Origin of the sequence: Acinetobacter haemolyticus, from assembly GCF_900406815.1 — a bacterium.
GTDB classification, from domain to species: Bacteria; Pseudomonadota; Gammaproteobacteria; order Pseudomonadales; family Moraxellaceae; genus Acinetobacter; species Acinetobacter haemolyticus_A.
In genome coordinates this window covers 1-44,181 of record NZ_OVCN01000024.1, presented here as the reverse complement: position 1 = coordinate 44,181, position 44,181 = coordinate 1, and the positions used below count along the sequence as shown (strand labels likewise).

General features: G+C 40.2%; 43 protein-coding genes. 27 read left to right on the top strand and 16 right to left on the bottom strand.

The window, feature by feature from the left end; all coding sequences use genetic code 11:
• Positions 1–57: 57 nt before the first annotated feature.
• The 6 genes from DK207_RS14600 to wecB form a co-directional block, all read right to left on the bottom strand.
• A complete protein-coding gene (locus DK207_RS14600) occupies positions 58–1,401 on the bottom strand; it encodes a lipopolysaccharide biosynthesis protein (protein ID WP_109441817.1) in 1,344 nt (447 codons plus the stop codon).
• A gap of 3 nt (positions 1,402–1,404) precedes the next feature.
• Positions 1,405–2,490, bottom strand: a complete 1,086-nt coding sequence (locus DK207_RS14595; RefSeq protein WP_109441816.1) for a DegT/DnrJ/EryC1/StrS family aminotransferase — start codon at positions 2,488–2,490, stop codon at positions 1,405–1,407.
• 2 nt (positions 2,491–2,492) lie between these two features.
• Entirely contained in the window at positions 2,493–3,074 is a 582-nt protein-coding gene (wbpD, locus tag DK207_RS14590; protein WP_109441815.1) for a UDP-2-acetamido-3-amino-2,3-dideoxy-D-glucuronate N-acetyltransferase, read from the bottom strand.
• A complete protein-coding gene (locus tag DK207_RS14585) occupies positions 3,071–4,021 on the bottom strand; it encodes a Gfo/Idh/MocA family protein (RefSeq protein ID WP_109441814.1) in 951 nt (316 codons plus the stop codon). The genes wbpD and DK207_RS14585 overlap by 4 nt, the downstream gene beginning before the upstream one ends.
• A 26-nt stretch (positions 4,022–4,047) precedes the next feature.
• Complete coding sequence (tviB, locus tag DK207_RS14580; RefSeq protein WP_109441813.1) at positions 4,048–5,346, bottom strand: Vi polysaccharide biosynthesis UDP-N-acetylglucosamine C-6 dehydrogenase TviB; 1,299 nt, start codon at positions 5,344–5,346, stop codon at positions 4,048–4,050.
• A 218-nt stretch (positions 5,347–5,564) separates the two neighbouring features.
• Positions 5,565–6,698 (bottom strand): non-hydrolyzing UDP-N-acetylglucosamine 2-epimerase, encoded by a 1,134-nt coding sequence (gene wecB / locus DK207_RS14575; RefSeq protein WP_109441812.1) that lies wholly within the window; start codon positions 6,696–6,698, stop codon positions 5,565–5,567.
• Between the two features lie 309 nt (positions 6,699–7,007).
• Between wecB and DK207_RS14570 the strand changes: the two genes are divergently transcribed.
• The 5 genes from DK207_RS14570 (at position 7,008) to DK207_RS14550 (ending at position 12,388) form a co-directional block, all read left to right on the top strand.
• On the top strand, positions 7,008–8,108 hold the full coding sequence (locus DK207_RS14570; RefSeq protein WP_109441811.1) for a polysaccharide biosynthesis/export family protein: 1,101 nt from the start codon (positions 7,008–7,010) through the stop codon (positions 8,106–8,108).
• Positions 8,108–8,536 carry a low molecular weight protein-tyrosine-phosphatase gene (locus tag DK207_RS14565; RefSeq protein WP_109441810.1) on the top strand — a complete coding sequence of 143 codons (429 nt, stop codon included), beginning with the start codon at positions 8,108–8,110 and terminating at the stop codon, positions 8,534–8,536. Before DK207_RS14570 ends, DK207_RS14565 begins: the two co-directional genes overlap by 1 nt.
• A gap of 17 nt (positions 8,537–8,553) precedes the next feature.
• Complete coding sequence (locus DK207_RS14560; protein WP_109441809.1) at positions 8,554–10,740, top strand: polysaccharide biosynthesis tyrosine autokinase; 2,187 nt, start codon at positions 8,554–8,556, stop codon at positions 10,738–10,740.
• A 197-nt stretch (positions 10,741–10,937) separates the two neighbouring features.
• The gene (locus tag DK207_RS14555) at positions 10,938–11,645 is read left to right on the top strand and encodes an FKBP-type peptidyl-prolyl cis-trans isomerase (protein WP_109441808.1); all 708 of its coding nucleotides are present in this window, start codon (positions 10,938–10,940) and stop codon (positions 11,643–11,645) included.
• 59 nt (positions 11,646–11,704) lie between these two features.
• Positions 11,705–12,388 carry an FKBP-type peptidyl-prolyl cis-trans isomerase gene (locus DK207_RS14550; RefSeq protein WP_109441807.1) on the top strand — a complete coding sequence of 228 codons (684 nt, stop codon included), beginning with the start codon at positions 11,705–11,707 and terminating at the stop codon, positions 12,386–12,388.
• A 52-nt stretch (positions 12,389–12,440) separates the two neighbouring features.
• On the opposite strand, the gene murJ is transcribed toward DK207_RS14550, so the two are convergent.
• A complete protein-coding gene (gene murJ / locus DK207_RS14545; protein ID WP_171293699.1) occupies positions 12,441–13,991 on the bottom strand; it encodes a murein biosynthesis integral membrane protein MurJ in 1,551 nt (516 codons plus the stop codon).
• 88 nt (positions 13,992–14,079) lie between these two features.
• Positions 14,080–14,646: a 1,6-anhydro-N-acetylmuramyl-L-alanine amidase AmpD gene (gene ampD, locus DK207_RS14540; RefSeq protein WP_109441805.1), complete on the bottom strand. Its 567-nt coding sequence runs from the start codon at positions 14,644–14,646 to the stop codon at positions 14,080–14,082.
• 143 nt (positions 14,647–14,789) lie between these two features.
• Between ampD and nadC the strand changes: the two genes are divergently transcribed.
• Positions 14,790–15,635, top strand: coding sequence for a carboxylating nicotinate-nucleotide diphosphorylase (gene nadC / locus DK207_RS14535; RefSeq protein ID WP_109441804.1), 846 nt, complete (start codon positions 14,790–14,792; stop codon positions 15,633–15,635).
• Here the strand turns inward: nadC and DK207_RS14530 are convergent.
• The 5 genes from DK207_RS14530 to DK207_RS14505 form a co-directional block, all read right to left on the bottom strand.
• Positions 15,632–15,823 (bottom strand): hypothetical protein, encoded by a 192-nt coding sequence (locus DK207_RS14530; protein WP_109441803.1) that lies wholly within the window; start codon positions 15,821–15,823, stop codon positions 15,632–15,634. The genes nadC and DK207_RS14530 overlap by 4 nt on opposite strands.
• 524 nt (positions 15,824–16,347) lie before the next feature.
• On the bottom strand, positions 16,348–18,528 hold the full coding sequence (locus DK207_RS14520; protein WP_109441801.1) for a phosphocholine-specific phospholipase C: 2,181 nt from the start codon (positions 18,526–18,528) through the stop codon (positions 16,348–16,350).
• A 317-nt stretch (positions 18,529–18,845) separates the two neighbouring features.
• Entirely contained in the window at positions 18,846–19,562 is a 717-nt protein-coding gene (rph, locus tag DK207_RS14515) for a ribonuclease PH (protein WP_004637386.1), read from the bottom strand.
• 97 nt (positions 19,563–19,659) lie between these two features.
• Positions 19,660–20,802, bottom strand: a complete 1,143-nt coding sequence (locus DK207_RS14510) for a fatty acid desaturase family protein (RefSeq protein WP_171293700.1) — start codon at positions 20,800–20,802, stop codon at positions 19,660–19,662.
• A gap of 38 nt (positions 20,803–20,840) precedes the next feature.
• Positions 20,841–21,866 carry a ferredoxin reductase gene (locus DK207_RS14505; RefSeq protein WP_109441799.1) on the bottom strand — a complete coding sequence of 342 codons (1,026 nt, stop codon included), beginning with the start codon at positions 21,864–21,866 and terminating at the stop codon, positions 20,841–20,843.
• Between the two features lie 314 nt (positions 21,867–22,180).
• On the opposite strand from DK207_RS14505, the gene DK207_RS14500 reads away from it, so the two are divergent.
• Positions 22,181–22,831, top strand: coding sequence for a TetR family transcriptional regulator (locus DK207_RS14500; protein WP_109441798.1), 651 nt, complete (start codon positions 22,181–22,183; stop codon positions 22,829–22,831).
• A gap of 106 nt (positions 22,832–22,937) precedes the next feature.
• Positions 22,938–23,567 (top strand): TetR/AcrR family transcriptional regulator, encoded by a 630-nt coding sequence (locus tag DK207_RS14495; protein ID WP_109441797.1) that lies wholly within the window; start codon positions 22,938–22,940, stop codon positions 23,565–23,567.
• A gap of 65 nt (positions 23,568–23,632) precedes the next feature.
• Here DK207_RS14495 and DK207_RS14490 read toward each other — a convergent pair whose 3' ends face one another.
• Entirely contained in the window at positions 23,633–24,253 is a 621-nt protein-coding gene (locus DK207_RS14490; RefSeq protein ID WP_109441796.1) for a thiol:disulfide interchange protein DsbA/DsbL, read from the bottom strand.
• A 178-nt stretch (positions 24,254–24,431) separates the two neighbouring features.
• Between DK207_RS14490 and ubiG the strand changes: the two genes are divergently transcribed.
• The 13 genes from ubiG (at position 24,432) to DK207_RS14425 (ending at position 35,388) form a co-directional block, all read left to right on the top strand.
• A complete protein-coding gene (gene ubiG / locus DK207_RS14485; RefSeq protein ID WP_109441795.1) occupies positions 24,432–25,148 on the top strand; it encodes a bifunctional 2-polyprenyl-6-hydroxyphenol methylase/3-demethylubiquinol 3-O-methyltransferase UbiG in 717 nt (238 codons plus the stop codon).
• Positions 25,145–25,843, top strand: a complete 699-nt coding sequence (locus DK207_RS14480; protein ID WP_109441794.1) for an HAD family hydrolase — start codon at positions 25,145–25,147, stop codon at positions 25,841–25,843. The genes ubiG and DK207_RS14480 overlap by 4 nt, the downstream gene beginning before the upstream one ends.
• Before the next feature lie 35 nt (positions 25,844–25,878).
• A complete protein-coding gene (locus DK207_RS14475; protein ID WP_109441793.1) occupies positions 25,879–26,625 on the top strand; it encodes a YciK family oxidoreductase in 747 nt (248 codons plus the stop codon).
• Between the two features lie 180 nt (positions 26,626–26,805).
• Complete coding sequence (locus DK207_RS14470) at positions 26,806–27,183, top strand: RcnB family protein (protein WP_109441792.1); 378 nt, start codon at positions 26,806–26,808, stop codon at positions 27,181–27,183.
• Positions 27,184–27,325: 142 nt separating this feature from the next.
• Positions 27,326–28,681: an amino-acid N-acetyltransferase gene (argA, locus tag DK207_RS14465; protein ID WP_109441791.1), complete on the top strand. Its 1,356-nt coding sequence runs from the start codon at positions 27,326–27,328 to the stop codon at positions 28,679–28,681.
• Between the two features lie 309 nt (positions 28,682–28,990).
• Positions 28,991–29,980, top strand: coding sequence for a sulfonate ABC transporter substrate-binding protein (locus tag DK207_RS14460; RefSeq protein ID WP_109441790.1), 990 nt, complete (start codon positions 28,991–28,993; stop codon positions 29,978–29,980).
• A 111-nt stretch (positions 29,981–30,091) separates the two neighbouring features.
• A complete protein-coding gene (gene ssuD, locus DK207_RS14455; RefSeq protein WP_109441789.1) occupies positions 30,092–31,267 on the top strand; it encodes an FMNH2-dependent alkanesulfonate monooxygenase in 1,176 nt (391 codons plus the stop codon).
• Positions 31,264–32,067 (top strand): aliphatic sulfonate ABC transporter permease SsuC, encoded by an 804-nt coding sequence (gene ssuC, locus DK207_RS14450; protein ID WP_004637372.1) that lies wholly within the window; start codon positions 31,264–31,266, stop codon positions 32,065–32,067. The genes ssuD and ssuC overlap by 4 nt, the downstream gene beginning before the upstream one ends.
• 15 nt (positions 32,068–32,082) lie before the next feature.
• Positions 32,083–32,883, top strand: coding sequence for an ABC transporter ATP-binding protein (locus DK207_RS14445; protein WP_109441788.1), 801 nt, complete (start codon positions 32,083–32,085; stop codon positions 32,881–32,883).
• A 241-nt stretch (positions 32,884–33,124) separates the two neighbouring features.
• Positions 33,125–33,736, top strand: a complete 612-nt coding sequence (locus tag DK207_RS14440; protein ID WP_005085882.1) for a TetR/AcrR family transcriptional regulator — start codon at positions 33,125–33,127, stop codon at positions 33,734–33,736.
• A gap of 480 nt (positions 33,737–34,216) precedes the next feature.
• Positions 34,217–34,453 carry a hypothetical protein gene (locus tag DK207_RS14435; protein ID WP_109441787.1) on the top strand — a complete coding sequence of 79 codons (237 nt, stop codon included), beginning with the start codon at positions 34,217–34,219 and terminating at the stop codon, positions 34,451–34,453.
• 293 nt (positions 34,454–34,746) lie between these two features.
• Complete coding sequence (locus DK207_RS14430) at positions 34,747–35,028, top strand: hypothetical protein (protein WP_162540244.1); 282 nt, start codon at positions 34,747–34,749, stop codon at positions 35,026–35,028.
• Positions 35,029–35,073: 45 nt separating this feature from the next.
• Positions 35,074–35,388, top strand: coding sequence for a helix-turn-helix domain-containing protein (locus tag DK207_RS14425; RefSeq protein ID WP_109441785.1), 315 nt, complete (start codon positions 35,074–35,076; stop codon positions 35,386–35,388).
• Positions 35,389–35,601: 213 nt separating this feature from the next.
• On the opposite strand, the gene DK207_RS14420 is transcribed toward DK207_RS14425, so the two are convergent.
• A complete protein-coding gene (locus DK207_RS14420; RefSeq protein WP_109441784.1) occupies positions 35,602–36,168 on the bottom strand; it encodes a 5'-nucleosidase in 567 nt (188 codons plus the stop codon).
• A gap of 62 nt (positions 36,169–36,230) precedes the next feature.
• Positions 36,231–37,364, bottom strand: a complete 1,134-nt coding sequence (locus DK207_RS14415; protein WP_109441783.1) for a TDT family transporter — start codon at positions 37,362–37,364, stop codon at positions 36,231–36,233.
• Positions 37,365–37,571: 207 nt separating this feature from the next.
• Between DK207_RS14415 and ribF the strand changes: the two genes are divergently transcribed.
• The 6 genes from ribF to DK207_RS14385 all read left to right on the top strand — a co-directional run bounded on the left by ribF (position 37,572) and on the right by DK207_RS14385 (position 44,008).
• Positions 37,572–38,573 (top strand): riboflavin biosynthesis protein RibF, encoded by a 1,002-nt coding sequence (gene ribF, locus DK207_RS14410; RefSeq protein WP_109441782.1) that lies wholly within the window; start codon positions 37,572–37,574, stop codon positions 38,571–38,573.
• Between the two features lie 56 nt (positions 38,574–38,629).
• Positions 38,630–41,467, top strand: coding sequence for an isoleucine--tRNA ligase (gene ileS, locus DK207_RS14405; protein ID WP_109441781.1), 2,838 nt, complete (start codon positions 38,630–38,632; stop codon positions 41,465–41,467).
• Positions 41,460–41,990: a signal peptidase II gene (gene lspA, locus DK207_RS14400; protein WP_109441780.1), complete on the top strand. Its 531-nt coding sequence runs from the start codon at positions 41,460–41,462 to the stop codon at positions 41,988–41,990. The genes ileS and lspA overlap by 8 nt, the downstream gene beginning before the upstream one ends.
• Positions 41,990–42,472 (top strand): FKBP-type peptidyl-prolyl cis-trans isomerase, encoded by a 483-nt coding sequence (locus tag DK207_RS14395; RefSeq protein ID WP_109441779.1) that lies wholly within the window; start codon positions 41,990–41,992, stop codon positions 42,470–42,472. The genes lspA and DK207_RS14395 overlap by 1 nt, the downstream gene beginning before the upstream one ends.
• Before the next feature lie 114 nt (positions 42,473–42,586).
• Entirely contained in the window at positions 42,587–43,129 is a 543-nt protein-coding gene (locus tag DK207_RS14390) for an NADPH-dependent FMN reductase (RefSeq protein ID WP_109441778.1), read from the top strand.
• Between the two features lie 333 nt (positions 43,130–43,462).
• Positions 43,463–44,008 (top strand): type 1 glutamine amidotransferase domain-containing protein, encoded by a 546-nt coding sequence (locus tag DK207_RS14385; RefSeq protein WP_109441777.1) that lies wholly within the window; start codon positions 43,463–43,465, stop codon positions 44,006–44,008.
• The last annotated feature ends 173 nt before the right edge of the window (positions 44,009–44,181 follow it).

Here is a 44,181-nt window from a genome sequence, read left to right as displayed (position 1 = left end):
ACTCCCTAACTACTCCTATCGATGCTAACACTATAGTATTATACAAGCTCGACCCTATCATCTACCACGCAAACGTTTAATCATCAGAACCATACTAGCCAAGCTCGCAAGACACGCGTCCGCTCGTCGGCTTCCTCCGATGTGTATACTATACAGGATTAATAAAAAATATAGTAAATAAAAAATGAAACCACTTATTGCATAAAGCTCTGAAGTTTTATCTTGGTAAAAAGTAACAGCTACCCCTACTAAGCTTAGCTTTAACAACAGTCCTATCAACTGCATCACAAGAGCAAGTTTTTGCTGACTTATTACATGTAAAGACATTGAAACTGGTGAAACAATAAATTGTAGAATAAACCAAGGTGTCATCCATGCAACAAGAATACCTGCTCTTTCCCATTCCTGTCCAAAAAGTAGAGGAAAAAAAACAGGTGCTACCATTCCTACAAAAAGAATTGGAGCAATACCAATTTTAGCAAGTTTAACCATACACTCTTGGGTAAACTCTGATAATCTATTTTCATTTTTAGCTTCATTCGCATGCGCATAATAAACTTGAGAAACTGAAGCTCCAATTAAAACCATTGGAATAATCATAATTTTACTAGCCAAAAGCAGGTAGCCCGCTTCTTTACTTTCTGCGATAGCTGCTATAAATAAAATTGGTAAATGAACTCCTGCTGAATTAAATAAAGCTTCTCCAACCGAATACTTAGGAAAGTAATTATAAGCGCTATAAGTTTTTAAAATATTTTTATTATTAAAACTTATTTTTTTATATTTAATTCTTTTTTTTATTAAGCTAAATACACCCGCACTATTATATAAGAACTGTCCCAAAAGCAGGCCAACTGAAGTATAGCCCCAATACCCTAATCCCAACTGAGTAACTACCGATGATGTTGACTGCTGTATTTTAGTTTGAGCTATACTCTTAAAATCTTTTACTCTTGTACTCCAAAATTTAAACGCAGAATACAAACTTGCAGCCCATACACCTAATGGCAATAGCCATAATATTTCTGGAAAATAATTATTTCCTAAAGCATTTTCAACTGAAATAGAAAACAAGTTTAATACTAAAGTTAAAAATATAGCAAATAAAGTACTATTAATGATTGATATTACTAATAAACTATCAGCTTCAGTATCACTTTCTGGCAATGGAATTGCTATTTCATAGCGTAAACATGCAACAACTGAAAATATACCCAATAAACTTGTATAGATTGCTAACTGGGAAAAGTCTTCTGGTGTATATAGTCTTGTAATGAATGGTAAAGCTAAAACTGTAATTGCATGAGCGAATGCAGTACCACCTATTAACATTGAAATAGACTTTAAAAAGCCTCCTTGCGCATTTAACTTGGCATTAACTTTATCAAGAAAGCTTTTCACAACTTATTTACTCAAAAGTGCCGCAACAATCTTTTCTTGAGCTTCTGCAGTCAAGTAGGGATGCATTGGCAAGCTCATAACTCTTTCCGCAATTTCATCACCGACGGGCAAACTCACACTTGCATCAGCCACTGCAGGTTGTTTATTCAAAGGGATCGGATAATGTACCGCAGTTGGAATTCCTTGAGCTTTTAATTTTTCCTGAACATGTGCACGATTATCGACCTGAATCGTATATTGTGCCCATGCACTGGTGTTATGTGGCTCAAGATATGGGGTTGTATGAATACCTGCCTGATTAAATAACTGATTATAAATTTCAGCTACTTTTTGGCGAGCTTGCATTTCATCATCCAAAATTTCTAGCTTTGGTAATAAAATGGCGGCCTGAATGGTATCTAGACGGCTATTCACACCCACACGGATATGATGGTAACGCTTGTCCTGACCGTGACGTGCAATCTGGCGAATCACTTTTGCCGACTCATCATCATTGGTAAAAATAGCACCACCATCTCCATAACACCCTAATGGTTTACTTGGGAAGAAACTTGTACAAGCAACTGTAGTCAAGTTACAGCTTTTACGACCTTTATAGGTTGCACCAAAGCTTTGCGCTGCATCTTCAATAACAGGAATACCATGCTTTTCAGCAATTGCATTGATTGCATCAAAGTCTGCACATTGGCCATATAAACTTACAGGAATAATGGCTTTTGTACGAGGGGTAATGGCTGCTTCTAGTTTTTCAACATCTAAATTATAAGTCTTCGGGTTTACATCAACATAGACAGGTTTTGCACCTAAAAGTGCAACTGTTTCAGCAGTAGCAATATAAGTAAACCCTGGCGTGATTACTTCATCACCCGGCCCAATACCAAACGCCATTTGTGCAATTTGCAAGGCATCTGTACCATTTGCACATGTAATACAGTATTTTGCACCGACATAGGCAGCTAACTTTTCTTCCAGCTCAGTTACTTCTGGACCTAAAATGTATTGACCATGTGTTAATACATTTTGAATACCCGCTTCAATCTTATCTTTTAAACGAGCTTGCTGAGCTTTTAAATCAATAAATTCAATCATTTTTATGCCTGTTCTTTGATTACAGTGCTACCAGATAATCGGTATATCGCACCTGTATGTGAACACACAGATTCTGCATTACCGGTTAAAGGTAAATCTAACTGTTCACCGAACTCACTCATCCAACCAATTTGTTTTGCTGGAACACCCACCATCAATGCATATGCTGGTACGTCTTTATTAATTACCGCACCTGCACCAACAAACGAGTATTCACCAATCGTCACACCGCAAACAATAGTGCAATTAGCACCCAATGTTGCACCCTTTTTCACCAGCGTGTCACGATATTGATCTTTACGCTCAATGAGTGAGCGAGGGTTATATACATTGGTAAATACCATGCTCGGCCCACAGAATACGCCTTCTTCCAAGGTCACGTTATCGTATACCGACACGTTATTTTGAACTTTACAATGATCGCCAATAACGACTTTATTGCCAACGAATACGTTTTGTCCTAAAGATACGCCTTGACCGATTTTGGCACCGCCACATACGTGAACAAAATGCCAAACTCGTGAATCGCTTCCTATTTGCGCACCTTGATCAACAATCGCTGTTTCATGTTGATAAAAGCTCATGCTTTTTTCACCTTTGCCAATAATGGATGAGGATTTTCCGGGTTTTCAACAATAGGAGAAACACGAATGACTTCAACTGTTTCAATCGCTGCTCGGTTTTCTTCCACACCGTAACCTTTGCCCTCTAATACACGCTGGTAGCTTTGGGTATGAAGATCGGTAAAGCCGCCTGAAAACTCAAGTTCTTCATTTTCAATGGTAATACTGCGATAAGTCAGTTTTTCACCTTGTACTGCATTGTCCGGAAGGTTATTGGCATCAATTGACAGGAACCATCGTACGCGCGCACGTTCGTATTCCAGATAACCTGAAGCCGTTTTTTCATCGCGGAAATGCACTTCATTTTTAATAATCTTGCCAAAAATAAAATGCAGCATGTCATAAAAATGCACACCGATATTGGTCGCGACCCCACCCGATTTGTTATCTACCCCTTTCCAGGATTTTAAATACCATTTACCACGAGAAGTGAGATAAGTCAGGTCAACATCAAATACTTTATCTGCTGGTGCAGCTTGAACTTTATCGCGCAGGGCAATAATAGACGGATGTAAACGTAACTGTAAAATTGAGTTTACCTTAGCACCATATTGCTTTTCATATTCTGAAAGCATATTTAAATCTTCTGAATTCAGTACCAATGGTTTTTCACAAATTACTTCAATACCGTTTTTCAACGCATATTTCATGTGAGGGGCATGTAAATAGTTGGGTGAGCAGATGGCAACATAATCCAGCTTTTCACCTTTTAATTTTTGGTCTTCTACATAGGCTTCAAATTCTTCAAACTCAGTAAAGAATTCTGCTTCAGGGAAGTGACTGTCCATAATTCCGACAGAGTCATTTACATCCATGGCTACAGCCAAAGTATTCCCTGTTTCTTTGATCGCTTTCAGGTGGCGGGGTGCGATATATCCAGCCGCACCGATAAGAGCAAATTTTTTCATCGTTTCACTTCTTTTCAATTTTTAAATTATAGACGGAATACTGTAAAACCTTGTTCAGTCATGCTTATACGGTCAAATAACCCTTTGACATCAGCAAGAACAGGTTGATTACTGCGCACATAGCTTTTTAGCTCGGCTGCAGACAAGTTACGGAATTCATTATGTCCCACCGCAACAACAAGTGCATCGACAGGATGTTCTGCATTGACCTGACCTAGTTCGATTCCATACTCATGCTTGACTTCGTTAGCATCTGCCCACGGGTCCGCAACGACCACTTGAGCACCCCAGGCTTCAAACTCTCTAATCAAGTCCGCGACTTTACTGTTACGGATATCCGGGCAGTTTTCTTTAAAGGTAACGCCGAGTACGCCTACTTTTGCACGAGGCACATCAATACCATTTTGTAGCATACGCTTAATGGTATTACGCGCCACATAGCGTGCCATATTGTCATTAATACGACGACCGGCCAAAATAACCTGTGGATGGTAGCCCACTTCTTCAGCTTTATGGGTTAAATAGTATGGATCGACACCAATACAATGCCCTCCCACCAGACCTGGACGGAATGGCAAGAAATTCCACTTACTGCCAGCAGCTTCAAGTACATCTATAGTATCAATACCCAAACGATCAAAAATCACCGAAAGTTCATTTACCAAGGCAATGTTTAAGTCTCGCTGTGTGTTTTCGATGACCTTGGCTGCTTCTGCAACTTTAATACTTGACGCTTTATGGGTTCCGGCAGTGATAATACTTGCATAAACCTGATCAACAAAATCTGCAACTTCTGGTGTACTACCACTGGTAATTTTCTTAATCTTGGTTAGCGTGTTCACTTTATCGCCAGGATTAATCCGTTCTGGACTATAACCTGCAAAGAAATCCTGATTAAACTTTAAGCCTGAAATTTGCTCAAGCACAGGAATACAGACTTCTTCGGTAGCACCAGGATAAACGGTAGATTCGTAAACAACGATATCGCCTTTTTTAATCACCTTACCTAAGGTCTCGCTCGCCTTTCTTAAAGGCGTTAAGTCTGGGCGGTTTACCTCATCAACAGGTGTAGGAACGGTGACAATAAAAAAATTACAATCTTTTAAATCGTCTAAATCTGCTGTATAGCTCAAATGAGAGGCTTGCTTTAATTCTTCTGGCGAAACTTCTAGCGTGTGATCTTGCCCACTTTTAAGTTCATCTACACGTTTTTGATGAATATCAAATCCAACAACCGAGACTTTCTTACCAAATTCAACTGCCAGTGGCAAACCGACATACCCTAAACCAATAATTGCTATTTTTAACTCGGCAAGTGTTAGCATAAATTGAAGCCTTATCCCTTACAATTTTTATCTGTAGATACTGCATAGAACAGCAATGAAATAATTGCGCGTACTATATAGTAGATTTTTTATAGCCTCTACATTTCAATTGTATGAATGTGTTTACAAGCTTTCATAACCTATACACTGCCGACCCTATATCGTGAAGTCCATCACAATATTATAAATTAAGTGGTAAGTTTTATACTTAGTAATGTTTAAATCAATTTACTTATCATAAAGTCAACGATTGTTTGACTAGCTGTGCCATCACCATAGGGATTGTGTGCTTCGGACATCATCTTGTAGGTTGTTAGATTTTCTAATAAATCAATCACAGCGTTTTCAATTGTATTCACATCGGTGCCTACTAAGCGCACCGTTCCTGCCTCAAGAGCTTCAGGACGTTCAGTTGTATCTCGCATGACTAAAACTGGTTTGCCTAAAGAAGGAGCTTCTTCTTGGATACCACCTGAGTCGGTCAAAATTAAATAACTACGATTCATCAAATAAACAAAGGGTAAATAATCCTGAGGTGCGATCAGAAAAACATTATTAATATTTGCCAGCAACTCATTTACAGGTTGCTGTACATTTGGGTTTAGATGGACAGGGTAAACGATCTGAATATCAGGATATTTTTTTGCAAGGTTTGCCAAAGCAGTACAAATATTGAGAAAACCTTGCCCGAAATTCTCACGACGATGCCCAGTGACTAAAATTAGTTTTTTACTTTTATCTAAAAAGCTAAATTCTTGCTCGAACTTCTGAATGAGTTGCTGCTGTTGCTCTACTTTGGTTTTAACCTGTAGTAAAGCATCAATCACGGTATTCCCTGTAATCACTACAGTTGCAGGGTTAACATTCTCATTCATCAAATTCTGATAGGATGACTGAGTCGGTGCAAAGTGATAATTTGCGAGAACACCCGTGAGTTGACGATTTGCCTCTTCTGGCCAAGGGGAGTAGAGATCACCTGTCCGCAATCCTGCTTCGACATGACCAATTTTAATTTTATGATAATAACCCGCTAATGAAGCAGCAAATGTTGTCGCGGTATCACCATGAACAAGAATCAGGTCCGGCATCCACTCTGCAAATACCTGTTCAAGCCCTTTCAAAACACCTGAAGTTACATCCGATAAGGTTTGTCCAGGTTTCATTAAATTAAGATCAAAATCAGGTGTTAAATTAAATAATTCTAAAACTTGATCTAACATCTGACGATGCTGTCCCGTCACACATACCTTGGTTTCAAAGTCTTGATCGTATGCTTGTAATTTTAATACTAAAGGTGCCATTTTAATTGCTTCTGGTCGTGTACCGAATATCAGTAAAATTCTTTTTTTCATTTGATCTCACCTATTATTTTTTATGCAAAGCTATCATACAATACATCCTCTCAACGAAAACTGTTCAGAACGTTTTTACTTCATGAAGTTACAATAAAAAGGTTCTGTTCAGAGCGGAAAAATCCTCACAGAAAAGAAAAGTCTGTTTATAAATGTCGATCATTGCAGTAATACTAAACATACAAAGCCCCTATATTTCTCAATGCTTTTTTGAGTTTTTTCAGCTAGAATTGGACAAATTCTGGGCCTCAAGACAGTGAGTTTTCTGGCTACTGATATTAATTAGATATAAATAATCAAGGGTCGTGTGTGAAGTATTATCAGCTTTTTTCTATTCTCGCGGTGAGTATCGCTGCAACTAGTTGTGCTGTTACCTCGGGCTTACAAACCTATGACATCCCAGCAGAAGGGGTGTATACCACCGATCTGGGAACAACGGTCAATGTCATTAAGATAGATCAGGAAAACTTAGTTGCTATACAACCCGCACAAGTGAACTATCAACACCAATACAACGCTTTATTTCAAAAACAACAAGTTAGCTATCACTTAAGTGCAGGTGATGTGCTTTCCATTCAACTTTGGGCTTATCCTGAAATTACTCCACCAACCACCTCAGTCAGCAATGAGCAAGCTGTCCAAGCTTTAGGTTACCCAATTGATTCGAGTGGTTACATTCAACTGCCTTTAGTCGGTCGTTATAAAGCTGCAGGGAAAAGCTTGGCGCAGCTAAATACTGAGCTACGTAGCCAGTTTGCACGTTATTTAAAAAATCCTGATGTTATTGTTCGTGTCTTGTCTTATCAGGGCCAACGTTATTCAGTACAAGGCAGTGTGCTTCGTGGTGGTCAATTTTATTTAAATGACCAACCAACCAGTATTTATACTGCACTCGGTATGGCGGGTGGCATTAATGACAAAGGCGCAAATACTTATATTCAGCTCATCCGTAATGGTCAAACTTACGATCTGAACACAATTGAACTTGAAAAGTCAGGCTACTCACTACATAAACTTTTAGTACAACCCAATGATACGATTTATGTGAGCACGAGAGAGAATCAAAAAATTTATGTGATGGGTGAATCTGGTAAGAATCAGGCGTTACCTATGCGTGATCAAGGCATGACCTTAAGTGATGCTTTAGGTGAGAGCTTAGGGATCAACCCTCTATCAGCTAGCGCTAGCCGCATTTACGTACTGAGAACCAATCCAAATGATCGCAGCACCGCACTTTATCATATGAATTTGATGAGTTTGGGTGATTTTGGCCTCGCCAATCAATTTAAATTGCGTAGTAACGATATCGTCTATGTAGATGCAACTGGTTTAACCCGTTGGCAGCGCGTGGTCAACCAAATTATTCCATTCTCAAGTGCTTTATATAATATTGATCGTTTGGGGAACTGATGCAGATTAAAAATATCTTGGTGATCTGTGTAGGAAATATCTGTCGTAGCCCGATGGCAGAATATTTGTTAAAGCAAGCCTATCCCCAACTTCATATTGAATCTGCTGGTATCTCAGGTTTAACAGGTCATCCAGCAGATGAAAAAGCGCTGCATTGCATGCAAGCACTTGATATCGATATGAGTGCACATATTGCAAAAAAGCTAAAAGCCGAACATCTTAAAAATGCGGATTTGGTTTTGGTGATGAGTCAAAATCAACAAAAACATATTGAACAAACATGGCCATTTGCTAAAGGCAAAGTCTTTCGCCTAGGACATTGGCAAAATAAAAATGTGTCCGATCCCTATCAACATGATCAAGCTTTTTTTGATAGTACATGCCAGCTGATTCAGCAGTGCGTGGCTGATTGGAAAAAATATATTTAACTTTTAGATTTAAGATTATGAGCCAAAATACCAATACTGAAGATACGATTGACTTAAAGGAACTTTTCTTTGCGCTACTGGCGCAATGGAAACTCATCGCATTATGCGTCATGCTCAGTCTTGTATGTGCATTGTTATATCTGCGTACCACACCAAATACATATTCCGTCGATGCGCTAGTACAAGTTGAAAGTAGTAAAGGTGCTTCAGCTGCACTTCTGGGTGATCTTTCTCAGGTTGTTGACCAAAAATCCCCTGCCCAATCTGAAATCGAAATTTTAAAATCGCGCTTAGTCCTTGGCTCAGTGATTCAAGCATTAAACCTCGATATCAATATTTCAAATCCGAATGATACTTTTGCACAACGGTTACTTGGAAAACCTGATGATGCTATCGAATATGCTCCTAAAGGCATCACATTTCAAGATGGTCAAAAGTCCTTTGAAGTTCGTCAATTTGATGTTCCGCAAGCGTTTTTGGACAAAACACTCAACTTAAACTTTAAAGCGGATCAGTTTGAATTAATTGATACACAAACAGATGAGATACTCTTGTCTGCGCCATTAAATCAAGTTAATCAACTTTCAAATCGTTATGGGGTATGGAAACTTAGTGTTTTCTCAAGAGATCAACTAGAGACTGACTACCTGATTCGTAAACGCTCTTTACCATCTGCAGTAAAATCAATTAGTGCTAGGTACTCCGTTGCAGAAAAAGGTAAATTAACTGGAATTTTAGGACTGAGCTATCAAGGTGAAGATAAACAACACATCACCAAAGTGCTCAATGCAATCTTATCCGCTTATAGCGCACAAAATGTCGCACGCAAATCCGCTGAAACGGCTCAAACCCTCAAGTTTTTGGATGAGCAATTGCCAGAGTTAAAACAACAACTCGACAAAGCTGAGCGCGAGTTCAATAAGTTCCGCCAACAGTACAATACTGTGGACGTTACCAAAGAGTCTGAGTTATATCTCACTCAAAGTATTACTTTAGAAACTAGAAAGATTGAACTTGAACAAAAACAAGCAGATATTGCAGCTAAATACACAGCTGAACACCCAGCAATGCGTGAGATTAATGCACAAATTACTGCACTGAACAAACAAATCGCCGATCTGAACAGCACATTGAAACAATTACCTGATTTACAAAGACAATATTTACAGCTTTATCGTGAAGTTGAAGTCAACACGCAATTATACACGGCGTTGTTAAACTCATATCAGCAGCTTCGTATTGCGAAAGCGGGTGAAATTGGTAATGTGCGTATTGTGGATACTGCAGTAGAACCTGTAGAGCCGATTAAGCCGAAAAAACTTCAAATTCTTATACTTGCAGTTTTCTTAGGTGGTTTCCTTGGGACGTTGATCGCTTTATTACGTAATATGCTACGTACCGGGATTAAAGATTCGTCTCAGATTGAACGAGAGCTTGATCTACCCGTTTATGCAACAGTACCTCGCTCTCCTGTTCAAGAAACTCGTATGAGTATCCTGAAAAAGAAAAAGAGCATTCCAATTTTGGCTGTTAAAAATAGCGATGATATTGCGATTGAAAGTTTACGGAGTATTCGTACCGCAATTCACTTTGCACTAAGCAACGCCAAAAACAATATTATAATGATTGCAGGTCCAGCACCTGAGGTAGGTAAGTCATTCATTTCAACTAATCTTGCAACGATCTTTGCTCAGAGTAATAAAAAGGTATTGTTGATTGATGCCGACCTACGTCGCGGGTATTTGCATAAATACTTTAGCAAAGATGTGAAACCAGGACTTGCTGAATTATTGACTGGCCAAGCTGAACTGAACCAAGTGATTCATGAAACTGAAGTGTCGGGCTTGAGTATTATGACTCGAGGAAAAAACCCAGCCAATCCATCTGAAATTTTAAGCTCTGAACAGTTTAAAACATTGCTTGAAACACTCAGTTCTCAATATGACCATATCATCATCGATACGCCACCGATTTTGGCAGTAACGGATGGTATTATCATTTCACAATACGTTGGGGTCACTTTATTGGTTGCTCGTTATGCGAAATCACACATTAAAGAACTTGAGCTCAGTTTAAATCGTTTCGATCAAGCTGGTGTTAAAGTGAATGGATTCATCTTGAATGATATTCAACGTGCCAGCGGTGGTTATGGCTATGGTTATAACTATGCTTATGCCTACAAAGCAAATAACAAAGATGACTAAGTTCTCTCTGCTTGCATAATGATAAAGCCAGATCAATGATCTGGCTTTATTGCAAAACAAGACAATGACATCTTTTAAAAAACATAAAGCCTATAAAAAATACACGCATTTTTCTGATCAGTTATTCAATGCGAAAGCAGAGACATGCTAAGATCAATGCCATATTTTTTTATCAAAATCTCAATTTTGGACATCTCATGAGTAAAGCGTTACCTGTTATTGTCGCAGCCGTTTTAGGCGGTGCAGCCCTTGTTCCAATTTATTATGCCACTCAACATCCTGCGACTGAGCTTGGTAGTAAAGCTGATAAAAATGCAGCCCCAGTTGCTAAAATTAGTTATGCCTTAGGTTATGAAGTAGCAAAACAGACTCCTCCAGAGTTAGAAACAAGCGCATTTATCACAGGTTTCCGTGATGGACATGCAGATAAACCTGCTGCTTATACCGAGGAAGAGTTACAAGCCGCTTACGTAGCGTTTCAACAAGATATGCAACAAAAGCAAATCGAAGAGTCTCAAAAAGCTGAAGCAACCAGCAATACATTCTTAACGGAAAATGCCAAGAAAGAAGGCATCAAAACCACTGCTTCGGGCTTGCAATATAAAATTACTAAAGAAGGTACAGGTAAACAGCCAACTGCAGCTTCAGTAGTGAAAGTACATTACAAAGGTCAGTTGACTGACGGTAAGGTATTTGACAGTTCTTATGATCGCGGTGAGCCAATCGAATTCCCACTCAATCAAGTGATTCCTGGTTGGACCGAAGGCTTACAATTGATGAAAGAAGGCGGTAAAGCAACTTTATACATTCCTGCAAACTTAGGTTATGGTGCTCAGGGAGTTCCTGGTTCTATTCCACCAAATAGCACTTTGATTTTTGATGTCGAACTCATCACGGTTAAATAATAGATATAGGGAGAGCATGTGCTCTCCCTTATTTTTGGAAAAGCATTCTGGAAGAAATAATGAAAAAATTTAGTTTAATTTTAATGAGTATGCTGATGGGTAGCGCTTATGCTGCACCAATCACTTTGAAAAGCCCGCAACAAGAGCAGTTGGGTTATAGCTACGGTTATTTAATGGGTAAAGGCAATGCAAATACCCTCAAAGATTTAAATATTGAGGCTTTTATACAAGGCTTAAAAGAAGCGACTCAAGGCAAGCCAGCATCCTTAAGCGATGAAGAAATGGCCAATGTCCTCAATCAGTATAAAAAACGCATAGAAGCCAAACAACTGGTTGAGTTTCAAGAGCTTGCCCAAGAAAATGATAAACTCGGTAAAGCGTTCTTAATAGAAAATCGTAAAAAAGCCAATATAGTAACCACGAGATCAGGTTTACAGTATCAAGTACTGCAAGCAGGCAAAGGAAAGTCACCTAAAGCAAGTGCAACGGTAAAGGTTAACTATGAAGGACGTTTACTTGATGGTACCGTTTTTGATAGTTCAATTGCCCGCAATCAACCAGTCGAATTTAAACTCAGTCAAGTAATTCCAGGCTGGACTGAAGGTCTACAAACCATGAAAGAAGGGGGTAAAAGTCGTTTCTTTATTCCTTCGAATCTCGCGTATGGTGAAGTCGGTGCAGGTGACGCGATTGGTCCAAACAGCACACTGATTTTTGAAATTGAGCTCATCGAAGTAAAATAATTTAATTTTGTCTCCCTCCTTTATAAAAGGAGGGGGCTTTTAACACTTATATTTAATGTTTCAAATGTCTTGGTCTAAATCCTGTTACCACCAATCCAACTACATAGGCAACCACGCCAATCACACATAAGCCCATAACCTCAGCAACACGCAACCACTGTGAAATATCACCTTGATACCACGTTAAGCCATACCACAAGGCAGCAATCATCACGATATTGGCAACACTAAATTGGAAAGCGAGTTTCTTCCAATGTGCCCCAAAGCGATAAATATTGCGCTTATGCAAATAGTAATAGAGTAAGCCTGCATTCACTAAAGCCGAGCCTGAAGACGCCATCGCCAACGCCATGTGCTCCGCCTCCCAGCCATTCAATTTGAATAAGCCAATGAAGAGAACATTTAAAATCGCATTCGCAGCAACAGCGATTAAGCCTACACGCACAGGTGTCTTAGTATCTTGCTGGGCATAAAATCCTGGGGCAAAAACTTTGATCAGCATAAATGAAATGACGCCTGCACTCATACATTGCAAGGCCAAAGCGGTCATTTGAGTATCTTGTAAGGTAAACTCACCGCGTTGGAATAAGGCCTGAATAATCGGTGTAGACAACATAAATAAAGCGATGCTGGCTGGAATGCCCACCAACATGATGATCTTTGCTGCCCAATCCAACATTCCTCTAAACTTTGTTTGATCCTGTTCCGCATGACGAGCCGACAATGAAGGTAAAATCACGGTACCAATCGCGACCCCAATCAGACCTAATGGCAGCTCAGTCATACGTTCAGCACTATACAACCACGACACTGACCCATCTTGCATAAACGATGCCCAGATGGTATTCAGTAATAAATTGATTTGCGTGACAGAAACACCAAATAATGCGGGTAGCATTAATTTTAAGATGCGATCCACACCTTCGTGTTTAAAGTCAACTTTTGGTGGAATCAATAATTTCTTTTTCCATAATTCAGGAATCTGGATCGCCAGTTGCAGTACACCTGCTACCACCACTGCCCACCCTAGCGCCATGATCGGTTCTGCCATAAAAGGTGTCAGCCACCATGCACCTGCGATCATTGCAATGTTCAGTAATACGGGGGCAAATGCAGGTGAGGCAAAAGAGCCATAACTATTTAAAATACTGCTGGCAAAAGCCGTCAGTGACATAAACATCAAATAAGGAATAGTGAGGCGAAACAAATCTACCGCAAGTGCAAATTTTTCTGGATCTTTATGAAAGCCAGGTGCATAGATATAGATGATCACAGGTGCAGCAATCATTGCAATCAGCGTCAGCAGTGACATTGCCGTCAATAAACATCCAAACACACGGCTAATGAGAATTTGGACTTCAGCATGGGTACGACTGGTTTTATATTCCGTCAAAACAGGAATAAAAGCTTGTGAAAATGCCCCTTCCGCAAACAACCGTCGAAAAAAGTTGGGAATACGAAACGCCACGACAAAGGTATCGAAGTCCTTACCTGCACCAAAAACATTGAGCAGTACAATGTCTCGTACCAATCCAAGTACTCGAGATAACATCGTCATTGCACTGACAATAACAGTCGATCGCCACAATGCCATCGCACTCACCTACGGCTTATTTTTCAAAAGCGTTATTGTAATAAAAGTTCAAACAAATTTCGTTGTAGAATCATAAATCTGATGCTGTTTTTTCACTTCATTTGTGTTTCGCGAGCATATTACGAAATAATTGCCAATCAAAATATGGGCCTGGATCAGTTTTACGCTGAGGTGCAATATCCGAATGCCCTGCAATATGGCGTTGAATCTTAGGATATGCTTGACGCAGTGTGTGCACCACCTCAACTAAGGCTTGATATTGTTCAGGCTCAAATGGCAGATCATCACTCCCCTCTAGCTCAATCCCAATCGAATAATCATTACATTCTTTTTGAGCGAGATAGCTAGAACGTCCTGCATGCCACGAACGATCATGAAAGTTCACAAATTGAATCACTTCACCTGTACGTAAAATCAAAAGATGTGCGGACACCTGCATACCTTCAATGGTCTGAAAATAAGGGTGCACAGACCAGTCCAATTGATTCTGAAAAAACTGCTGAATATAACCACCACCAAACTGCGACGGCGGTAAGCTGATGTTATGGATCACAATCAATTGAATATCGGTATCAGGGGGGCGTACATTAAAATTTGGTGATGCAATCTGTGTTGCACCCAATAATATTCCATCTTGCACTTGCGTAAATCTAGATTGTGACATTGTGACTCGAATCAGCAATTTAATATTTATGTTTCCATTTTGACATGCTTTATCCAGAATAATCGAGATGAAATACTTATTTTTTAAGCCGAGGGTGCTAATATAAGCCCCAAGTTTTTTAGTCAAAATCTACTGGAAATGGTATGAGTATTCCTCAATCTTTGCTTGAACAATCTATTCAAATCAATATTCAACAAGCATTACAAGAAGATATTGGGGACGGTGATATCACCGCCATGCTCACACCAGCAGATGAACAAGCAACTGCAACCATTATTAGCCGTGAAGAAATGGTCTTGGCGGGTCAACCTTGGGTCAATGCACTGATTCAAGCTTATGACAACACGGTTCAAGTCACTTGGTTAAAACAAGAAGGTGATGTTGTGACTGCCAATGAAGCTTTTTTAAAGCTTGCAGGTTCAGCCCGTAGTTTATTGACAGTGGAACGTCCAGCTTTAAACTTTATCCAGACACTTTCAGCAGTTGCAACCAAAACAGCCAGTTATGTAAAACAACTGGATGGCTTACATACCAAACTACTCGATACACGAAAAACCTTACCTGGTTTACGCATCGCACAAAAATATGCAGTGGCTGTAGGTGGTGGTCAAAACCATCGTTTAGGTTTATTTGATGCCTTCCTGATTAAAGAAAATCACATCATGGCAGCGGGTGGTATTGCACAAGCGATTACCAAAGCCCATGAAATCGCGCCAGGTAAACCTGTCGAAGTTGAAGTTGAAACTTGGGGCGAACTCAATCAGGCACTTGAGGCAGGTGCGGATATTGTCATGTTAGATAACTTTAGTCAGCAACAAATGATTGATGCTGTAAAACATGTTGCAGGTCGCTGTAAATTAGAAGCTTCTGGCAATATCACCATTGAAAATTTACGTGAAGTGGCAACGACAGGCGTAGATTACATTTCAATGGGTGTGCTCACTAAAGATGTAAGAGCGGTTGATTTATCAATGCGTTTTAATGCTTAAATCTGCTCGGAATCATTTTTATGCATCGTTGATTGATTAGTAAACGAAGCATCTGGTTTTGAATGATCAGGTGCTTTGGTCTGTTCAGTCCACGCTGATTTTGACTCGGTCACATCATTTGAACGTGGATCAACTGCCATCAATACAAACGTGACTGCAGTTAAAAAGACCAGAAAAATCTGTAACATCATTTCCCCTATTGTTCTTCATTTCAATTTTTGCTCAATCTATCAAAATAAAATGGGATAAATCAGAGACGCTCTGTTACTTTATGCAAAAGCTGATTGCGCTTATGTTTCCGAGAGATGTTCGGGCTACTTTCGTTTTATTTCATACACGCATATAATGCTAAACATCTCAATTTAAAATAAAAATTAATTAAACAAGATGGACAGCATATTTGAAAGCGTATTTCATGTCATTTTTAAAATTCTCAGATTCATTTTTATCGACATTATTTTTAGGATCATTGGACAAATTATTGTTGAAGGATTATTTCGTACGACGGGATATTGTCTTGTCCATTTTTATCGTCGACATCAGCGTGTAAGATTTGATAGCGATGAAGTGTGTATTGTCGGTTTTCTGGCTTGGCTGTTTATTATTTTATTCTGTGTCTACTGGTTCCTTATTCGTTAGTATTTCATCCATAAGCAGCCTAACATCTCCGTTAGACTGCCTATGGATGACTATTCAAAATCAATGAAAGCCTCTAGGTTTCAATAAAACCCATATATGGATCTGAAATAGAGTCTTGATTGGTTTCAATACGGCCTGCAAAGCGTCGGCTGTAACTTGGATCATTTTCAATGCTCACGGTAAAATCATACCAACCACCAAAGTCAGACATCTCCCAGTTTAATTCTTTCTCAGTGGCTGTCGTTTCGATTTGCCATGTTTGATTAGGTAAATAGGCATTGGCTTTTACAATCAGCTTGGCAGTCTGCATACCCTCATTCCGTACTTTCAAGATTAGTTTAGGGTCGCACTCCTCCATACACACGCGAATCTCTGGCTGTGCTTGGATTTGTATCGACTGGGTCAAATTTCCAGTGAAATGGCGATGAAAACCATTGGGTCCCAATACCCATAAATCGTACTGTTCATCTTGAGTCTGCCATACATCATCCAATTGCTGACCCGCCTCAACCATATATCGACGTGGAATCGCCTCTAAATTTAATTTGTTATATACATGAAAGACTGCGGCGTGTGTTCCTGTATTTGAAAACATGAGCTGCACCGTTTTATTCGATACATCAACTTTTGCGCTGCTATGCAAAACATAAGGCAAAGCTCGTGATGGACGAATACCCATCTCTTGCACTGGATGACTTTGATTTGAAGGACGACTGACTTGCGCCAAACGCTCTTGTGCTTTACGAATCGCATCTGCCTCAGCTTTACTTTTCTGCCCTACAAGATTTGGCAAAGGTAAAAGATTGGGTGTTTTAAAATCAAAAGCTGAGGTTAAGTCACCACACACCGCTCGACGATATGGACTAATATTTGGCTCTTCCACACCAAAACATTGCTCCAAAAATCGGATTACTGAAGAGTGGTCAAATACTTGTGAATTCACCCATCCGCCACGACTCCATGGGGAAAGAATATACATCGGTACTCGGACACCAGGACCATAAACGCCGATCCCATTACTCACTTTTGGATCAGTAAAGTTTGGTTGGCCTAAAGAGGCTTTGCCATGTGTCGCATATTCATAGGACATCTGCTCTTCATTTAAAGTCGACTTTCCATGTACTGTCCCCGAGGCATCCTTCGATGGCGCGCTAGGAGATGGTACATGGTCAAAGAAACCATCATTCTCATCAAAATTAATTAAGAAGACTGTCTGGCTCCAGAGTTCAGGATTGTCTGTGAGCGCATTTAAAGCCTCTTGGATATACCAAGCACCCTGTACTGGACTAGAGGGACCAGGATGCTCACTATAAGTTGCTGGTGCAATTACCCAACTCACTTGTGGCAATTGTCCTTGAGCAATATCATCTTTAAATGAAGCCAAAAAACCACCATCTGGCATGGTATTGGCTATCCCTTTATATAAAGGTTGATGGGTATCAATCGCAGGATCATAAGCTGGGCAAGCGGTAATATGATTGACAGGTTTACCCGATAATTCATTGGCACGGCGGTACTTTTTAAAGCCAGCTAAAGGATTATCGGTAAAGTTATCTGGCATATTTTGATAAACTTTCCATGTCACATCCGCTTGTTGTAACCGCTCTGGATAGGTCGTCCAATCATATCCAATCAAAGATGATCCAATTGAATCTAGATCATTGACTACACTTGCAACATTTGCTGCAGTTGGACCATTGGTTCCTGTCCAAATAAACATACGATTTGAATTTGTTCCTGTATGCATCGCACAGTGGTATGCATCACATAAGGTAAAAGCATTCGCTAAGGCGAATTGAAACTCAACTTCTTGTTGTTTGTAGTAACCCATTGAATGAGGTTGTTTGTATTTAACCCAATCCCCCATGCGACCATGATCCCAAGCAAACTGACCATCTGTCCATGAATGGGGCGTTCCACTTACTCGTTGGGCATTGCCCTGAGTGCTGTCCAAGTGATATGGATAAACTTTGTTTTTATTTGCGTCATACTGCTCCCAAACCTTTCGCTTTTGGCTAAGAGGAATAGTGAAGCGATCACCAAAACCTCGTACTCCTTTCAATGTGCCAAAATAATTATCAAAAGAACGGTTTTCTTGGGTCAAAATCACCACATGTTTGACATCTTTGATCGTCCCAGTTTCCACTTTGGCATCGATAGCGAGGGCTTTTTGGATACTGAGTGGAAAACTCGTAAGTGCTGCTGTTCCAAACAAAGCTTTGGTTGAATTCAATAAAAAATCACGACGATTCATGGGTTATATGTCCTTAATTATTGTTCTTATGGGGCACAATGAATTTTGCAGTTTGATGTTGGCGGCTTTGGATCTGGCGTTGTGTTATTGGTATCGCCATTATTATTTTCGTCGCATGCGCTTAATAAGAGAAAGCTACTGCTTAACAGGGCTAATAAGAAATATCGCATTTTGCTATCCGTTAAAATATTCGTGCAGATAGTCAATACAATGTAAATGACAGTTCAATGATGGATTTATAGCAATTCGATGACATCTTCATCGATAAAAAAAAGGCGGTCTAAAAAAACCAGACCGCCCGCACTATCAACTGGAACTTACCAACCGAGTGCTTGCTGTTGCTTTTGAATCAATTCTGCGATTCCTTTTTCTGCAAGCTCTAACATGGCATTACACTGTTGGCGAGTAAACGGCTTATCTTCCGCCGTTCCCTGAATTTCAATAAATTCACCCGCTTGTGTCATCACCACGTTTAAATCCGTTTGGCAATTTGAATCTTCTTCGTAGCATAAATCGAGGAGAACTTCGTCTTGATACATTCCCACCGAGATTGCAGCGATCAGACCTTTTAAAGGGTCTTGTTTAATTTTTTTGTTGCTCAGCAATACATTCATTGCATCAACCAAAGCCACTGCTGCACCTGTAATTGCTGCGGTACGCGTTCCGCCATCCGCTTGGATCACATCACAGTCAATCGTAATGGTGTTTTCACCTAACTTCTTCAAATCCACCATGGCACGTAAACTACGACCAATTAAACGTTGAATCTCTTGAGTACGACCACTTTGCTTACCACGTGCCGCTTCACGATCACTACGGGTATGTGTTGAACGCGGTAACATGCCATATTCAGCAGTCACCCAACCTTGCCCCTGTCCTTTTAAAAAACGTGGAACAGAGTTGTCAATGCTTGCTGTACACAGCACTTTGGTATGACCAAACTCAACCAAAACTGAACCTTCAGCGTAACGGGTATAGTTACGGGTAATTTTTACCTCTCGTAATTGGTCTAATGCTCTCTGGTCAATACGCATAATGATTCCTTAAAACTATGGCACAAATGTAATTGCGCCATAGTATAGCTCATTTGCCTATCTATTCAGTTTTACTTATTCGTTACAATTCACTCATTTAAGCAAACTTCAATTTTGCTTTCAGTTTGCTTATGGCTTGAGCAATATGGCTACTGACATCATTTGGCAATGAACATTTGGCTAAACGTACCCAAACCGTCCAGAACTGCTTCATAAAGTTCGCTTCGTTATAGTTCACCCCATATTCAGCACATAATGCTCTGATTTTAGGTGCAACTTCTTCATAACGGTTGGCTGGCATATCAGGGAATAAATGATGTTCAATTTGATGGCTCAAGTTACCACTCATAAAGTGCATCCATTTCCCACCTGTGAAGTTGCTTGAACCACGAATCTGACGTAAGTACCATTCAGCCTTGGTTTCATTTTCAGTATTGTCTGCTTCAAAAGTTTCAGCATCTTCAGTGAAGTGACCATTAAAAATCACTGCTGATGACCAAAGATTACGGATAATATTCGCCACTGCATTTCCGGCTAATACAGGGATAAAATTAATGGTCGCAATCGCAGGGAAAAATACATAGTCTTTTAAAACTTGGCGTTTCGCTTTTTTGCGGAACTCAGCAGCGTCTGCCCATACCTGTTTCCAGGTTTTGGTTTTATAGACTAAAGCATCTTCCAAATGTAAGTTTTGTACGCCCACATACCACTGGAAAAAGAACATCAATTGCAATGCCAATGGAATATTAGCTAAGTGGCGTACTTCCCACTTCTGATCTTCACTCACTCGCAAAATACCATAGCCGACATCATGGTCTTTACCGACGATATTGGTGTAGGTATGGTGCATATAGTTATGGGTATAACGCCAGTCATTACCTGAACAGGTATTGTCCCAATCATAGTCTTCACCGCGTAAGCTTGGATCATTCAGCCAGTCAAACTGACCATGCATGACATTGTGGCCAAGCTCCATGTTTTCTACGATCTTAGATACACCTAGCATTGCTGTTCCGACCAACCATACTGGTGGAATCCAGCCTCCAAACATCAACATACTACGTGATGCGATTTCGGTATAACGCACAAAGTTACGTACTTTGTAGATATATTTCGAATCCTGTTCACCGAGGTTCTGCATGACCTCAAGACGAATCTCTTCTACACGGCGGCCAAACTCTGCAACTTGCTCAGGTGTTAAATGAGCTGATTTTGATGCTGTTTTAAATTCTAATGCCATATTCATTGCGATAATCCTCAATATTTCTTTTTATAGGGTTATAGGTCAATCGTGACTGGGCTAAGCGCCTGACTCACACATAATTTGATTGCGCGGTTCGGTTGATCATCAATTTCACCCGTGATCACGTTTTGCGTCACACCGCTGACTTTGGTACAGCTACAGCGGTTACATACCCCCATGCGGCAACCGTGTTGTGGGCGTAAACCCGCTTGTTCTGCACTACTTAGGAGATTCGTGGTGGCAATAAAGTTCTGCTGTGCACGGCGGAACGTAATCGGTTGAGCTTCATTGGACTGTTCTAACTGCACAGGTTGGAAAAACTCTTGATGGAAATTTTCCGCCGCATCATGTTGCGTATAGATCACTTGTGCTTGACGCATCATGCTGTGGTGACCACAAGCATAGGCTTGAACTTCCTTAAAATTCGGCACCAGTTTCTCTAATAAAGCGATATCTAAATGTTGCTTTTGTTCAGCCGTATTAAAGAAATGATATTTTAGTTGTGGATATTGTTCCGCCAAATCCACGATCTCTTGGTGGAACACTTCAGCACGGTTAAAGTACACCACATGAATTTCTTTTAAGTTCTGTGCAATCGCTTGTTGCAATAAAGAATAAATGGCGGTGATACCAGAACCTGATGCAATTAATAGTGCAGGTTGCTGTCCTTGGTGCAGAACAAAATCACCTTGCGCTTGTGAGATTTCGACACAATCCCCCACATGTAAAAGCTGAGCTGCGCTAGAGACCAGACCTTGGACTTTTATTCCCAGACGGATCTCACCTTGCGACGTAATATCAATAATTGAATAACTACGTTGATGATAAACCCCTTGAATCATCAAGGTAATCAAAACACTTTGACCTGCACATACTTGCGAAAGATCAAAGTTTTGGTTTGGTTTTAAAGTCAATAAAACCATATCAGTACTTAATGAGCGGACTGCTGTCACTTCAGCAAGAATACGCTTCCAAGCAAAAGTTGGTTTTATTTTTTGCAAAACAAAATCAACAAAATCTTCTCTAATCCAGTGTGGCTGATACCCTAACTTTGCGTTCATACGTTCCTCGTTTTGTATCTGGCTATTTATATTGAGTGAACAAATGTTCATGTAGTGAACATGTGTACACTATATTCATTTGTGTTCACTGAGTCAACACTTGTTCACTAATTTTCTGAATGTTTTTTGCGCTTTTTTATAACTATCTAAATTGTCTTGAAAAAAAGAGCGTCTTAAAGGAGATCATGAACGTTCTGAAAATGTGACTAAATTTGGCAAAAGCACAAAAGTGTCTGATTGGGCAATGGATTAAAGCTAAAAAAAACCTATTTTTTTTGCTAGACTCTATCGTATGGTTTTAATGGATCTTATTCATGTCGATTAGAGATGAACGAAAACAACAGAGTCGGCAAGCTCTACTGGATGCAGCACTCCACCTCAGTACCTCTGGGCGCTCATTCAGCAGTATTAGTTTGCGAGAAGTTGCTCGTGAAGTTGGTTTAGTACCAACGGCGTTTTATCGTCATTTCCAAGATATGGAAGCATTGGGACAAGAGCTAGTTGATCAAGTCTCTTTACATCTCAAAAGCCTGATTCATCAACTCGGTCAAAGCTATCTAAAACATAGTGGGGCAGCAAAAACACGTACCAGTATTGAACTGTTTGTACAAGCGGTAAACCATAGTCCACAACAATGGCAATTTATGATTGCTGAACGTTGGGGCGGATCTGAAACGGTCAGGACCGCAATTGCGCGTGAAATTGAGTTTTTGATCGAAGATCTCGCCATTGATTTATGCAAACTTGAAACCTTCAAGCACATTAAAGAAGCTAAAGATTTACAAGTTCTATCGACCATTTTGATCAATATGTCATTTACTTGGGCAATGACGTGGATCAACTTACCTAAACAGTATGAGATTGACGATTTATTAGAACAACAGAATCTGTTTATAGACAATGCAACCACTCAGGTTCGTTTGCTATTTAATGGGATCTCAAATTGGGAACCACAAAACGTTTGACTATATCAAGCCCAAAGTTTGATATATAAAAGCATTGCTTCGCGTTATTATGCATTAGACAATCAAGCATTGCCGTTTAGAACACTATGAGGAGCTTATAAGCATCATGAATCCTGATCGTCATACACAGTTCTTAATTCGCAAAGAAAAAATTTTGCAGGTTGCTGAAAAACTATTATTAGAAAACAACCAAGAAATGACCTTAGATGAACTGGTTGCCGAACTGGACATAGCCAAAGGTACGCTATACAAACATTTTCGCAGCAAAAATGAATTATTGCTTGAGCTGATTATTCAAAATGAAAAAGAAATTTTAAAAATTTCAGATAAATACAATACCGATGTCAAAGAATATGCTCCACGTTATATGCTCTATCATTTAAAAGCACCCAGTCGTACGATTCTCCTGCATCAATTAGAAGAACATCTCACCATGACTGAATCAAAGTTAAAGCATTTGTTTGATGAGCTTTATGAAATTCGTCAGCAACGTATTGTTTCTTTGAAAGAAATGACCGAAAAATATTTAAAGTCGCAAAATTATGATATGTCGATTCGTGATTATTTGTCTTATATTTGGTCACTGACCTACGGTGCAGCATTATTATTAAATTCAAGTTATTACCAACGTTCGATTGGTTCACGAGAAAAGTTAATAAATCTCTACGTCAACCAAGCTTTGTCTTTACCTACACAAAAAGTGCAAATTGATTTAGAAGCTTTGGATAGTGAATAACCCTGAATAAAAAAGGACTGCGGCAATTACTCCCCAGTCCTTTATACTTTAACTAAAGATCAATTTTATTTGCCTTTACGCTCTTTCTCTAACAAGAAGTCAACCACTTGGGTAACCTTTGCATCTTCACCCTGTACCACATATTTTCCGTTTACCACGACTGCCGGTACGCCTGTCAATTGGTACTGTTGCGCGAGCTGATTTGACTCAGCAACTTTTGCAGTAATTGGGAAAGAGTTAAACATACTATTAAATTTCTGTTCTGGTACACCATAGCGTGCAAAGAACTTCGCCTGAGAGGCTTGATCAAAAATCTGTTGACCACCCTCATGAATCGCGTGGAAAAGTGGAATATGGGTTCTCTTACGAACACCAAGTGCTTCTGACACATAGTAACCACGTGCACCTTGCTCCCACACCTTATTCATGGCTGCGGGTGTGCGTAAGAAATACACATCCTTTGGAATTTTCTTTAACCAAGTTTGCATATGTGGCTCAAGATTATAGCAGTGACCACAGCCATACCAGAAAAATTCGCGGACTTCGTACTGACCTGCTGGCGCAACCGTTTTACCTGGATTGGCCACAACCGTATAGTCCTTACCTTCAACAAAATTTGCAGCCATTGCATTCATTGAAAACGTCAACGCAACCGCACTTAAACCACTGAGTACTAACTTTTTCATTGCCTGTGCTTTTCCTCTAAGCATTTTTCGTAAGTTTATATGCTAAATATAAAGCAAACTCGACTAATTCGTTTTTCTTCTGTGAAGTTTTTTATTGGATTTATCGCTTTTTTTGCCAGAATCGCTACACTACCAAAAGATTAAACCGAAATAATCATCCTAATATAGAGGTGACACCATGTCGCAATTGAATGTTGACCCGCAAGAAATCGCAAAATTTGAAGCATTGGCTGCCAAATGGTGGGATCAACATTCGGAATTTCGCCCTCTTCATCAAATCAATCCCTTACGTCTAAACTGGATCGATGAACGTGTAGGTGGTTTAGCGGGGAAAAAAGTCCTCGATGTCGGTTGCGGCGGTGGAATTTTAGCTGAAAGTATGGCGCGTCGTGGTGCTGATGTTCTCGGCATTGATATGGGTGAAGCTCCGCTTGCAGTAGGTCGCCTTCACGCACAACAAGAAAATGTACAAAACATCGAGTATCGCCAAATCCCTGTTGAACAACTGGCTCAAGAGCAAGCAGGTCAATATGACGTCGTGACCTGCATGGAAATGATGGAACATGTGCCAGATCCTGCCTCGATCGTCAAAGCCTGCCAAAACTTAGTGAAACCTGGTGGTCACGTGTTTTTTTCAACGATTAACCGCAATCCAAAATCCTATTTATTTGCGATCATTGGTGCCGAATACGTGCTTCGTTTACTGCCAAAAGGCACGCATGACTATCATAAATTCATTCGTCCATCTGAAATGGCACATGATATTCGTAATGCCGGTTTAACCCTCAAGGAAATGACCGGTTTACATTACAACCCGATCACCAAACATTACTGGCTTGCGCCCAATGTCGACGTGAATTATATGGTTCATACCACCAATACAGGTGCTCAATGAAAGCGGTTTTATTTGATCTAGATGGTACGTTGATTGATACAGCAGCTGACTTTATCCGAATCATTCAACAAATGTGCCGTGATAAACAATGCCCTGTGGTTGAAGCAGATACGATTCGCACACAAGTTTCTGAAGGCGCACGTGCTATGGTCAAACTGGTATACCCAGAGTTGGATATCACTGACCCAGTATTTTTAGCGCATCGTCAACGCTTTCTAGATGTGTACGGCGACAATATTGTAGTGGATACAGATCTATTTGAGGGCATGTATCCTTTGCTCGAAGAGTTGGAAGCCCATCACATCCCATGGGGGATTGTGACCAATAAACCACGTGGCTTAAGTGAAGCTTTATTAGCTAAACTCAAGCTGAATGAACGTTGTGCCGTGCTAGTTTGCCCTGAGGATGTCAGCAAAACCAAACCTGATCCAGAACCCATGTACCTCGCGGCTCAACGGCTCAATCTAGATGCTAAAGATATTATCTATGTCGGAGATCATCCCCGTGACATCGATGCGGGACGCAATGCAGAGATGTATACGATTTTGGCTGCATATGGTTATTTACCGGTTGAATCACGTGATGATCTCGCTGCATGGCGAGCGGATGCCATTATTCATACCATCCCTGAGCTCCATCAACTGCTTAAACAGAAAATCACTGTTTTCTCAGAAAATCAGAGTATGATGGGTTAAACATTCCATTGAAGATAATAACAGGAGGCATAACAATGAAATATTCAGAATATCAACCTCGCCCAGATCTGCTTAAAGATCGCATTATCTTAATCACAGGTGCTGGTGATGGGATCGGACGAGCTGCTGCGATGAGTTATGCCCTCCATGGTGCCACCGTGGTCTTACATGGTCGTACTTTAAACAAACTTGAAGTCATCTATGATGAAATTGAAGCTTTAGGTGCGCCACAACCCGCTATTCTTCCATTACAGCTCTCAACTGCATCGAGTCATGATTACGAGCTTTTGGTGGATACTTTAGAGCAGCAATTCGGTCGTTTAGATGGTATTTTACACAATGCAGGCATGTTAGGTGATCGTGTTGAACTTGCCAACTACCCAGTTGATGTTTGGGATGATGTCATGGCGGTGAATTTACGCGCGCCTTTCGCTTTAACTCAAGCCTTATTACCTTTACTCGAAAAATCAGAACATGCTTCGGTGATCTTTACCAGTTCAGGTGTTGGGCGTGAAGCACGTGCATTGTGGGGTGCTTATTCAGTCTCCAAAATTGCAACGGAAGCGATGAGCAAAATCTTTGCCTTAGAAAACAGCTTCCCAAACATTCGCTATAACTGTATCAATCCAGGCGGTACACGTACTGCCATGCGTGCCAAAGCCTACCCCGATGAAGATCCAAAAGTGCTACCTACACCTGATAGCATTATGCCTGCCTATCTTTATCTTATGGGTGATGATAGCTTGGACATGAATGGACAAAGTATTGATGCTCAAGATTAAGTTCTGCTGACATTCAGACTTTATGAGAATAATTCCAAACAGTATTGAAAACTGACCTGATGCAGAGATTTGGGTAAATTATCTTCATCTTTTTAAAGGAACAATGAATTGATCTTCACAGTTTCTCTGCATTTTTAAGGTACAGTTTTCACATGAGAGACATCCGATATTAGGTGTATCATGAAAAAATTTTTCATTATTTTGATTTTAGGTTCAATTGCCTTATTGGGCAGTGTGGCAAGTTTTGCGAGTCCTCCATTTGATCGTGATGAAGATGGGCGTGGCAAGCATGGCCGCAATTTCGAACGTTCAGATAATGATAACCGTATGCGCGAACGTCGTATGCGTGAAGAACGTGGTGTAGAGCGCTTGAAACAACATCGCTGGCAAGCGGGATATGTCATGCCTCAACATTATCGAGGTAATGGCTACAAAATTGATTATAAAGAAAATAATCTCCCTAAGCCGGGTCGTAATCAACAATGGTACAAAATTAACAACGACTATATTTTAGTCAACTCGGATGATAATAGTATTGTCAGTATTCGAGCATTCTAAATATGCCACATTGACTTATACTGAATTGAGGTCAAATGAGATCGCACTCAAACTTCATTTGAGTGCTTTTTATTAAACTAAATCATGTGAGTTTGAGTTTTTTTGTTTAGAATCATCTCATATCTGTTGATTTGAGATCGGTATGCCTAGTAAGCCTGTAGAAAAATTGCATAACAGCACCCAACATTATGTACATTGGTTTCGCCATTCTGCACCTTATATTAATGCACACCGAGATAAAACCTTTGTTCTGATGTTCGGCGGTGAAGCCGTTCAACATGAAAATTTTCAGCATATTATTCACGATATTGCCCTGCTGCATTCTTTAGGCATTCGCTTAATCCTCGTATACGGCGCACGTCCGCAGATTAATCAGAATCTCCATCAACAACAGATCGAAACACCGTTTCATCAAAATCGTCGCATTACCACACGTGAATCTTTACGTGGTGTGATGAACGCCGTGGGTTCAATACGCCTAGAAATTGAAGCTCTACTATCTATGGGTTTAGCCAACTCACCGATGTATGGCGCACGCATTGATGTCGTTTCAGGCAATTTTGTCACTGCGAAGCCGTATGGTATTCGTGAGGGAATCGATTTCCAGCTCACTGGAGATGTACGTTCGATTGATACCGACGCAATTCAACGTCATTTAGATAACCATAATATTGTTCTATTAGGGCCAACAGGCTATTCGACCACGGGTGAAGTCTTTAATTTACTTGCTGAAGAAGTCGCAACCAAAACGGCAACCGCATTAAATGCCGACAAGCTGATCTTCTTAGGTGAAAAACAAGGTCTGATCAATGATCAAAAACAATTGTTGCGTGAATTAAGCCCACGTCAGCTTGAACCTTATATTCAACAATTTCAATCCCAATATCCCGAATTTGCCTTACACCTCAAACAAGCCCAACAGGCCTCATTGTCTGGTGTACATCGCGTCCATCTGATTTCGTATGCCTATGATGGTGCATTGATTGAAGAACTATTTACGCGGGATGGAGTCGGTACGCTAATCACAGATGCTCACTATGAGGAGGTACGAATCGCCAATATCCAAGATGTCGGTGGTTTGATTAACTTACTTCGTCCACTTGAGCAAGAAGGGATTCTGGTCTATCGCTCACGGGAACTTCTTGAAAGTGAAATTGAGCAATTTGCCGTGATTGAACGTGACGGCATGATTCTCGCCTGTGCGGCACTCTATCCCATCCCTACGGGAGAAGATGAAATCCATTCCGCAGAGATTGCCTGCGTCGCAGTGGATTCAAATTATCGAAAATCCAATCGCGGCAGCCAGATTTTGCAATTCCTAGAGACAAAAGCCAAGCAACAAGGCATTCAACAACTGTTCGTACTCACAACACGAACGGCTCACTGGTTCTTGGAACAAGGTTTTATCGCAGCAAGCATCGATGACTTACCCAATGCTCGCCAAGCGCTCTATAACTATCAACGTAACTCCTTAGTCTTTAAAAAAGTCTTGGTTTAAGTTCATTTAGGTTGTAGATATTTTTATTTCTTATAAAGATATCTACAACGCCTCAATATCAATGATTGAACTTAAAATAAAAAAATAACGATTATCTTGAAATATAAAAATTAATCATATTAAAACAATAATTTACCAATTAACCTAATGAGTATATTTATATAAAGCATCGCTAAGCTTATACAATTTTGTGTTTTGCACTTTTCATTATAAACAAAGCCCGATTATTTATTTTTTCTGTCATAAAAAAAGTTTTAGCGTAGTTGCTCATCTTAATCAATCTTTGATTTTTCGGGGAGCATAACCAGCATGGTCATTTCAATCAATCATTCATGGAACTATCGCCTCATCGCAGCGAGTCTTGTCAGTTTGATGGGAATTACAGGTTGTGCAAAGAAACCTGAGCAGCAAGCAACAACACAACAAGAAACCACAACATTCAATATCGGCTTTCAAAAGTATGGCATCTTGCCGATCGTCAAAACAAAAGGTGAATTAGAAAAACGTCTTGCTGCTCAGGGAATCAAGGTGAAATGGATTGAATTCCCAGCAGGTCCCCAGCTTTTAGAAGGTTTAAATGTAGGGAGTGTTGTTTTTGGTGAAGCAGGTGAAGCTCCACCAATTTTCGCACAAGCAGCGAATCCCAATTTGATTTATGTCGCCAACCAACCGCCTGCTCCAACAGCTGAGGCATTAATCGTTCAAAAAGATTCACCTATACAATCGATACAAGACTTAAAAGGTAAACGAATCGCGCTCAATAAAGGCTCGAATGTTCATTATCTTCTCCTTAAATTACTTGAAGCTCACAATCTCAAGCTCAGTGATATTCAACCTGTTTATTTACCCCCTTCAGATGCACGTGCGGCCTTTGAAAAAGGCGTGGTTGACGCTTGGGTCATTTGGGACCCGTTCCTTGCAGCAGCCGAGCATCAAATCCAAGCCCGAGTCATTGCCAACGGCGAAAATCTGGTGAACAACCACCAATTTTATTTGGCAGATCGTCAATATGCTGAGAACAATCCAAAAGTTTTACAAACAGTGATCACCACTCTTAACCAAACCACGGATTGGGTCAAAGCACATCCTGACGATGCGGTAAAACTACTCCAAAAACCCACTGCTCTTGAGTTTGAGGTGCTGAAAAAATCAATATCACGCATGGGTTTTGGGGTTCAGCCCATCTCAGAAAAAGTGGTAACAAAACAACAATATGTTGCTGATGCTTTCTTTGCACAACAGCTCATCCCAAAACAACTTCACATTCAAGAGGCTGTCTTGAAAAACCAAGTTGAATAATCAAGAGAACAGAGGGAATTGCGATTTAAAGCAAGTGATTCCTGGTCATATTGGCATTCAGCACAGTGTTTGTACGGCGCAATAAAGATTGATTTTAGAAGGAATATCCGCATGAATATTTTCTGGTTTATCCCCACTCACGGTGACAGTCGTTATTTAGGTACCAGTAGGGGAGCGCGGCAAGTTGATCATGCTTATATGAAACAGATTGCTGTCGCGGTAGATAATCTCGGCTATGCAGGTGTATTAATTCCAACGGGACGTTCTTGTGAAGACCCTTGGATCACGGCCGCCAGTCTAATTGATGCCACCAAGCAACTTAAATTTTTGGTGGCCCTGCGTCCAGGTATCACTACACCTGCACTTGCGGCACGGATGGCAGCGACCTTTGACCGCCTCTCCAATGGCCGTATTTTATTGAACCTTGTAACGGGTGGTGATGAACAAGAGCTTAAAGGTGATGGCCTGTATGAAGACCATAACACACGTTATCAAACCGCATCCGAATATGTCAAAATCTGGCGTGAAATCTTGACCCGCTCTCATACAGGTGAGTCCTTCACTTTTCATGGTGAGCGGTTAAGTGTCGATGATGCCAAACTGCTCTACCCACCCGTACAACGTCCTTATCCACCGTTATGGTTTGGCGGTTCATCAGAAGCTGCAACTGAATTAGCGGCGGAACAGGTCGATACCTATTTAACTTGGGGTGAGCCTCCTGCTGCAGTAAAAGAGAAAATTGAATATCTCCGCGCCAAAGCAGCAGCTAAAGGCCGCACACTCACTTATGGCATTCGCTTACATGTGATTGTTCGCGAAACCAATGAACAGGCATGGGCAGCTGCTAATGAACTGATCCAATATTTAGATGATGACACGATTGCAGCAGCTCAGAAAAAATTTGCGCAAATGGACTCGGTTGGTCAGCAACGGATGGCAGCCCTGCACGGCGGACGTAAAGACCAACTCGAAGTCTCGCCAAATTTATGGGCAGGTATTGGTTTGGTCCGTGGTGGTGCTGGTACAGCTTTAGTTGGTGACCCAGAAACTGTGGCTGCACGCATTCAAGAATATGCGGATTTAGGCATTGATACCTTTATCTTCTCTGGATATCCGCATCTAGAGGAATCCATTCGATTTGCCGAGTTAGTCTTTCCTTTACTTCCCTTACAGACACGACAAAAACTGGCACAACCGCATTTGACTGGTCCTTTTGGAGAAATCATTGCCAACAACTATGTACCTGAAGAAAAGCAATCCAGACTTCCAAGCAAGGAAAGCGCATGACCAAACAACTTTATTTGAGCAATGTTTCACGTGGAACAAAACATATCACTAAAGGTTTGCTCCCTTGGCTATTTCCAATTCTACTTTTGACCATTTGGCAAATTGCGTCAAGCTCAGGCATTTTACAAAATCGTGTTTTACCCGCTCCAAGCGCAGTGGTGAGTGCATTTTGGCAACTATTGGTCAGTGGTGAACTTTGGCAGCACGTCCAAGTCAGTGCTGGTCGTGCCTTACTCGGTTTATTGATTGGAGGTGGTTTAGGCCTCATTTTAGGCTTATTAAATGGTTCATCTCGCATCGCATCAACCTTACTTGATACCACCTTACAAATGATCCGCAATATCCCTGCACTTGCTCTGATTCCATTGGTGATTTTATGGTTCGGCATTGATGAAACCGCCAAACTGTTTTTGGTGGCTGTTGGGGTGTTTTTCCCGATGTATATCAACACCTATCACGGTATTCGTTCCGTTGATCCTCAACTGATTGAAATGGGTAAAAGTTACGGACTCAATCGCTGGCAACTCTATAAAGAGATTATTCTCCCCGGTGCCATGCCTTCGATTCTGGTGGGACTACGTTTCTCCCTAGGCTTGGTATGGGTCTTACTCATTGTTGCAGAGACGATTTCAGCACAAGCAGGTATCGGCTATATGACCATGAATGCACGTGAGTTTTTGCAAACAGATATCGTTTTGGTCGGTATTTTACTCTACGCCTTACTCGGTAAATTAGCAGATGTACTGGCACAAGCATTGGAACGTTATTTATTACGCTGGCATGCGGGTTATCAAAAATAAAAAAGGGGGACTAAAATGAGTAATTTAAACCTAAATTTTCATGACAATCATGAAATTCAAACACTTACTGCAGTAAAAACAGCACCCTCATCTGCCAATGGGGCAGAGATTCTGATCGAGCAACTGTATAAATTCTATGCAGAGGTCAAGGTGCTTGAAGATTTAGACCTCCAGATCGAAGCTGGTGAATTTGTTGCAATCGTTGGTCGGAGTGGGTGTGGGAAAAGCACCTTATTGCGCCTTATCGCTCAATTAGAAAAACCCAGCTATGGTGAAATCAAATTTCAATCTGCTCGAAATTTTCGTGAAGGGATTAGCAGTGCAGATATTCGAGTCATGTTCCAAGACCCAAGATTATTGCCATGGAAAAGTGTTTTAGCAAATGTACAACTCGGCTTATCCAAACCTCAACATACGCTGGCAAAGACGCTATTAGAAAAAGTTGGCTTAAAAGACAAAGCCTCACAATGGCCCGCGCAACTTTCAGGTGGACAACGTCAACGTGTTGCTTTAGCACGAGCATTGTCCCATTCTCCACGCATTTTGCTGCTAGATGAACCACTTGGAGCGCTGGATGCATTAACTCGTTTGGAAATGCAAAATCTCATTGAACAATTGTGGAAAGAGCAAGGCTTTACCGCAGTTTTAGTCACCCATGATGTCAGTGAGGCCGTGCAATTGGCTGATCGAATTATTCTGCTCGATCAGGGGCATATTGCACAGGATTTCAAAGTTAATCTCCCCCGCCCTCGTAAAAAGAGCATTGCTTTTGCACAACTTGAACAACAAGTCCTTGATGCGGTTTTAGCCAGCTAAAACCGTGTACCTCTTCAAAATTGCACTAAAATATCTCAAGCATCATGCAGATGCTGCCGCGATCATGATCGAATTATTAACAAAATATGTATTTTAGAGTTTAGATTCTAATAATTATCAAATAGATCCCTACCACTGATCGTAGAATCACAACTTTTTAAATAAAAAAACTGTGTTGTTGTGCACAAATCCGACAATTTATCTTACAATGTCAAAGACATTTTTTGAATCAAGCTCTCAGATGGAACAGAAAAAAAGTACACAAAAGCGCAATCAACTGCTGAATGCTGCCCTCGATGTTTTCTCTGTCTATGGGTTCAGTGGTGCTAGTCTCGATGAGATTGCTCAACTTGCGAATATGCATAAGTCGAATATTTTCTATTATTATGAAAATAAAGAATCCCTCTATGTGGAAGTCTTGACCACCGTATTACAAAAGTGGCTTGCTCCCTTACAAACTTTAGAGTCAGAGCTTGAACCAACTGAAGCACTGACCCACTATCTGATTCAAAAGCTTGAAAGCTCGCGTGACCAGCCTAAGGCTTCTCGTTTATTTGCCTTGGAAATCATTCAAGGTGCACCACATATTTTGCCAATCTTAAAAGGCCCTTTGAAAAAGCTCTTCAAGCGTAAAACCAAAGTGATTCAAACGTGGCAAGAACAAGGCAAATTGTCCCAGGATATTGATCCAGAATTATTGATTATCAATATTTGGGCAATTACTCAGAACTATGCTGATTTTGCAACGCAAATGGAGATGGTGACGGGTAAAACATTACGTAACCGCAGTATGTACCAACGCACTATTGAACACACTGTGCATTTGATGCTGTATGGCGTAATTCCTCGTTAAGTTTTCTTCCGTTAAAAGCTTTCATTTTAATGATTGAAATACAAAAAGCGGCTTTGTTAGTCGCTTTTTCATGCCAAATAGTTAAGGTGATTATTCAACTGAACTAATCAAAAATATGGAACATTGATTAAAAACCATACGTGGAACAACAATAGTCACGAAAAAGCCGTTCAAATGTGCTGAAACTTAGAATGGCTTACGTTGAGATAAAAGGAAAACTTAAAAAATTACGCATAAGGCGTATTATGTTAATTTTAGATAAACTCAATAATAAAGTTATTAAAATATAAATAATTTCTTAAAAAAAATAAGAAATATTAAGTACTTTTCATTAGTATTATGGCAATTAAAAGTTAGATTATTTAACTTTTTATTGTATTTAACTTTAGAGCGTTATATATTTCAAATTAGTAGTTTCGACAACTTACTTACATACAGAGGTGATTGCTTCGATTTCTTGTTCAATTTAAGGAAATTAATATGAACAAACCTAATCGAGCGATCCTTCTAGCTGTTAGTGACATGAAGAAAATAGCTGAAGCTTTACGGAAAAATAAAGAGCATGAACTTGCTGAATTAATTGAAGATTATATAAATCTTCCACCTTCAAATGATTCTAGTAAAAGTCAATCTGATGATCTAAATCGCATTATTAAAAATGGCACAACAGTTTTAGATCTTATGAGAGTACTTGCGAAACTCTTTATTGACTCCTAACAGCGGCTTCTATTCTTCTTGCAAAAGAATAGGTTATTTTCTGCCCCTTTCACTTTTTTAAATTCAAGACTTTTGGAGGTAATTACTTGAATTTCGACATTAACTTTTGGAATCAAGGAGGCAAGCGATGAAAGCATGCAACTTAGAACTAATTGATTATATTGCTATTTAACACTCTGAATGTAACACAAGAAAATGAGGCAATTATTTTCTTGATGAAGTAAAGAAAGCTGACAATATTTTTTATTTCTAATAGTAGGTCTGTCGAAAAAGATACGAAAAGGTAGTTAAAGTTGAGCATATTAAGTTGGATGGATTTTGAGGATACATATGACACTCACAGAGAGTGGGATATCTTGTATGGTCTTGATCCTGTACGTAAACGTCCTGGAATAGCTATTGCAGAGCCAAATGTATTTATTCAATTTGATATTTTAGATCTGAGCCTATTACTTTGCTATTTATTCTTATTCAACTATGTTCTTTATAAAAAAAATTCAATTTGTTTGTCAGAACAAAATGGATCTAGTGCTCAGCTGTGGGCTTCATTAGTTCACTATAAATCAAGACTTTAACTAGATATGATCTTCCATTATTTTCTAACAATCTAGGTACGATTTATGACAAGCACTCACTTCTCAGGTTTCAAAATTAAAGGATTGCGCATCAAGCAAAATTTATCCGCTATATCAGTAGCTGAAGCTTTAGATATTACTCCAACTTATCTTTCTTTAATTGAAGCGGGTAAGAAGAAACCTTCTTCAAAAGTTTTAAAGAAAGCTGCATACTTGTTTAAGGTATCTTTGGATGAATTTACTGAAACAAAAGAATTATTAAATGACTTTGCCGAACTTGCTAAAAAAATAGATATCGCAAACATCATCGCTGTATTAGAAATGACAAATAAACAAAATCAAGATAATAAGGAAGATTAAAGAGAAATGTATCTCTAACTTTAACTATATATTATTGGACTATTTAACATAAAATCTCTTATGAAAACTCAAAAAAACATGGAATCTTTCGACCATTTAACATAATGGCCGTTATGCGTAACCAGCTTGCAAGCTAAAGTAACTTTTAAATTTCAACAATCTACCGATACGCAAAAGCCCACCCATACAAACTACAAGGCTAGACCTTTACATTTAAAAATGCGCCTGATACAGCGCCAATAACTTTTGTGCCCCTAGTAATAAATTATCTTCCCAATCTAAATGAGCCGTATCATTGGCGCCATCCGTTATATATTTGACTGAGATCAACCGCACACCGAGTTTTTGACAGACTTTGGCTAAAGCATACGCTTCCATATCCACCAAATTACAGCTGACCTTTGGTAAACCTGTTTCAAAAGAATCACCTGTGCCACAAATGCCTTTGGGTAAGTGTTCAAAGTGTGGTTGAGTATAAATTTCTGCGGGGATGTCATCATCCATTGGAGTTACACCTACAGCAAAACCCAAAGGTGATACATCCATATCACGTTGCACAAATGTCGTCACTTCTACCAAGCTATGTGCATCAAAATGCGAACTACCCGCACTACCTAAATTAATCAGCGTCTTGCAGCCTGTTTTCTGAATCACTTCAAAGGCTTTGAATGCCGCATTGATTTTGCCGATGCCACTGTAATGAACGTCAATACCAGCTTGCTCAAACAAACCTTTGGATTCATTCGGCAACGCCATAATCAGGGCAATATCAGCATTCATAAAAAGACTCGTTCAAAGAAAAATAGAGACACAAAAAAGGTGTGCTTTAGCACACCTTGATATTATCGCATCTTCTGTTGCAACGCAGCCAAACAAGGCGAGAAAAAGAGTTGACCGCTATACGCACCAGCTACAGTTTTTTTCATTACCAAAGCCCACAGCCCTATTAGCAATAAACTTAGAACCACAGCGATAGATTGTAAAAAAGCAACTTGCAGCTGATGCGCTAAGTTAAAGATCGCTAAAATAAATACACCGAATGGGAAAGTCAGTCCCCACCAACCCAAATTAAATGGAATCCCAGTACGAATATGGCGCAATGTGGTCAAAATCGCGATTCCAAACCACCATAATCCAAAGCCCAATAATACCAAACTCGCCACAATGCCTAATGCAGGCAGTAAGTTTGCTAAATTTTCAAAGCCCATCGCCTGCATGATACGTGGTGCTTGTTCCCCCAATAATAATAACGCCAAAGCCCCTGTGCCAATTGGTCCTAAACAAAGCCAGCTAGAAATAGCTACCTCTTTCTCAGGCAATTGATGTAAAGCCAAACGTAGCATTAAGATGGTCAAAATTGCAAAAGCAGGCAATACAGAAATTCCCCATAGTACATAGCCTGTGACTAAAATATTGAATGCGTGCTGATCGGCAGTTAAATGCTGTAATAATACTCCCGCTGAACTCGCAGCCACCTCACAAGCCACTATCGGTAATAACCATACTGCGGTCATCCGTTGTAATAAATGATCTTGGCAGCTAAACATACAAAATGGCACGATCCATGCAATCACTACAGCGAGAAATACATCGAAATACCAAAGATACTCCGCAATTTGTACCGCAATATCACCATATAAATGCGTTCCAAAGCTGAGAAAACCATTGATGATCGTCGCCAGCCCCATCGGAATAGCCCCTAAAAACAGGCTCATATTTGGATGACTAAAAATCTGTTTTGCTTCCGTTGGAAATAAAATCCAGCGCAACATATAAAGCACACTAAAACTCATGAAGAGCAAAATATTCAATTGCCATAATTGTGTCGCTAACTTGAATAATAGAGCTGAAGCAAAAGGTAACTGTGCTAAAATCATTGCCACCACACCAGTTCCCATGGTGGCTGTAAACCAGTTTGGGGTAAAATGGCGAATAACATCTCGGCTTTGTTCTAGCTGATAAAATGGTTTTCTCATCTCTATCTCAATATTCAGCAACATAGGTTGAGTTTAGTTCAGCTTTAAAATAAGAAAAATTGATTTATTTTTATTTAATCAATCAATTTTACTTATACATAAATGCTTAAATATTGAAATTTCTCTGTGTAAAAACACAACAACAAGACGAAACGCTGAGAATATGGCAATATATAGCCTTTGTAAAAATCACTGTATTTAACGCCCATGAAGTTGCTTCGTCTCAACGCATTATCGCCAAATTTTCAGTTACCTCCGACCACGGTAACCATTGGCAATTTTGATGGTGTCCATCTTGGTCATCAAGCGATGATTGCCCAGCTTAAAACGTTAGCATCTGTTCAAGGCTTAAAGACTTTAGTCATGATTTTTGAGCCACAACCACTTGAATTTTTTAAGGGTTATGATGCTCCACCCCGCATTAGCTCCTTACGAGAAAAAGTAGAATATTTAACCGAGCTGGGTGTGGATTACATTGCAGTGGCAAAGTTTGATCAATACTTTAGAAGCCTGAATGCGACCGAATTTGCAGATTTACTCAAATTTAAACTTAATGCCCAAAGTCTCGTTTTAGGTGATGACTTTCATTTTGGCAAAGATCGCCAAGGCAACAGCGAATTCTTACGAGACTATGGTTTCAATGTCACCAACTTAGATACGATTGCACTCAATGATGAGCGTGTTAGTTCAACCCGTATTCGCCAAGTTTTACAACAAGGAGACTTGGCTTTAGCTGCAAAACTGCTGGGTCGTCCCTATAGCATCACGGGACGCGTACAATATGGCGATCAAATCGGACGTACACTGGATTTTCCAACGATTAATGTTCGTTTAAATCGTCATAAACCTTGTCTAAGTGGCATCTATGCAGTCGATGTGGTGTGTGAAAATGCCTCACTGACAGCAAAAGTAAAACATACAAATTCTGCCCTGAACGGTATCGCAGGATATCAAAGCGATAGCTTATTCGGTGCAGGTCATGTGGGGACTCGTCCTGCGATCGAACAAGTTCAGCCCGAGTGGCGATTAGAAGTACATTTCCCTGATGTTTCTGCTAATCTGTATGGCTTATTAATGCGGGTAACTTTTCTTCACTATTTACATGGTGAGCTGAATTATCCTTCGCTTGAAGCACTCAAAGCTGGAATAGATGATGATGTGCAAAAATTACGAGACTATCGTAAACGTACACCCCAATTCCCTTTTTAAATTTTATTTGTAATACATGTCAGTTTATACACTGATCAAACTGGAAGAAAACTTGCATGAGCGATAAGCAAACTCCTGAAAATGCAGTGGATTATAAAGCCACACTCAATTTACCTCATACCGAATTTGCGATGAAAGCAAATTTGGCTGTGCGTGAAGCCAAATGGTTAGAAGAGTGGTATGCCGACAACATTTATCAGCAGATTCGTGCTTCGCGTATTGGCAAGAAAAAATATATTCTTCACGATGGTCCTCCCTATGCCAATGGTCAAATTCATTTAGGTCATGCAGTCAATAAAGTCCTCAAGGACATTATTATTAAAAGTCGCGTGATGGACGGCTTTGATGCCCCTTATGTACCTGGCTGGGACTGTCACGGTTTACCAATCGAACTTAAGGTTGAAGAAAAAGTCGGTAAAGTTGGGGTTAAAGTAGATGCCTCTACCTTCCGTAAAGCCTGCCGTGAATATGCTTACACCCAAGTTGAATTACAAAAGAAAGACTTCGTGCGTATGGGTGTATTTGGGGATTGGGATAACCCATATCTCACCATGAACTTCAAACAAGAGGCGGATATCGTTCGCTCGCTTGGTGCGATTGCTAAAGCAGGTCATATTGAACCAGGCTTGAAGCCTGTGAACTGGTGTTTGGACTGTGGTTCTGCACTGGCTGAAGCCGAAGTTGAATATGAAGACAAAAAATCAGATGCAATCGACGTTGGCTTTACAGTCGTTGATCTCAAAGATTTAAGCTCACGCTTGAATATTAATGTGCAAGATGTAACTGACATCGTGATCTGGACAACCACGCCATGGACACTGCCTGCTAACCAAGCAGTTGCGGTACATGCCGACATTGACTACCAACTTGTTCAAATTCAGAACGATCGTGGTGCGCAAAACTTCATTCTTGCTAAAGATCTAGTGGAATCTGCGATCGAGCGTTACAAGCTTGAAAATCCAGTCGTACTGGCTGATTTTAAAGGCGCTGCTATCGAGAACCTATTATTACAACATCCATTGATTACAGACCGTCAGGTTCCTGTGATCGTGGGTGAGCATGTCATCGCAACCAGTGGTACAGGTGCAGTACATACCGCACCAGGCCATGGTGTGGACGACTATAAAGTCGGCTTACAGTACAACTTAAAAGTGGATAACCCAGTAGGTGGCAATGGGGTATATTTACCAACAGCGCCAATTTTTGCGGGTGAACACATTTATAAGGCCAACCCAAAAATTATTGAAGCATTGGGAGCAACAGGCCGTTTATGGGCTCATCAACCGATTAAACACAGTTATCCGCATTGCTGGCGCCATAAAACGCCAATTATCTTCCGTGCGACACCGCAGTGGTTTATCAGCATGGATGCTAAAGGTCTACGCCAAACTGCATTAAATGCGATTGAAAATGACATCGAATTTGTCCCTGATTGGGGTAAAAATCGTATTCAATCCATGATTGAAGGCCGTCCAGATTGGTGTATTTCTCGTCAACGTACTTGGGGTGTCCCAATTCCGTTCTTCGTTCATAAAGATACCAATGAGTTGCATCCACGTACGCCTGAACTCATTGAAGAAGTCGCGAAGCTGATTGAGCAAGAAGGTATCGATGGCTGGTACAACCGTGATGCCAGTGATTTTATCGGTGCAGATGCTGAAAACTATAATGCAATTCGTGACACGCTAGATGTCTGGTTTGACTCGGGTACAACCCACTACGCGGTATTACGTGAACGTGAAGATCTACAAGATCCTGCTGATCTTTATCTTGAGGGTTCAGACCAACATCGTGGCTGGTTCCAGTCGTCTTTGTTAACCGCGATTGCGATCAATGAACGTGCGCCATATAAAGGTCTACTGACTCACGGTTTCGTCGTGGATGAGAAAGGACGTAAGATGTCCAAGTCATTAGGCAACATCATCACCCCGCAAGACATCATCAAAGATATGGGGGCTGATGGTTTACGTTTCTGGATCGCTTCTGCAGATTATCGTTATGAAATGACTGCTGGTAAAGAGATCTTCAGCCGTGCCTCTGATGGTTATCGTCGTATTCGTAATACCTTGCGTTTCTTGTTGGCGAATCTAAATGGTTTTAAACCATCAACCGATGCATTGCCTGTAGATGAACTGATTGCATTGGATCAGTACATTTTACAACGTGCAGTTGAAGTTCAAAAAACCATTCAGCAAGCCTATGAAGAGATGAACTTCCATATCGTCACCAATGCCTTGACTAATTTCTGTATCAATGACTTAGGTGGATTCTATCTCGATATCATCAAAGATCGTCAATACACCACCAAAGCAGATTCCCAAGCGCGTCGTTCTGCACAAACTGCGCTGTATCATTTGGTACAAGCTTTCGTTCGCTGGATGTCACCAATTTTAAGCTTTACTGCACAAGAAGCTTGGCCATTGATTCCTGAACAAGCTGATAAATATGTATTTACGGCTGAATGGTATGAGATCCCAACTGCGTCTACTGCAAATCTATTGTCAGAAGCAGATTGGCAAACATTGATTAGCGTAAAATCAGCAGTAAATAAACAGATCGAAGCAGCGCGTAACGCTAAACTGATCGGCAGTAACTTATCTGCCAAAGTCGAACTTTGGGCGGATGAAGCTCTACAAAAATTGCTAAACCAACTGACTGATGAATTACGTTTTGTCTTGATTACCTCTCAAGTCATCGTCCATTCTTATGCAGAACAAGGCGAAAGCACGGATCTTGAGGGTCTACGTGTCAAAGTCTCAGCTGCAGATGGTGAAAAGTGTGTACGTTGCTGGCATGTATTACCAGACGTAAATACACATGAAGGTCATGCGGGTTTATGCGCGCGTTGTATTGTCAACGTCACTGGCAGTGGCGAAGTGAGAAAGTATGCCTAATTCACAAGCAAAACAAGGCTTGTTCCAATTCTATCCTCATAACTTCCTATGGCTTGGACTTTCAGTCCTTGCCATTGTTTTGGATCAATGGACAAAATGGATCGCCAGCTCGCATTTAAATTATGCAGATCCTGTACCCGTATTGCCTTTTCTAAATTGGACATTGCTACATAATTACGGTGCAGCATTTAGCTTTTTATCTGATGCAGGCGGATGGCAACGCTACTTCTTTACCTCACTTGCAGCAATTGTTTCAATCATTTTTGTATTTTGGCTCATGCGTATGCCAAAGAAAATGGTTATTTTACCTATGGCAATTGCTTTGATTTTAGGTGGTGCAGTCGGTAATTTGATTGATCGCGTCAGTCTCGGTTATGTCGTCGATTTTATCCATGTCTATTATCAAAATAGCCATTTTCCTGCCTTTAATCTCGCAGACAGTGCCATTACCTTGGGTACTATTTTGCTCCTCATTGACACCTTCTTCTTAGAGAAGAAACGTAACCAAAAGGCGGATGCATAATGACCGATATTATCCAACCAAACGAAGAAATCCGTATTCAAGACGGCTCAAAAGTTGATTTACATTTTTCAGTATCCATTGAAAATGGGGTCGAAATCGACAATACACGCGGTCGTGAAGAACCTGTCACTTTAGTGATTGGTGATGGAAATTTACTTCCGGGTTTTGAAAAGGCTTTATTTGGTTTACGTGCAGGTGATCGCCGTACCGTACATTTGCCACCAGAAGATGCTTTTGGTCCTTGGAACCCTGAAAATGTTCAAAGTTTTGATACGGTAAAATTTGAGCAACGTCCTATCGTTGGTCACATGATTGAATTTGAAGATAAAGCCAAAGCAACCTTGTTTGGCATCGTTAAATCAGTCAATGAAGACATTACTGAAATCGACTTTAATCATCCATTGGCCGGTAAGAATATCACCTTTGAAGTGGAAATTTTCAAAGTTACCCCTGCGGGTCAGCAAGGCATTAAACTGATGTAACATAAAAGCTCTCAAATGAGAGCTTTTTTTAACCCTAAAGAAAAGTATAAGATGATATTCAGCAACTATTTTTAAAATTTCGCTCATTCAATTCAAACAATATAGGATTAAAGAATGTTGATTTATATTATTGTTGGTAGCGTACGTGAAGGACGGACAGCTATTAAAGTCGCAAATTGGGTACAGCAAGCAACCAATCAGTTAGCAATTGAACAACTTCAAACAGAAATTATTGATTTAAAGCAATGGAACTTACCACTATTTGCAGGTGCTCACCCTCCTGCTTCAGGTATTTATGATCAACCAAAACAACAAGAATGGGCGGATAAAATTGCAGCTGCTGACGCATTTATCTTCATCAGTCCCGAATATAACCATGGCTACAGCCCAGCGCTTAAAAATGCCTTAGACTATCTCGGCAAAGAATGGCAAGGTAAACCTGCTGCTTATATCGGATATGGCGCGACCAATGGATCACGCTCAATCAGCCAAATTCGTCAAGTTGCTTCAAGTCTAGGAATCGTTGATCCGAATGCAGTTATAGAAATCCGCGATATTTTTAAACGCAATAAAGAAGAAAACTTTGAAGCGAATGAATTCGAAATAAAGGCACTTCAACCACTTATTGAAAAACTACAGAAATATCAACACAAATAATCATGTAAGCCTAAACCTACAAACATCGGGGAGATTGACGAATATACAGCTCTAGAAATTCACTTTATTATACAAATCATAAAGAGACAGGATGGTCTCATTGAGAATAACAAGACCCACAGGAAGTGGTTGTTTATAGGAAATAAACGACAATAAACTAAATACGAAGAAGCCCCGTCAGGATGATGGGGCTTCTTTTTTTCTAAGTATTCTAATTCATGTAACAGAATTCGACATCGTATCTACAAAGATACAATCCCCTTATGAAAGCTCTACATTTTTCCAGCTTTCGCATTGTTACCCTAAAATAAAAATGATTTTGAGGTTCCAATAATGGTTAAGAAAGCATTAGTGATTACATCAAATGTTGGTATTGAACATGATGAGCTTATTCAGCCTATTGAATTTTTGAAAGGCAAAGGTATTGAAGTTATTCATGCTGCAGAAACATTTGAACCTGTGAAAACCGTGAAAAGTGATAAGGATCCAGGACCTGACTACTCTCCACAAGCAGCATTAGATCAGGTTTCCGTAGAAGATTATGATATCTTGATTATCCCTGGTGGCACGGTGAATGCAGATACGCTACGTCTGAATGAAAAAGCGCATTCAATCATTCAATACTTTACCGACCAGAAAAAGCCTATCGCTGCAATTTGTCATGGACCGTGGGTTCTAATCAATGCAGAGCGTATTAAAGAAAAAAACCTAACTTCTTATAAAAGTATTCGTTTAGATCTGGAAAATGCAGGTGCTCATTGGGTTGATGAAGCGGTACACCGCTGTAATACCCATGACTGGCCACTTATTACCTCACGTTGCCCAGACGATCTTCCTCAATTTAACGAGGCCATTTTACAAGAGTTAAATCAAACCTAAAGCTTAGAAAGGAGTAATATTTTCCTTCCATTTCCTTTTGCATACGCAATAAAAAACACCCCCTCTGCGTTAGCGGAGGGGGTGTTTAGAATTAAAAAGCTGGCGATGACTTACTCTCACATGGCAAGTGCCACACTACCATCAGCGCGAAGAGGTTTCACTTCTGAGTTCGG

Excerpts from the sequence above, each read along its gene's own strand:
- DK207_RS14595 (WP_109441816.1), bottom strand. The coding sequence starts at position 2,490 with ATGATTGAATTTATTGATTTAAAAGCTCAGCAAGCTCGTTTAAAAGAT.
- wbpD (WP_109441815.1), bottom strand. The coding sequence starts at position 3,074 with ATGAGCTTTTATCAACATGAAACAGCGATTGTTGATCAAGGTGCGCAA.
- DK207_RS14585 (WP_109441814.1), bottom strand. The coding sequence starts at position 4,021 with ATGAAAAAATTTGCTCTTATCGGTGCGGCTGGATATATCGCACCCCGC.
- tviB (WP_109441813.1), bottom strand. The coding sequence starts at position 5,346 with ATGCTAACACTTGCCGAGTTAAAAATAGCAATTATTGGTTTAGGGTAT.
- wecB (WP_109441812.1), bottom strand. The coding sequence starts at position 6,698 with ATGAAAAAAAGAATTTTACTGATATTCGGTACACGACCAGAAGCAATT.
- DK207_RS14565 (WP_109441810.1), top strand. The coding sequence starts at position 8,108 with ATGCAGATTAAAAATATCTTGGTGATCTGTGTAGGAAATATCTGTCGT.
- DK207_RS14560 (WP_109441809.1), top strand. The coding sequence starts at position 8,554 with ATGAGCCAAAATACCAATACTGAAGATACGATTGACTTAAAGGAACTT.
- DK207_RS14555 (WP_109441808.1), top strand. The coding sequence starts at position 10,938 with ATGAGTAAAGCGTTACCTGTTATTGTCGCAGCCGTTTTAGGCGGTGCA.
- DK207_RS14550 (WP_109441807.1), top strand. The coding sequence starts at position 11,705 with ATGAAAAAATTTAGTTTAATTTTAATGAGTATGCTGATGGGTAGCGCT.
- ampD (WP_109441805.1), bottom strand. The coding sequence starts at position 14,646 with ATGTCACAATCTAGATTTACGCAAGTGCAAGATGGAATATTATTGGGT.
- nadC (WP_109441804.1), top strand. The coding sequence starts at position 14,790 with ATGAGTATTCCTCAATCTTTGCTTGAACAATCTATTCAAATCAATATT.
- DK207_RS14530 (WP_109441803.1), bottom strand. The coding sequence starts at position 15,823 with ATGTTACAGATTTTTCTGGTCTTTTTAACTGCAGTCACGTTTGTATTG.
- DK207_RS14520 (WP_109441801.1), bottom strand. The coding sequence starts at position 18,528 with ATGAATCGTCGTGATTTTTTATTGAATTCAACCAAAGCTTTGTTTGGA.
- rph (WP_004637386.1), bottom strand. The coding sequence starts at position 19,562 with ATGCGTATTGACCAGAGAGCATTAGACCAATTACGAGAGGTAAAAATT.
- DK207_RS14510 (WP_171293700.1), bottom strand. The coding sequence starts at position 20,802 with ATGGCATTAGAATTTAAAACAGCATCAAAATCAGCTCATTTAACACCT.
- DK207_RS14505 (WP_109441799.1), bottom strand. The coding sequence starts at position 21,866 with ATGAACGCAAAGTTAGGGTATCAGCCACACTGGATTAGAGAAGATTTT.
- DK207_RS14500 (WP_109441798.1), top strand. The coding sequence starts at position 22,181 with ATGTCGATTAGAGATGAACGAAAACAACAGAGTCGGCAAGCTCTACTG.
- DK207_RS14495 (WP_109441797.1), top strand. The coding sequence starts at position 22,938 with ATGAATCCTGATCGTCATACACAGTTCTTAATTCGCAAAGAAAAAATT.
- DK207_RS14490 (WP_109441796.1), bottom strand. The coding sequence starts at position 24,253 with ATGAAAAAGTTAGTACTCAGTGGTTTAAGTGCGGTTGCGTTGACGTTT.
- ubiG (WP_109441795.1), top strand. The coding sequence starts at position 24,432 with ATGTCGCAATTGAATGTTGACCCGCAAGAAATCGCAAAATTTGAAGCA.
- DK207_RS14480 (WP_109441794.1), top strand. The coding sequence starts at position 25,145 with ATGAAAGCGGTTTTATTTGATCTAGATGGTACGTTGATTGATACAGCA.
- DK207_RS14475 (WP_109441793.1), top strand. The coding sequence starts at position 25,879 with ATGAAATATTCAGAATATCAACCTCGCCCAGATCTGCTTAAAGATCGC.
- DK207_RS14470 (WP_109441792.1), top strand. The coding sequence starts at position 26,806 with ATGAAAAAATTTTTCATTATTTTGATTTTAGGTTCAATTGCCTTATTG.
- argA (WP_109441791.1), top strand. The coding sequence starts at position 27,326 with ATGCCTAGTAAGCCTGTAGAAAAATTGCATAACAGCACCCAACATTAT.
- DK207_RS14460 (WP_109441790.1), top strand. The coding sequence starts at position 28,991 with ATGGTCATTTCAATCAATCATTCATGGAACTATCGCCTCATCGCAGCG.
- ssuD (WP_109441789.1), top strand. The coding sequence starts at position 30,092 with ATGAATATTTTCTGGTTTATCCCCACTCACGGTGACAGTCGTTATTTA.
- ssuC (WP_004637372.1), top strand. The coding sequence starts at position 31,264 with ATGACCAAACAACTTTATTTGAGCAATGTTTCACGTGGAACAAAACAT.
- DK207_RS14445 (WP_109441788.1), top strand. The coding sequence starts at position 32,083 with ATGAGTAATTTAAACCTAAATTTTCATGACAATCATGAAATTCAAACA.
- DK207_RS14440 (WP_005085882.1), top strand. The coding sequence starts at position 33,125 with ATGGAACAGAAAAAAAGTACACAAAAGCGCAATCAACTGCTGAATGCT.
- DK207_RS14435 (WP_109441787.1), top strand. The coding sequence starts at position 34,217 with ATGAACAAACCTAATCGAGCGATCCTTCTAGCTGTTAGTGACATGAAG.
- DK207_RS14425 (WP_109441785.1), top strand. The coding sequence starts at position 35,074 with ATGACAAGCACTCACTTCTCAGGTTTCAAAATTAAAGGATTGCGCATC.
- DK207_RS14420 (WP_109441784.1), bottom strand. The coding sequence starts at position 36,168 with ATGAATGCTGATATTGCCCTGATTATGGCGTTGCCGAATGAATCCAAA.
- DK207_RS14415 (WP_109441783.1), bottom strand. The coding sequence starts at position 37,364 with ATGAGAAAACCATTTTATCAGCTAGAACAAAGCCGAGATGTTATTCGC.
- ribF (WP_109441782.1), top strand. The coding sequence starts at position 37,572 with ATGAAGTTGCTTCGTCTCAACGCATTATCGCCAAATTTTCAGTTACCT.
- ileS (WP_109441781.1), top strand. The coding sequence starts at position 38,630 with ATGAGCGATAAGCAAACTCCTGAAAATGCAGTGGATTATAAAGCCACA.
- lspA (WP_109441780.1), top strand. The coding sequence starts at position 41,460 with ATGCCTAATTCACAAGCAAAACAAGGCTTGTTCCAATTCTATCCTCAT.
- DK207_RS14395 (WP_109441779.1), top strand. The coding sequence starts at position 41,990 with ATGACCGATATTATCCAACCAAACGAAGAAATCCGTATTCAAGACGGC.
- DK207_RS14390 (WP_109441778.1), top strand. The coding sequence starts at position 42,587 with ATGTTGATTTATATTATTGTTGGTAGCGTACGTGAAGGACGGACAGCT.
- DK207_RS14385 (WP_109441777.1), top strand. The coding sequence starts at position 43,463 with ATGGTTAAGAAAGCATTAGTGATTACATCAAATGTTGGTATTGAACAT.